This window comes from Azospirillum canadense, assembly GCF_025961225.1.
Classification (GTDB): domain Bacteria; phylum Pseudomonadota; class Alphaproteobacteria; order Azospirillales; family Azospirillaceae; genus Azospirillum; species Azospirillum canadense.
Map to the genome: position 1 here is coordinate 2222089 of NZ_JAOQNG010000001.1, position 57671 is coordinate 2279759.

Consider the following 57671-nt stretch of genomic DNA (forward strand, 5'->3'; position numbering starts at 1 on the left):
GTGATCTATGTGGTCGCCGACCCCGGCTGGATCACCGGCCAGAGCTACCTGATCACCGGCACGCTGGCCGCCCGCATCCCCGGCATCGTGACGGAGGGCGCGCCCGTCTTCCCCAACGCTGGCCGCTTCGCCTCGATCATCGAGCGGCACAAGGTCACCATCTTCAAGGCGGGCGTGACCTTCCTGAAGACGGTCATGACCCACCCGGAGAACCGCGCGGACGTGGAGCGCTACGACCGCTCCACCCTGCGCGTCGCCACCTTCTGCGCGGAGCCGACCAGCCCCGCCGTGCAGGCCTTCGGCATGGCGGTGATGACCCCGCAATACATCAACAGCTATTGGGCGACGGAGCACGGCGGCATCGTCTGGACCCACCCCTACGGCAACCCCGACCAGCCCCTGCGCGCCGACGCCCACACCTACCCGCTGCCCTGGGTGCTGGGCGACGTCTGGGTGTCCGAAGGCGAGCCCGATAGCGAGGGTCGCGTCCCCTACCGCTCCGCCGAGCCGGAGGAGAAGGGCGAGATCGTCGTCACCGCCCCCTACCCCTACCTGACCCGCACCATCTGGGGCGACGCGGACAATGTCGGAACGCCCGGCTGGACGGGCGACCTCGACCGCTTCGCCACGACCTACTTCGGCCGCTTCCGCGATGCGCAGGGCAACCCCGTCTGGGCCTACCTGCAAGGCGACTTCGCACGGAAATACGCGGACGGCAGCTTCAGCCTGCACGGCCGCTCCGACGACGTGATCAACGTCTCCGGCCACCGCATGGGGACGGAGGAGATCGAGGGCGCCATCCTCCGCGACAAGCAGATCAACCCCGACAGCCCTGTCGGGAACGTCATCGTCGTTGGCGCCCCGCACCGGGAAAAGGGCCTGACCCCCGTCGCCTTCGTCCTGCCCGCCAAGGGGCGCGACCTGACCGCCGACGACGAGCGCCGCCTGAAGGACCTCGTCCGACAGGAGAAAGGCGCCGTTGCCGTCCCCTCCGACATCCTGGTCGTGCCGGCCTTCCCGGAAACGCGCTCCGGCAAATACATGCGCCGCTTCCTGACGGCCATGATGAACGACGAGCCGCTGGGCGACACCTCCACCCTGCGCAACCCGGAGTGCCTGACCGACCTCGCCGTTCGCATTGAGGCGTGGAAACGCGGCCAGCAGCGCGCGGAGGAACAGACCCTCATCGAGCGCCAGCGCTTCCTGTCGATCCAATACGACCGCCTCGGCGAGGGCGTGCGCATGGCGACCGTCACCATCGACAACCCGCCGGTCAACGCGCTGTCCGACCGCCTGCTGGACGAATTGGACACGGCGATCGCCCACCTCGCCCGCCGGCCGGACATCCATGCCGTGGTGATCACCGGCACTGGCCGAAACTTCGTCGCCGGCGCCGACATCCGCCAGCTGCTCGACGAGGTGCAGGACGAGGGCGAGGCGCGCGCCCTGCCCGCCAAGGCCCACGCCGTCTTCCGCGCCATCGAGGCGATGGACAAGCCGGTGATCGCCGCCATCCGCGGCGTCGCGCTCGGCGGCGGCTGCGAACTGGCCATGGCCTGCCACCTCCGCGTCGCCGACCCGCGCGCGCGCCTCGGCCAGCCGGAAATCAACCTGTTCCTGCCCCCCGGCTACGGCGGCACCCAGCGCCTGCCCCGCCTGCTGCTGCGCAAGGACCCTGAGCGCGGGCATGAACGCGCGCTGGAGATCCTGCTGTCCGGCCGGCAGATCGACGCGGAAACCGCGCTGGAGTTCGGGCTGGTGGATGTCGTCGCCCGCGGCGCGGACGACGCGCTGACCCTGGCGAAGACGTTGGCAAGGGAGGTTGCCCTCGGTCTCAATACCCTCTCCCCCCCGGGGAGAGGGAAGGGTGCGGGGGTCCCGCATCTCGGTACGTCCGGCAAAAGCGCAACCCCCTCACCCCAACCCTCTCCCCGGGGGGGAGAGGGGGTGGAGCGCCTCCTCCGCCAAGCCCACACCGTCGGCCGGGGCCCGGTCGCCGACACCATTGTCGACCTCGTCACCACCGGCCTGCGCGACGGCTTCGACGCCGGCTCACATGCGGAAATCGCCGCCTTCGCCCGCTTCCTCCTGGATTCCGAACACGGCGCCAAGAAGGGCATCGCCCTGTTCCTGGAGAAGAAGTCCCCGCCCCTGCCCGCGCGCCCGCGCCCCGAATCGCGCGACGGCGTGCTGCCCATCGGCAGCCCCCTCTTCCCCGGCGCCACGCCCCTGCCCCAATGGCAACTCGCCCAGGCCGTCGTCCGCGACCTGGAGACCGGTGCGGCCGCCCACGGCGACCCCGCCGACGCGGAACGCGAAGTGGTCATCCCCGTCCCGGAGCCCGGCCCCAACCAAGCGCTCGTCTACGTTCTCGCCTCGGAGGTCAACTACAACGACGTCTGGGCACTGACCGGCATCCCCATTTCCCTGTTCGACGAGCATGACGAGGACGTGCACATCACCGGTTCCGGTGGCGTCGGGATGGTGGTGCGCATGGGCGAGGCGTTGCAGGCCCAGGGGCGGCTCGCTGTCGGAGACCTCGTCGCGATCTACTCCGGCGTGTCCGACGTGCTGGATCCGGAGGCCGGCGCCGACCCGATGTTCACCGACTTCCACATCCAAGGCTACCAGTCGCCGGACGGCAGCCACCAGCAGTTCATGCTAGCCGACGGGCCGCAGCTCTTCCATCTCCCGCCCGACCTCGCGCTGGAGGAGGCCGGCAGCTACATGCTCGCCGCCGGCACCGCCTACCGCGCGCTGTTCACCGCACTCGACGTCCAGCCCGGCAAGCGCCTGCTGGTGGAGGGGGCGGCCGGCGGCACCGGCGCCTGGACGGTGGAGCTGGCGCTCGCCCGCCGCATGAAGGTGACCGGCATGGTGTCGTCGGAACGGCGCGCCGCCGCGATCCGTGCCCGCGGGGCGGGGGCGGTGGACCGCTCCGTTGCCGAAAGCGCCTTCACCCGCATCCCCGCCGACCCGTCGCAGTGGGCGACGTGGGAGGAAGCGGGCCGCCCCTACCTCGACGCCCTGCGCGCGGCCAACGGCGGCGCCCTGGTGGACTACGCCGTCAGCCACGCCGGTGAGGCCACCTTCCCGCGCACCTTCCAGTCGCTGGCTGAGGGCGGCGCGCTGACCTTCTTCGGCGCCTCCAGCGGCTACCACATGACCTTCCTCGGCAAGCCCGGCTCCGCCGCGCCCGCCGAGATGCTGCGCCGCGCCCGGCTCCGCCCCGGCGAGGCCGTGCTGGTCTTCTACGGCGCCGGGGCGGTCGGCCTGCGCGACGACATGGCCCTGTCGGCCATCGAGGCGGCGCGCGAGTCCGGCGCGCGGATCTGCGTCGTCACCGACCAGGACTCCGAACGCGATTTCGTGCTGTCGCTGGGCTACGGCGAAGCCCTGGCGGGCGCCGTCTCGCTGGCCGAGATCAAACGCCGCGTGCCGCACTTCGTCTGGCCCGACACCATGCCGGACCTGCCCGACCCGCAGCGCGAGACAGCCGCCTTCAAGGAGGCCGTGCGCCTCTTCACCGAGGAGACCTTCAAGCCGCTGGGCCAAGCGGTGGGCCGCATCCTGCGCTCCGCCGACAATCCGCGCGGCATGCCCGATCTGGTGGTGGAGCGAGCCCGGCGCGACACGCTGGCCGTCTCCACCATGATCGTGAAGCCGCACACCGGCCGCGTCGTCTACTGCGGAGACATGGCCCCAGACGGACAGCCAAGGCGCTACAGCTTCTACGCCCCGCAGGTCTGGATGCGCCAGCGCCGCATTTTGATGCCCACGGCGGCCATCATCGGCACGCACCTGTCGAACGCTGCGGAAATCGCAGGGCTGAACCGCGTCATTGCGTCCGGGGCCGTTCGTGTGCCAACGACTTACCTCGGTGCCTGGGACGAGCTGCCCACGCTCCACCAGGCCATGTGGGAGAACCGCCTGCCCGAGGCGACGGGCGGGGCCGCCAAGGCGGTGGTGAACCATGCGCTCCCGGAGGCCGGCCTGACCTCCAGGGACGAGTTGCTGATCGCCTGGGCCAGCAAGGCCCTTGGAAAGGAACAATGAGGCTTATCATCAAGGACCTGTGCCACCGCTACGACGACCTCGTCGTGCTGGAGGGCATCGACCTGACGGTGCGCGAGGGGGAGGTGCTGGCGGTCATCGGCCCCTCGGGCTGCGGCAAGTCCACCTTGCTGGGCATCGCGGGCGGCATCGTCGCGCCCACCTCCGGCACGGTGGAGGTGGCGGGCGACACGCCTGACGGCTGCCTGAACCCGGTCACCTTCATCTTCCAGGACTTCGCCCTGCTGCCCTGGCGCAGCGTGGAGGACAACGTCGCCCTGGTGCTGGAGCACCACCCCCTCCCGGCGGCGGAACGGCGGGAGCGGATTGAGGCCGGCCTGCGCCGCATGGGCCTGTGGGACTTCCGCAAGGCTCTGCCGAAGCAGCTGTCCGGCGGCATGCGCCAGCGCGTCGGCATCGCCCGCGCGCTGGCCGTGCGCCCGGCCATGCTTCTGCTGGACGAGCCGCTGTCCGCGCTGGACGCCCAGACGCGCGAGCTGCTGATGGAGGATTTCCTGGCGCTCTGGCAGCGGGAGCGGACGACCGCCCTCTACGTCACCCACAACCTCGACGAGGCGCTGCGGCTGGCCGACCGCGTGGTGGTGCTGAGCCGCCGGCCCGGCCGCCTGCGCGAGATCGTCACCATCGAGGAGCCGCGCGACCAGCGCCTCCAGCCCTCCGCCCAGGCCCATCTCGCGGAGGTGCGCGATCGCCTCTGGCACCTGATCCGCGCCGAGGCGCAGCTGGCCGACCGGGAGATCGCCAATGCCTGACACCAGTCTCCCGGTCGCATCGGCCCAGCCCGTCCGCTTCCGCGGCGGCGGCTTCACCGTCCGGACGCACCGTTGGGCGGCGCTGCTGGCCTTCGCGGTGCTGATCGCCGTATGGGAATCGACCAACCGCTTCGGGCTCGTCAGCGCGCTGTTCCTGCCGCCGCCAAGCGCGGTGGCCAAGGCGCTCGGCGCCATGGTTGCCGACGGCAGCCTGTGGCAGCACCTGAAGGCCTCACTGATGCGGATCGGCGTGGGCTGGGCCATGGGTACGGTCGGCGGCATGGCGGTGGGCTTTGCCATGGGCATCGGCTCCGTGGCAAGGGCCGTGGGCGTGCCGCTGGTGTCGGCCTTCTTCCCGATCCCGAAGATCGCGCTGCTGCCGCTGTTCATCCTGTGGTTCGGCATCGGGGAGCCGTCGAAGTTCGCCACCATCGGCTTCGGCGTCTTCTTCCCCACCGTCATCGCCACCTACAGCGCCATCGATTCGGTGCCGCGCAACCTGATCCGCATGGCGCAGAGCTTCGGCCTGCCCTGGGCGTCGATCCTGCGCAAGATCGTGCTGCCGGGCGCCCTGCCCGGCATCCTGGCCGGCTTCCGCATCACCGCCTCCATCGCGCTGATCCTGGTCGTGGCGGCGGAGATGATCGGGGCGGAGTACGGCATCGGCGCCTTCGTGCTGACCGCCGGCAACCTGATGCTGACGGACCAACTGCTGGCCGGCGTGCTGGTCCTGTCGCTGCTCGGCCTCGCCATCGGCACCGTGCTGTCGATCCTGGAACGCCGCCTGCTGAAGTGGCGGTAAGTTATTGAAATTGCAAGCCTGTTGGGTGTCGGCTGACGCCTCCACCCAACCTACGAAAACACAAGGGAGAAGACACTGATGACTGTCGTGCGTTGGGGCCGTCGGAAAGTATTGGGGCGGACGGTAATTGGAATGATGGGCGCTGCGGCCCTGGCGCTGTCGGCCGCGCCCGCCCTGGCCCAGACCCTGGAGAAGACCTCCATCGGCGTGCTGGCGCTGGCCTCCTCCGGGCCGATCTTCATCGCCAAAAGCAAGGGCTACTTCGAGAAGGAGGGGCTCGACGTCGACCTGAAGATGTTCACCTCGGCCCAGCAGGTGCCGGTGGCCGTGGCGTCGGGCGACGTGGACTTCGGCGTCACCGGCCTGACCGCCGGCTTCTACAACCTCGCGGCCAAGGGGGCCGTCACCATGATCGCGGCGCAGAGCCGCGACGAGCCGGGCTTCGAACTCAGCGCCTACGTCGCGACCAACGCCGCCTTCGCCGCCGGGCTGAAGAAGCCCGCCGACCTGAAGGGCAAGCGCATCGCCATCACCACCGTGGGCTCCACGTTCCACTACATGCTGGGGCTGCTCGGGCAGAAATACGGCTTCACGGTCAAGGACCTGACCATGGTGCCGCTGCAGGACGTGCCGAAGATGACCGCCGCCTTCAAGGGCGGCCAAGTCGACGCCATCGTGGCGCCGGTGACGGTCGCCCGCCAGATGGTCGCGGATGGCGCCGGCACGATCATCGGCTGGGTCGGCGACGAGACGCCCTGGCAGCTCGGCGCGCTGTTCACCGGCCCGAAGACGATCGCCCAGCGCCGCCCGACGGTGGAGAAGTTCGTCCGCGCCTACCAGACGGCGCTGGCCGAGTACCACGCGGCCTTCAACACCAAGGACGCCCAGGGAGCCATCGTGAAGGGCCCCGGCTACGACGCCCTGCTGACCATCATCGCCGAGGCCACCAAGCAGAAGCCCGAGGTCGTCGCCGCCGGCCTGCCCTACGTGGATCCGCAGGGCAAGCTTCTGGTCAACGACGTCGTCAACCAGGTGAAGTTCTGGCAGGCCGAAGGCCAGGTGGACAAGACGCTGGACGCCAAGTCCATCATGGACCTCAGCTTCGTGAAGTGAGCGGGAGCGCTCAGCGCTTGCCCGGCGCGTAGACCTTCGGCTGAGCGAAGTTCAAGTGGTCCAGAAGCTCCTTGGTGACGCAGCCGTCAACGGGGAGCTTCGCCGCCTTCTGGTAGGCGCGGACGGCGGTGCGGGTGTTGGGCCCCATTTTGCCGTCCGCCGTACCGGCCTTGAAGCCGTGCTCGTTCAGCGCCGACTGGGCACCCTGCACATAGGCATACCGCATGTCCGACGGCATGTTCTCGTCCGGACAGACCGCGAAAGCCGGCGCGGCGGCAAAGGCGGTGAGGGCAAAGCAGGCGGCGATGGCGCTGCGGGCCATGGCTGGGCGCATCATGGTTGGTCTCCGTTCTTGTTTGCGGGGATCAACACGGCAGAGGCCGCGCTGCTTCGGAAGGGATAAAAATTGGCGGGGCCTCGTCCCCTTCCGTCCCGGCCCCTCATTCATCCCCTGGATAACGGATCGCGACCACCTCGATCTGCTCCACGCCCGCGGGCGTGCGCAGGTCCACGAGGTCGCCCTCCTGGGCCTTCAGAAGGGCGCGGGCGATCGGCGAGATCCAGCTGACGTGGCCACGGTCCAGGTCCACCTCATCGGCCCCGACAATGGTGATGGTGTTCTCCGCCCCATCCTCGCGGGCGTAGGTCACGGTCGCGCCGAAATACACCCGGTCGCGGTTCGTCTGGCGGGTGGGGTCCACCACCTCCGCCGATTCCAGCCGCTTGTTCAGGAAGCGGATGCGCCGGTCGATCTCGCGCAGGCGCTTCTTGCCATAGAGGTAATCGCCGTTTTCCGAGCGGTCGCCGTTCCCGGCCGCCCAGGACACGACATCCACCACCTTCGGCCGTTCGACGCGCAGGAGATTGCGAAGCTCCGCCTGCATCCGCTGGAAGCCAGCGGGCGTCATGTAGTTCTTGAAGCCGGCGGGAAGAGGTTTCGGATCGTCGCCGTCATCGTCGTCAGCGGAGTCGTTCTCCCGCGTGAAGGCCTTGCTCATCGTCGCAACCCGTCCTGCCTGTCAAAACCACCTGTTGCCTTGAAACAGAAAAGGCGCCCTGAGGCGCCTTTTCCAGTCTGCGTTCGGCGATAGACCGTCAGCGGGCCCACCAGCCGCGCCGCGGCTTGGCCGCCGGCTGGCTGTCGTCCGCGGTGGCCGGCTCGGGAGCCGGTTCGCTGATCGCCGGGGCGGGCGCCGCCTCGGCCGGAGCCTCCGCGGCGGCCTTCCGCTTGCGCGGAGCCCGCGTCTTCGCGGCCGGAGCGGCCTCCTCTGCCACCGGAGCGGGGGCCACCGGAGCGGGAGCCGGAGCCGCTTCAACCGGGGCTTCCGCCGCGGCCTTCCGCTTGCGCGGGGCGCGCTTCTTCGGCTCGGCCTGGGGCTCGGGCTGGGCCTCCTCGGCCACCGGAGCCGGGGCAACCGGTGCGGCGACCGGAGCCGTCTCGGCCGGAGCCTCGACCGCGGCGGCGGCCTTGCGGCCACGCCCCTTGGCCGGGGCCTTCGCCGGCTTTTCCGCCTTCGGCTCAGCCGCGGCGGCCTTCGGAGCCTTGCTCCCCCGGCGGCCCTTCGGCGCGTCCGTCTGGGGGGCCGGCTGCGGCGCGGCAGCCGGAGCCTCGGCCGACACGGTTTCCGCAACGTCGGCGGCCTCGGCCTTCGCCTTGGCGCCGCGACGGCCGCGCGGCTTCTTGGCCGGAGCTTCCTCCGCGGCCGGCGCCGCCGGAGCGGCCTCGGCCGCAACCTCGGCTGGCTCCCCGGTGGTCAGGATCCAATCGAAGTCGATCGGCTCCTCGGTGACCGGGGCCTGGGTGGCCGGTTCGCCGACGGCTTCCACGACCTCCTCAGAGGTGGCCTCTTCAGACTGGGCCTCCTCGGCGGACACGCCCTCCATGCCCTCGCGCTGGCGCGACCGGCGGCGGCCGCCACGCTTGCCGCGACGACGCTTCTTGCGCTCGCCGTTGGCGTCACCGTTGCCTTCGGCGAAGTCGCCCGTGCCCTCGTCGCCGTCCTCGGCGTCCGCCTCGTCCTCACCCTCGGCTTCGTCGTTCGCGGCGTCGAGGTGATGGCCCACGTCAACGTCGTTGATGACGAACTCCGGAGCGTCGATCTGGGCGCGCTCGATGGCTTCCTCGTCCACCTCGGTGCCGTCGCCTTCGGCCTCGTCCGCCTCAGCGTCCGCGGCTTCGCGGTCGGCGGCCGGGCTTGCCAGGACCGGACGGCCCTCCTCCCGGTCGCGTCCACGGCCACGACGGCGGCGCCGACGGCGGCGGCGGTCGCCTTCGCTCTCGCCGGCGACGGCCTCGGCACGCTCCGCCGGCTCGGCCTCGGCGGTCGTCTCCTCGACGATCTCCTCCTCGGCTTCCTCGGCCTCGGCGGCCAGGATGCGGTCGGTCTCGGCCAGGACGCGCTCGGCGCTGACCAGCGGGACGTCGTCCTCCGGCGTGCGGGCCTTGACGCGCTCAAGCCGCAGGTCGGGGGCGATCAGCGTGTCGTCCGCCTGCACCATGACGCGGAAGCGGTAGCGCTCCTCGATCTTGGTCAGCTCGACGCGCTTCTGGTTGAGGATATAGAGCGCGATGCGGGTCGGCACGAAGACCGTGATCTCGGCCGAGCGCTTGCGGATACCCTCCTCCTCGATGGCGCGGAGCACGTGCAGCGCCGAGGATTCCACCGAGCGGATGACGCCGGTGCCGGAGCAGTGCGGGCAGCGCTCGAAGTTGGTTTCCAGCAGCGACGGGCGCAGGCGCTGGCGCGACAGCTCCAGCAGGCCGAAAGCGGAGATGCGGCCGAGCTGGATGCGCGCCCGGTCGTTCTTCATCGCCTCCTTCAGGCGGCGCTCCACCGCGGCGTTGTTGCGGGGCTCCTCCATGTCGATGAAGTCGATCACGATGAGGCCCGCGAGGTCGCGCAGGCGCAGCTGGCGCGCCACCTCCTCCGCGGCTTCGAGGTTGGTCTTGTAGGCCGTCTCCTCGATGTTGCGCTCGCGCGTCGACTTGCCCGAGTTGACGTCGATGGAGACCAGCGCCTCGGTCGGGTTGATGACGATGTAGCCGCCAGAGCGCAGCTGCACGACCGGGCTGTGGATCGCGTCGATCTGCGTTTCCACCTGGTAGCGGTGGAACAGCGGGATCGTCTCGTCCCGGTACTGCATGACGCGCTTGCTGTGGCTCGGCATCATCATGCGCATGAAGTCGCGCGCGGTGTTGAAACCGGCCGAGCCCTCCACCCAGATCTCGTCGATGTCGTCGGTGTAGAGATCGCGGATCGAGCGCTTGATGAGGTTAGCCTCTTCATAGATGAGGCACGGCGCCGAGGACTTCAGCGTCTGGACGCGGATGTCGTCCCACAGGCGCAGCAGGTATTCCAGGTCGCGCTTGATCTCCTGCTTGGAGCGCTCCAGCCCCGCGGTGCGCAGGATGACCGCCATGCCTTCCGGCACGTCGAGGTCCGACAGGATCTCCTTCAGGCGCTTGCGGTCGGCCGGGTTGGTGATCTTGCGGGAAATCCCGCCGCCGCGGCCGGTGTTCGGCATCAGCACGCAATAGCGGCCGGGCAGCGACAGGTAGGTGGTCAGCGCCGCGCCCTTGTTGCCGCGCTCCTCCTTGGTGACCTGGACCAGCATGACCTGCCGGCGCTTGATCACCTCCTGGATCTTGTAGCTGCGCAACGGCCGCGTGCGGCGGCGGTGCGCGTCCTCGACCTCGTCGCCGCCGATCACGTCGGGGCTGACGCCGTCCTCGCCGGCCGGCTCACCGTCGGTCTCGCCATCCCCGTCGCCGCCGGTGGCGGCTTCGGCGTCAGAGTCGGCGGACGCCGCGGCGTAGCCGTCGGTCTCACCGTCCGCGTCGCCTTCGACGCCGACGTCCTCGCCGTAGCCCGAGGGCATCGGGGAGAATTCCTCGACCACATGCTCCGGCCGGATCGGCTCGGCCATCACGGCGCCGTCGACCGCGGCCTCGGCGCGGGCTTCCGCCTGCTCCTCAAGCCGGCGCTCCTCGGCCAGCAGGGCCTCGCGGTCGGCGATCGGGATGCGGTAGTAGTCGGGATGGATTTCCGAGAAGGCGAGGAAGCCGTGGCGGTTCCCGCCATATTCCACGAAGGCCGCCTGGAGCGACGGCTCAACCCGGGTCACCTTGGCAAGGTAGATGTTGCCCTTGAGTTGCTTCCGGGTCGCGATTTCGAAGTCGAGGTCTTCGAGTCTGTTTCCATTGACCACGGCGACCCGGGTTTCCTCCGGGTGCGTGGCGTCCACCAGCATGCGCTTGGCCATACAAGATCCCCATGACGCCCCCGGGGTGCCCGCGCGACGATCGGGCCGCCCGGACGCGTCATCATTGTGTGCGAAGCCTGCGGAACCGGCCCCAACCTCGTCGAACGGCGCTGGTGAAGCAGCCAGGACGAGACGGACTTCGGACTCCGGGCGCCGGAGTTTCGGCCGGCGCCAGCTTCGAGGTTTCGTCCCTTTCACCGGCAACCCAGACGCGTCACGCCCCAGACCGCGGCCGATGATCGAAGTCGGCCGGGAAGATCCGCGGGCGACGCCACAGGTCTGCCTTGGAGGGAAATCCCCCCGCGGAAGTGGTCTGGTGGGTCGCGGTATGTCGCAGGGCTACCATAGACAAGCATGAAAACTTGCACAACGGTGGAATTCGGTGAAACGAAGATGCCGCCACAATCGGTCGCGGCCCCGCCGCCACGGCCGGCGCGGGCTTGGCCGGTCAGTTCCGCGCCGTACGGTGCTTTGCTGTGGTCGTTGCCGCACTGTTGCAGGAACGGCACCCCCTTCGCCGATTTCGCGCGCCGTCTCACCGTTGTCGTTGAAGATGTTGATTCCGCTAAGCTATAGGTCATGGCTGGCTATAGCCGTGTTGCGGTCTGGTGGATGCGATGGCCCGAATGCTCGCGATGATCGTCGCCGTGCTGGGCGCTCTTCTTGGGGCGGTCGCCCTGTCGCCGTGCCCGGCCCACGCGCAAACCACCGCGGCCCTGCCCTTCCCGCCGCCCGCCCAGGAGCGGGTGGAGGTGCTGGACGCCCGGCTCGGCCTGCACCCGGAAAAGACGCGCTTGGTGCTCGAACTCAGCGAATCGGTCGCCTTCTCGGTATCGGTGCACGCCGATCCCTACCGCGTCGTGGTCAACCTGCCGGACGTGAGCTGGCCTGGCGGAGCCGCACCGGTCACCGGCAAGGGGCTGGTCACGCGCTACCGGTTCGAGGGGCGCGAGGGCGGCGCCTCCCGCCTCGTCGTGGAGACCACGGGGCCGGTCAAGGTGTCCGAGGCCTTCACGATCCCCTCCAAGGAAGGCCACAAGCCCCGCTTCGTGCTGGACGTCGCGCGGGCCACCGCCGCGGAGTTCACCCAAGCCGCCAACGCTCCGGCCCCCAAAACCCCGCCGCCCCGCGCGCCGGCGCCGGAGGCCCAAAGCGTACCCGTGAGCGCCGGCCGGCCGGTGCCGGCCCCGCCGCCGTACCAGCCCGCGCCGATTCTGCCCGCCGCCGCGGCCATGACCCCGCCGATCCCGCAGCCGGCGCCGCAGCGCTCCACGCCGAACCCCGACCGGGCCGTGCCGGAGAAGCCGCTGATCGTCATCGACCCGGGGCACGGCGGCGTCGATCCCGGCGCCATCGGCGTCGGCGGCATCTACGAGAAGGACATCACGCTGGCCATGGCGCGCGAGGTGAAGCGCCAGTTGGAGTCGTCCGGCCGCTATCGGGTCAAGCTGACCCGCGACAAGGACGTCTTCATCCGCCTGCGCGACCGCGTCGCCATCGCCCGCGAGGCCGACGCCGACCTGTTCCTGTCGCTGCACGCCGACATCATCGGGACCAGCAGCATCCGCGGCCTGTCCATCTACACCCTGTCCGACAAGGCCTCGGACCACGAGGCGGAGAACCTGGCCGCCAAGGAGAACCGCGCCGACGCGCTGGCCGGCATGGATCTGTCGGCGGAGAACGACTTGGTGGCGACGATCCTGATCGACTTGGCGCAGCGCGACACCATGAACCACTCCAAGCGCTTCGCGAACCTGGCGCTGGAGCATCTGCGCCGCGACGTGGCGGTCATTCCCAACAAGCCGATCCGGCAGGCCGGCTTCGCCGTGCTCACCGCGCCCGACATGCCCTCGGCGCTGGTCGAGATGGGCTACCTGTCGAGCCCGCAGGACGCCGGCCTCCTCACTAAGGCCGCGCACCGCGAGCGATTCGGCCGCGCTCTGCTGCGGGCCATCGACTCCTACTTCAAATGGCTGGGCGCCGCCCAAAAGAGTTGAAGAGTTGAGGGCGAAGAGCTGAACACGGGAAGCGGCGTGTTTTGCCGCGGGTACCCCTGACGGAAACGCGGCGCGGGTATTCAGGATGGTTGGATACCACTTTCTTGCATGCGCCTTGTGGGCGTCACATTTTCCTGACATGCCTGCGTGGGAGTCGGCGCGCCGGCTTCCGCGGTGTAGGATGCCGCTCATCGGAGGGTCCCGCCGCTTCCCCCGGGGAGCGGGCGGCCCGCCGCCTTGCCCGTTTGGGATCTGGTCTGTTTGGGATTTGTCATGCGCCTGATTCTGTCCGTCCTGATGGCCCTCGTCATGCTCGTGCTGGTCGGAGCCGGGGGATTCGTCTATGTGCTGGACTATTACGACCGCGATCTGCCGGATTACACGAAGCTGGCCAACTACCAGCCGCCCGTGACCACCCGCGTGCACGCCGGCGACGGGCGCCTGCTGGCGGAGTTCGCGTCGGAAAAGCGTGTGTTCGTGCCGATCGACGCGATGCCCAAGCGGGTGATCAACGCGTTCCTCGCGGCCGAGGACAAGAATTTCTACGAGCACAAGGGCGTCGATCCCATCGGCATCGCCCGCGCCATCCTGACCAACGTGGAGAATTTCGGCCGCGACCGCCGGCCCATGGGCGCCTCGACCATCACGCAGCAGGTCGCCAAGAACATGCTGCTGACCAACGAGGTCTCCTTCGCCCGCAAGATCAAGGAAGCGATCCTGGCCGTGCGCATCGAGCGCGCCTTCAACAAGGACCGCATTCTTGAGCTGTACCTGAACGAGATCTTCCTCGGTTTCCGGTCCTACGGCGTGGCGGCGGCGGCGTTGAACTACTTCAACAAGGGGCTGGACGAGCTGACCATCGAGGAGGCCGCCTACCTCGCGGCCCTGCCCAAGGCGCCCAGCAACTACCACCCGGAACGCCAGCGCGACGCGGCCATCGCCCGCCGCAACTGGGTCATCGGCCGCATGGCCGAGGACGGGCACATCACCCCGGACGAGGCGAAGATCGCCCAGGCCCAGCCGCTGACCGTGCGCAAGCGCGACGAGCAGGACTCCGTGACCTCGGAGTATTTCGCCGAGGAGGTCCGGCGCGAGCTGGTGAAGCTGTACGGCGAACAGGCCCTGTACGAGGGCGGGCTGTCGGTGCGCGCCTCCATGGACCCCGTCCTTCAGGACGCGGCGACCCGGGCGCTGCGCACCGGTCTGGTCCAGTACGACCGCCGCCACGGCTACCGCGGCCCGGTCGGCAAGATGGACAATTTCGACAACTGGGCCAAGAAGCTGGCCGGCATGGCCCCGCCCGCCGGGTCGGAGGGCTGGCACCTCGCCGTCGTGCTGAAGGACGATGCGGCCGACGCGCTGGACGTCGGCCTGCCCGACGGATCGCGCGGGCGCGTGCCGCTGGCCGAACTGCGCTGGGCGCGTGCCCAGAAGGACGACAACCGCCTCGGCCCGGACATCCGTCGGCCGTCGGACGTCGCCAAGCTGGGCGACCTGATTCTGGTGGAGCCGGCCCACAAGGACGAGAAGGGCAAGGACTACCCGCCGGGCAGCTACGCCCTGCGTCAGACCCCCGCGGTGCAGGGCGGCCTCGTGGCGCTCGACCCGCACACCGGCCGGGTGCTCGCCATGGTCGGCGGCTTCTCCCCGCACATGAGTGCCTTCAACCGCGCTACCCAGGCGATGCGGCAGCCGGGCTCCTCCTTCAAGCCCTTCGTGTACCTGACGGCGCTCGACCAGGGCTTTACCCCGTCGTCGCTGGTCATGGACGCACCCTTCGAGTACGACCCCGGCCACGGCCAGCCGATCTGGCGGCCGGAGAACTACAGCCACGAGTTCTACGGCCCGACCCCGCTGCGCGTCGGCATCGAGAAGTCGCGCAACGTCATGACCGTCCGCCTCGCCAATGCCATCGGCATGGACAAGGTCAAGGCGACGGCCGAGAAGTTCGGCATCGTCGACAACCTGCAGCCCTACCTGCCCATGTCGCTGGGGGCCGGCGAAACGACCGTGCTCCGCATGGCCACCGCCTACGCCATGCTGGACAACGGCGGCAAGCGCATCACCCCGACCTTCATCGACCGGGTGCAGGACCGCAACGGCAAGACCATCTTCCGCCACGACAACCGCGCCTGCGACGCCTGCAACCACGTGGCGTGGAAGGACGGCGTGGCGGTGCCGGCCGTTCCCGACACGCGCGAGCAGATCAACGACCCGCGCACCGTCTACCAGATGGTCTCCATCCTTGAGGGCGTCGTGCAGCGCGGCACGGCGACGAAGCTGCTGTCGCTCGGCAAGCCGCTGGCCGGCAAGACCGGCACGACCAACGACAGCAACGACGCCTGGTTCATGGGCTTCTCGCCCGACCTGGTGGTCGGCACCTACATCGGCTTCGACCAGCCGCGCTCGCTGGGCGCCAAGGAGACGGGTGGCTCCGCGTCGGTCCCCGTGGTCAAGGACGTGCTGGAGGTGGCGCTGAAGGACAAGCCGGCGACGCCCTTCCGCGTGCCGCGCGGCCTGCGGCTCGTCCGCGTCAACCCGGAAACCGGCCGCTTGGCGTCGCCCGGCGACCGCAAGGCGATCTGGGAGGCCTTCATCCCCGGCACCGAGCCCAACCCCGACCAGCCGCAGCTCGTGCTCGACGGCTCGGCCCGCGCGGGGAGCGGAGAGGCCGGCCTGACCGGAGCGGCGCTGCCGGGCGGCGGGTTCGGCGACCCATCGGCAACCGGAACTTACGGTGCAGCCCCGGCCGGAGTGGCGCCCGGCGCACCGCCGTCGGCGACGGTGGGGACCGGCGGCCTGTACTGACGGCACGGGACGATAAGGGAGGAGAGGCGGCTCTTTTGGGGCCGCCTCTTTTCTTTTTGAATGGATGTGCGCTGCGGGAGAAGACGGCGGGCGCACTACGCCTCTCTAAGACGCGATGCGGAAAGCATAGCCAAAGCACTGAAACGGTAGATGGACGTCAAGGCACCTTCGAAAGAAGGATGTTTGCATCGCCCATATTGGCCTTCGCAGATGCGGAACGGAGCCGGAAAGGCCCTGTTGATGGGGCTGCACGCGGTTGGCGCCTTGCGGCGCGCGCGACGTCCGGCATTTCCCATTCGTGAGGATCCGTCATGACCACCGACGCCGAACCGACACGCGTCGTCATTCCCGTCGTCCAGGAAACCGTCGAGATCGAGAAGCACGCCCGGCCCACCGGTGTCGTGCATGTGCACCGTCGTGTCCATGAAGAGGTCGAGGAGATCGACGAGCCGCTGGAGTCCACGGAGGTCGTGGTCGAGCGCGTCCCCGTCGGCGCCTGGATCGACAAGGCCCCGGCCGAGCGGCGGGAGGGCGACACCATGATCATCCCGGTCGTCGAGGAGGTGCCTGTCGTCGTGATGCGCCTGCGCCTGGTCGAAGAGGTGCATGTGACCCGCCGCCGCACGACTCGCCGCTACCGCGACCGCGTGCCCGTCCGCCGATCCGAAGTCACGGTCGAGCGGGAGGAGGCCGAACAATCCGCCCCGCCCCCGCCCACACCGGAATACCCCACACCAGAACACAGGAGATCACGCATGACGATGACCGTCATTGGACTGTTCCAGACCCCCGAACCGGCCCGCCGGGCGAGCCAGGAACTGACCAAGGCCGGATGCCCGGAGGAGAGCGTCCGGCTGTTCGACAAGCCGCGGGACGACTTGGCCTCCGCGTTGGCCGAATTCGGGATCGACGCGGAGGACGCCCGCGCCTTCTCCGGCGCCATCGCCAAGGGCGCGGCCGTGATCGCGGTCGAGGTCGAGGACGACCAGGCGGACGAGATACGCTCCCGCCTGGAACGGAACGACGCCCGCGCCGTGGACGTCTATGAGGACGAAAGGCACGAGCAGGGCGGGAAAAGCGCGCACGGCGAGCGCAAGGTCCTGCCGGAGGTGGAGGAGCAGGTGCGGATCGGCAAGCGCCGGGTGGTCCGCGGCGTCCACGCCAGCACCCACGTCACCGAGCGGCCGGTCGAGAAGACCTTGACCCTGGAGGAGGAGAAGGTGCGGGTGCGGCACCGCGAGGCCGACCGCGAACTGAGCCCCGAGGAAGCCGAACGGGCCTTCAAAGAGACCAGCGTGGACATGACCGAAACCACGGAGGAGGCCGAGGTCCGCAAGGCCGCCCGCCTGATCGGAGAGGTCGAGCTGACGAAGTCGACCACCGAGCACAAGGAAACGGTGCGCGAAACCGCCCGCAAGACCGAAGTGGACGTGGAGCGGACCGGCGGGCGGGGTTCGAAGAAATGATACGGGTGTAGCTTCGGGGGATTTTCACCACCACGGCACCAAGGCACCAAGAGTCCAACCCGTGCCGGGCGCGAGGATTCTTGGTGTCTTTGTGTCTTGGTGGTGAAGCCCTCTCCCGTCGCTTCAACTTACGGCCGTGCCGCCGACCGCACCACGTCGCGGGAGCCCAGTTGGGCGATGGCGTCGCCGGTGCAGCCGCCGAGCGGGCGGAGGTCGGCTTCCATGTGGGCCAGCATGGCCTGGACACCCTCTTGGTTGATGTGCAGGGCATCGACGAACTGCGCCTCGTCAGTCACTGCGCGGCGGGTGTCGATGACCGGCACGTCGGCCGGCAGGCGGTGCTTCAGGTCGTCGAAGAAGGCGTCGAAGTTGGTCAGCTTCTCGATGTAGCCGGGGAAGTAGGGGGTGATGACCACGGCGACCTTGGTCCCGTGCGCCCGCGCGGTGGCGATGATGCGGTCCAGCGCCTCCCAGTTCGGCTGAAAGCCCTCCATCGCCTCCGTCGGAGCGTGGGCGATCTGGGCCTTCAGGACAGGCGACATGCTGCCGCTCAGCGTGCGGTCGCCTCCGGTCGGGTGGACGCGCTCCATCGCCAGCCGGATCGTCTGGTTGTTGTTGAAGATCAGCGTGTTGAACAGCTTGTTCGACGCCCACATGGTCGGGTCGACCTTGCGGATGAAGCCGTCCACCCGGTTGGAGTAGTAGGCGAGCAGCGGCAAGTCGGCCAGCGCGTTGGGGTCGTCCACCACGCTGGTCGGCTCCAGCAGAAGCAGGCGCGGCGCACCGTGGCGCTCCACGTAATCCTGCCAAAGCAGGTCGCCGACCGTGGTCGGGGCGCCGCCCATGCCGAGGTTCAGCGCCTTCCAGCAGGTCAGCCGCTGAATGTCGGACACCGGGAAGTGGTTGTCGGCACGCGAGTTGCCGAGCACGACCACGTCCGCGGGCGGACCGTCCTGGTAGACGGTCATGAAGCGGTCGCTCGCGTGGCGCAGCGTTTCGCCCAGCCAGGACGCGAAGGCGCGGTCCATGGTGACGACCATGCCCAGAATCAGGCCCAAGGCTGCCAGAAGGCGGATCATGGAAGGGGCTCCGTCAGAACTGGAAGTAGATGAAGGATCGGTTGGCGAAATTGCCGAAGAGAAGCAACAGCAGGACCAGCGTGGAGCAGGCCATGGAACGGGCGACCACATTGACCCCGGCGTAGCGGCGGTTGGCCCCCATCTCAATCATCGCATCGATCATCAGCACCACGCCGGCGAAGACGACCACGCGGACCAGATAGCTCATCTGCTGCATGCCGCGCGGCAGGCTGAAGTCGCCGTCGCCGATGATGCCCAGGATGGTCCAGACCGTGTGCAGGTCGTTGGCCCGGAAGGGCAGCCAGGTCAGCGTCACCAGAAGGAAGACGAAGCCGATGGTCAGCAGGCGCCCGGCCGCCAGCGGGAAACCGGTCAGGCGTATCGGGCTGCGCGCCGCCAGCCAGCGGGCGCCGTCCTCCGCCGCCATCAGCGCGGCGTGCATGGCCCCCCACAGGACGAAGGTCCAGTTGGCGCCGTGCCACAGGCCGGAGACCAGCATGACGATGGTCATGTTCCGGACGCGCAGCCACCCCGAACGCCCGCCACCCATGGGGATGTAGACGTAGTCGCGGAACCAGGTGGACAGCGAGATGTGCCAGCGCCGCCAGAAGTCGCGCATGCCCCTGGCGAAATAGGGGCGGTTGAAGTTTTCGCACAGCGTGTAGCCGAAAATCTGCGACAGGCCGATCGCGATCAGCGAGTAGCCGGCGAAATCGCCGTAGATCTGCAGGGAAAAGCAGACCAGCCCGATGATGTGGTTCAGCGCGTTGAAGAACTCCGGCTGGGCGAAGCGCGCGTCCACCACCGCGGCGGCGTTGTCGGCCAGCCCCAGCTTCAGGAAATAGCCCCAGACCAGCTTTTCCAGCCCGGCGAAGCGGAAGGCGAAGGGCACGTCCTGCTTCGGCCCGTTCTGGATTTGCGGCAGCAGGTCGCGCGCCCGGACGATCGGGCCAGCCACCAGCTGCGGGAAGAAGGAGGCGAAGGTCGCGTAGCGCAGCAGCGACCGTTCCGGCTTCTCCAGGTGGCCGAGGTAGAGGTCCAGCGCGTAGCTGAGATTCTGGAAGGTGTAGAAGGAGATGCCGACCGGCAGGATGATCGACAGGGTGCGCTCCCCGATGTCGATGCCGAGCGACGACAGGGCGAGGTGCGCGCTGTCAACAAAGAAGTTGAAGTATTTGAAAAAGAACAGGACGCCGAGGTTGGTGCCGAGGCTGAGCTGCATGAACAGCCGGGCGGCGGCCCGGTTCGGCGCGTCGGCGATCCGCAGTCCGCAATAGAAGTCGATCAGGGTCGTCAGGGCGAGCAGCGTGCAGAAACGGTAGTCCCAAAATCCGTAAAAGATGTAGCTGGACGCCAGCAGGAGCGGTGTGAACAGCCGCGTCCGCGCCAGCGCCATGAAGGCCGCCGTAAAGACCGTGATGAACACAAGGAAACCAAGGCTCGTGAAGTTCATCGTGGGCCGCGCTTTTCGGTTGTTGACGAAGATTGTGGCCGGCAAAGGGAACCGTGGCATTCCGGCGGCGTTGGCTTAAGGACCGGGTGCCCGTTCTCTTTGTGGGTGCCGCGACGCTCGAACCATGCGATCTTTCGAGTAGAGGCATAGAACGGGCAGGACGCTAGCACAGTAAGCGTCCGAACAATCCCGCCGCGAACGGGTCTTTGCGGCGCCGAATTGGATGTACTCATCTGGAACGATCAGCCGCTATTCGGAGCGGCTATGCACCCTCGCCGGTTTTACTACGACCAGGGTCGAATGCCATGGGCGGCGGGGCGTTTGCGGAACGGGCGACGTGAGCGCCCATGGGGCGCCCGGGCCATTTTGCAAAGGCGGAATAAGGGGGTGCAACGCCGGCCGTAACTCGCTACATAGGGGCCTGACTTCGGAATCAACTCTGGCTGACGAGGAGGTACCGCGATGCGGGCCGAGATCGAAGCGGCCGCTGGCGAGATCAGAGACTCGCTGGCGCTGCTGAGGAGGCATCTTTGACTGGGATAACGCGCTGCGTCGTCTCGACGAACTGAATGACCTCTCCGAGGACCCCAAGCTGTGGGATGACCCGACGCGCGCGCAGACCATCATGCGCGAGCGCACCCAGTTGGAGACCTCGGTCAACGGCTACCGCGCGCTGGAGCGCGACCTGTCCGACAGCCTGGAGCTGATCGAGATGGGCGAGGCCGAGGGCGACGCGACCGTCGTCGCCGACGCCGAGGCCCAGCTCTACGCGCTGCGCGAGCGCGCCGCCAAGCTGCAGATCGAAAGCCTGCTGTCGGGCGAGGCCGACGCCAACGACTGCTTCGTCGAGGTGAATGCCGGCGCCGGCGGCACGGAGGCCCAGGACTGGGCGCTGATGCTGGTGCGCATGTACACCCGCTGGGCGGAGCAGCACGGCTACAAGACCCAGTGGCTGGAAGAGAGCCCCGGCGAAGAAGCCGGCATCAAGTCCGCCACCGTGCAGATCAGCGGCCACAACGCCTATGGCTGGCTGAAGACCGAGGCGGGCGTGCACCGTCTGGTGCGCATCAGCCCCTTTGACAGCCAGGCCCGCCGCCAGACCAGCTTCGCCGCCGTTTCGATCTCGCCGGTGATCGACGACAAGATCAACATCGAGATCAACGAAAAAGACTGCCGCATCGACACGTTCCGCGCGTCGGGCGCCGGCGGCCAGCACGTCAACAAGACCGACTCGGCCATCCGCATCACCCACCTGCCCACGGGCATCGTGGTGGCCTGCCAGCAGGAGCGCTCGCAGCACAAGAACCGCGCCAAGGCGTGGGATATGCTGCGCGCCCGCCTGTACGAACGCGAACTGAAGATCCGCGAGGACGCCGCGGCCGCCCTGGAGGCGACCAAGAGCGACATCGGCTGGGGCCACCAGATCCGCTCCTACGTCCTGCACCCTTACCAGATGGTGAAGGACCTGCGGACAAACGTGGAGACGTCGCAGAGCCAGGCGGTCCTGGACGGCGCACTCGACCCGTTCCTGGAGGCAGCGCTGGCGGCGCGGCTGAAGGGACAGGGCGACGAGGCCGCGGCCTAAGCACCCTCTCCTCCTCCCCACCCCTCCCCGGTCCGTTCAGGACGACGGGGGAGGGGTGGGGAGGGGCTACTACAGCAGCCCCAGCCCCTCCAGCTCGCCGCGCAGCCGGTCGGCGCTGGTGAAATGGTGGGCGACCATGCCGACCATGCGCGCGGCCTCCACGTTGGCCGCGCTGTCGTCGATGAAGAAGCAGTCCTCCGCCACCAGACCGTAGCGGTCCAGCAGCAGGCGGAAGATAGCCGGGTCCGGCTTGACCAGGCGCTCGTCCCCCGACACGACGATGCCATCGAAGACGTTCAGGAAATCGAAGCGCTTGCGGGCCAGCACGAACTTCTCGGACGAGAAGTTCGTGATCGAATAGACCGGAGTGCCCCGCCCCTTCAGCGCCATCAGGATCTCCGGCGTTCCCGGCATCGGTCCGGGCACCATGTCCTCCCAGCGCTCGTGGTAGGCGCGGATCAGCTCGGCGCAGTCCGGGTAGGCGGCGGTCAGCGTCGCCACCGCCTCGTCCCACGGCCGGCCGCGGTCCTGTTCCAGGTTCCAGGCCGGCGTGCAGACCGTCTCCAGGAAATGCTCCATCAGGTCCTCGTACCCCTCGAACAGGTCGCGGTAGAGATGCCGCGGATCCCATTCGATGAGCACCTGCCCGATGTCGAAGACCACCGTCGTCGGAGTCGCCCTTGCCATTCCGCGGTCAGCCCTTGCGCGCGGCGCCGACCAGGCGCTTCATCTCGTCCAGCTTGATGGCGCCCGGCACCAGCTCGTCGCCGAAGATGAAGCCCGGCGTGCCGCGGATGCCCAGCTGCTCGGCCAGCGCCTGGTTGCTGGCGATCACCTTCAGGACGTCGGGGCTCTCCATGTCCTTCTTCAGCTTGTCGTTGTCGATGCCGACCGACTTGGCAAGACGCATGATGGTGTCCTCGTCCAGCTGGCCGCGGTGGGCCATCAGGGCGTTGTGGTACTCCACATACTTGCCCTGGGCGCGCGAGGCGAGCGCCGCCTTGGACGCGATGACTGACGCCGGACCCAGGATCGGGAACTCCTTCAGCACGAAGCGGACCTTGCCGTCGTCCTTGATCAGCTTCTGCGTGTCGCCCTGCACGGCCTTGCAGTAGCCGCACTGGTAGTCGAAGAACTCGACCACCGTGACGTCGCCCTGCGGGTTGCCGACGACAGGATCGGCCGGGTTCTGGAACAGCGCCTTCTTGTTGGCGGCCAGCGCTTGGCGCCCCCGCTCCTCCTCGGCCTGCTTCTGGCGCTGCTGCAACGCGTCCACGGCCTCCAGGATGATTTCCGGGTGCTGCATCAGGTAATCGCGCACCACCCCTTCGATGGCCTTGCGCTGGGCGTCGTCCATGGTGGACTGCGCCTGGACCGCGACGGGGGAAAGCGCCGCCAATGCTGCGGCCAGCATCAGGACGGCGGGGCGGAAGCGGGTCATGGGAAAAAACCTCCGGGTGCGGACGCGTGCGCTGTTCATGGAACCGATACTTGTGACGGGGAATCCGTGGCCGGGCAAGTCAACTCCCCGCGATGCCACCCTTTGTACGGGCGGGCGGTGTATGGACGGGCGGTCACTTTCCGCCCGCCTGCCCGCGGATGTCCTGGGCGCGCAGCCAGCCGGGGGAACCGGCGGGCAGAAGCTTTTCCGCCCGTTCCGCCTGGGCGCGGGCCATCGGCTTGTCGCCGCGGGCGAATGCCTCCTCCGCGGTGGCGTAGGCGACCATGCCGTTGTTGCCCTTCATGCTCCAGGCCTGGGCCTGAAGCCGCCACAGGAAGGAGGACTGGCCCTGCTGCGACTTGGCGGCGATCTGCAGGTTCTTCAGCGCCTCGTCGGCCAAGCGGGGGTCGTTCTGTTCCAACAGCGCGTGGGCGAGCGACACGCGGATGGAGTTGGCGTCGGGTTGCAGCTCGATGGCCTTGCGGTAGGGCACAAGGGCGTCCGGCGCGCGGCCGGTCTGCAGCATCAGGTCGCCCTTCACCTCGTACATGAAGGCGTTCTTCGGTTCCTGCGCGATCAGCCCGTCGACCAGCGGCAGCGCCTGCTTCACCTCGCCGCGCCGGAAATAGGCGTAGGCCCGGCCATAGCGCGCCACGAAGGACGGATCGTCCGCGCGGTAGCGGCGCAGCGCCCCGTTGGGGTCGAGATAAGCGTAGAGCTTGGCCTGGATTCGGCGGAACTGCTCGTTCCAGACGGCGGGAATCGGCTTGTTGCCGTTGCGCGAGGTGGCGACGAAGCGTTCCACCGAATCGAGCCGCTCGCGGGTCAGCGGGTGTGTGCGGCGGTAGCCGGCGTCAGGGTCGCTGTTCAGCAGCGGATCCTCGTTCACCCCCAGCTTCTCCAGGAAGGTGGCCATGCCGCGGGCGGAAATGCCGGACTGCTCCAGGTAGGACAGGCCCGCCTGGTCAGCCGAGGATTCCTGGCTGCGCGAGAAGGACAGGAAGTTGCGCTCCGCCAGATGCTGGCCGAGCATCAGGCCGGCCGCACCGGCGCCCGCGTTCTTGGCCGCGATGCCGCCGAGCACGCCGATTCCCATGCCGATCAGCGAGGACAGGAAGGCGTTTTCCATGGCGTCGGCGCCGCGCACCAGGTGGCCGCCGGCGATGTGGCCGGTTTCGTGCGCGATCACCCCCAGCAGTTGCCCGGCGTCGTCGACGTTCAGCAGCAGGCCGGTGTGCAGGAAGATGTTCTGCCCGCCGGCGACGAAGGCGTTGATGGTGTTGTCGTTGACCAGGATGATGCTCACCGCCTCGGCGTCGATGCCGGCGGCCTGGAAGATTGGCCGTGCCATGTCGCGGATGATATGTTCCGTCTCGGCATCGCTGAGGAGTTGCATCTCCTGGCGGCGCTGCGCGCCCGCGGGCGGCGTCCAAGACAACACCATCACGGCGACCATGGCGACAACCGAAACGAGCCTGCTGGGCTTGCGCACCGTTACGACCTCCGAACAGCGGATCTCGGAACTACCGAACACCACGTCCCATTCCACACGCCGAATCTGGCGAGGGTTGGGCGCGATTGCCATAGTGGCAGCACTGCTTCCGGGCTGCGTCAACACCAAGTACAAGACGAACGCCCCGGTCCAGAGCTATGTGGTGGCGGACGAGCCGCGCGCCGCCTCCATCGGACGCGACATCATCGCGCAGGGCGGCCGCGCCGGCGACGCCGCGGCGGCGATGGCGCTGGCCATGGCGGCCACCCTGCCCTCCCGCGTCGGTCTGGCCGGCGGCGGCGTCTGCGTGGTGTTCAACGCCGCGAAGAAGGAAAGCCGCACGCTCGACTTCCTGCCCCGCCCGGCTGGCTCCAACGGAGCAGCCGTGCCCGCCTTCCTGCGCGGTGTCTACGCGCTCCAGGCCGGCGCCGGCGTGATGCGGTGGGAGCAGGCGGCCGTCCCGGCGGAGCAGCTGGCCGGCGGCGGCGCCACGGTCAGCCGCGCGCTCGCCCAGGACCTGTCGGCCAACGCCGCGCGCCTGTCCGCCGACCCGGAGGCGCGGCGCGTCTTCCTCCCCACCGGCGTCCCGCTGGCGGAGGGCGCACCGATCGTCCAGCCTGACCTTGCCGCCAGCCTGTCCCAGGTTCGCCGCAGCAGCGTCGCCGCGCTCTACAGCGGCCCGCTGGGCGCCACGGTCGGCCCGGCGCTCGGCATCGACCAAGCCGCGTTGCGCGGTTACCAGCCGCGCTGGGGCGAGACCGCCTCGGTGCCGCTGGGCATCGTGTCCATGCAATTCGCCCAGTTGCCGGAGCGCGAGTCGGGGTCCGCCCTGGTCGCCGCCTGGAACGCCACCGCCGACCTGCCCCCGGCCCAGCGGGCCGGCCGCGTCGCCCAGGCGCTGGGCGCCACCGGCAGCGGCACGAACGCCCCCGGCGCCGGCCTCGCGGTGATCGACCCGGAGGACAACGGCGTGGCCTGCACCTTCACCATGGGCGCACCCTTCGGCACCGGCCGCATGGTGCCGGGCACCGGCATGCTGGCGGCCCAGGGCGTGACCCGCGCCGATTTCGGCGCGCCCGGCCTGCTGGCCAACGCCATCGTCGGCCGGACGCAGTTCGCCGGCACCGGCACGGCATCGGGCAACGACGGTCCGGCCGCCGGCCCGGCCGCACTGCTGACCGCCGCCCTGCCCGCCGCGCTGGAGAAGCAGCCCGGCGACGCCATCCAGACCGCCCGCCCGGCCTCCTCCCCCGGCCGCGCCAGCTTCGTCGCCTGCCAGACCTCGATCGAGAGCGGCTGGAAGGAATGCCAGATCGCCGCCGACCGCAACGCGCACGCCCTCGGTTTCCTGGTCGAAACGCCGCGCGAATCGGACTAAACCAAGCCCACCGGGATTCACACAGCCGACTTTGGAATGATGAGCAAGCAGCCGAAAGTCTCCAAGCGGGGCGCCATCCCGCCCTTCTTCGTCATGGAAGTCATGCGCGCCGCCGCCGAACGCGAGGCCGCTGGGCTGGAGGTTCTGCACATGGAGGTCGGGCAGCCCTCCACCGGCGCGCCGAAGGGCGTGCTGGAGGCCGCCCACCGTGGGCTGGACACCGACGTGCTGGGCTACACCGGCGCGCTCGGCATTCCGGCGCTGCGCGCGGCCATCGCCCGCTGGTACCAGGACCGCTACACGGTTTCGGTGCCGGAACGTCGCGTGGTCGTAACGACCGGCTCCTCGGGCGCCTTCCAGCTGGGCTTCCTGGCCGCCTTCGATCCGGGCGACCGGGTCGCCATGGCCTCGCCCAGCTACCCCGCCTACCGCCACACGCTGACCGCCATCGGTGTCGAGCCGGTGGAGCTGCCGACCGGGCCGGAGCACCGGTTCCAGCCAACCATTGCGCTGCTGGAACAACTCGACAAGCCCATCCAGGGCCTGATCGTGGCGAGCCCCGCCAACCCCACCGGAACGATGCTGAGCCGGGATGAGCTGACGGAAATCGCCGCCTGGTGCGACGCCCACGGCGTGCGCCTCGTGTCGGACGAGATCTACCACGGCCTGACCTACGGGCCGGAGGCCGTCACCGCCGCGGAGGTCAGCGAGACCGCGCTGGTGGTGAACAGCTTCTCCAAATACTTCTCGATGACCGGCTGGCGGCTCGGCTGGATGATCGTGCCGGACGATCTGCTGCGCTCGGTCGAATGCCTGGCGCAGAACCTGTTCATCTCCGCCCCCAGCCTGTCGCAGGCCGCGGCCGTCGCCGCCTTCGACTGCGCCCCGGAGCTGGACGGCCACGTCGCCCGCTACGCCCGCAACCGCCAAATCCTGCTGGAGGAGCTGCCCAAGGCCGGCTTCGACAAGCTGGCGCCGGCGGACGGGGCCTTCTACGTCTACGCCGATGTGTCGGCCATGACCGACGACAGCGAGGCCTTCTGCAAGCGCATCCTGGCGGAAACGGGCATCGCCTGCACGCCCGGCATCGACTTCGACCCGGCGCGCGGCCGCCATTTCGTCCGCTTCAGCTTCGCCGGATCGGAAGCGACCATCGCCGAAGCCGCCCGCCGGCTGATTGCCTGGAAGAAGTAAGTCGCTCCAAAGAAAAAGCCCCTCTCCCGGCCGTACCGGGAGAGGGGCTTTTTCTTTTCGACGATCAGTACGCGTATTCTTTGAACACCAGATCGACGCTGCCGCCCCAGGGGCCGTTGAACTTCGCCAGAAGCTCGTCGGCCGGGGTTTCGCCGCTCTCGGCGATGCTGACCAGCGTATCGAGGAAGTGGCTTTCGTCGTCGCCCCAGTTGTCGTTGCGGGCGCGGCGGACGAGACCGTCGCGCGCGATCGCAAGCACCTCCAGCGCGACCTCGCGCACCGTCCGGTCCCGGAAGGTCGTCCGCAGCGCGTGGCGCGGCACGTTGGCGCGCAGGTGGGCGCGTTCCTCCGTCGTCCAGTCCTTGACCAGATCCCAGGCGGCGTCGAGCGCCTGGGTGTCGTACAGCAGGCCGACCCACAGCGCCGGCAGGGCGCACAGGCGCCGCCAGGGGCCGCCGTCGGCGCCGCGCATCTCCAGGTACTTCTTCAGGCGCACCTCGGGGAAGGAGGTGGTCATGTGGTCGGCCCAGTCGGTGATCAGCGGGGTTTCGCCCGGCAGCACCGGCAGCTTGCCGTCCATGAAGTTGCGGAAGGACAGGCCCGACGCGTCGATGTACGCGCCGTCGCGGTAGACGAAGTACATCGGCACATCGAGCAGATAGTCGACGTAGCGCTCGAACCCGAAGCCGTCCTCGAACACGAAGGGCAGGTCGCCGGTGCGGTCGGGGTCGGTGTCGGTCCAGATGTGGCTGCGGAAGGACTGGAAGCCGTTCGGCTTGCCCTCCGTGAAGGGGGAGTTGGCGAACAGCGCCGTCGCGATGGGCTGCAGCGCCAGGCTGACCCGGAACTTCTTCACCATGTCGGCTTCCGACGCGAAGTCCAGGTTCACCTGCACGGTGCAGGTCCGCGTCATCATGTCGAGGCCGAGGCTGCCGCGCTTGGGCATGTAGTCGCCCATGATCTTGTAGCGGCCCTTGGGCATCCACGGGATCTCGTCGCGGCGCCACTTGGGCTGGAAGCCCAGGCCCATCATGGCGATGCCCAGCTCGCCGCCGACCTCCTTCACCTGGCGCAGGTGGCGGTGCACCTCCGCACAGGTCTGGTGCAGCGTCTCCAGCGGCGCGCCGGACAACTCCACCTGCCCGCCGGGCTCCAGGGTGATGTTGGCCATGCCCTGGGTCAGGGCGATGATGTTGCCGTTCTCCTCCACCGCGTCCCAGTCGAAGCGTTGGAGACGCTTCAGCAGCTCGCCGATGCCGTCCGGCCCATCGTAAGGCAGCGGGCGGTTGTCAGAGACGCGGTAGGCGAATTTCTCGTGCTCAGTCCCGATGCGCCAGTCCTGGGCCGGCTTCGAGCCGGACTCCATATACGCCACCAATTGGCGGCGGTCGGTGATCGGTTCACCACGCGTCTTCGGAGGTGCGGACATGAATGCTCCCGCTATCGAAAATCAAACGGCCGGGCCGGCCGGATCGGCCGGAGACCGGAATGGCGGACGTGTGTCGCCGCCCTCGGCCGTCCAGTCCCCCGAAAGGGCCTGCCAGCAGGCGAGCGCGGCCACCACCGCCGTGTCGGCCCGAAGGATGCGGGGCCCCAGGCCGACCGGGACAACAGAGGGTAGTTTACAAATTTCGTCAAGTTCCGACTGTGCAAAGCCGCCCTCCGGTCCGATCAGGAACGCCGCGGGGCCGCGGCCCGTTTCGCGCACCGCGTCGGCGATCGGGCGTACGTTTCCGGCTTCCGCGCACAGGTACAGCGTACGCCCTTCCGGCCAGCCGGCCAGCGCCTTCTCCAGCGGCACGGGGTCCGACAGCTCCGGCACGGTCAGCCGCTCCGACTGCTCGGCGGCTTCGATGGCGTTGGCGCGCAGTCGGTCGGTGTTGACGCGATTTGGATCGGTGCGCCGGGTGAAGACCGGCCACAGCCGCGACACGCCCATTTCCGTCGCCTTTTCGGCCACGAAATCGATGCGGCCGCGCTTGATCGGCGCAAAGAGCAGCCAGAGATCCGGCCCATCGGCCTGCACGCGCCGCTGCGCCGTGACGGTCAGCGAGCACCAGCCCTTGCCGAACCCGTCGATCTCCGCCAGCCATTCCCCGTCCTTCCCGTTGAAGACGGCCACCGCGTCGCCCTTGTCGAGCCGCAGCACGTGGCGCAGGAAGTGCGCGCGTTCATGATCGAGCCCCACCGCTTGGCCCTCGGCCAGGGGACTGTCCACGTACAGGCGCGTTTTCGGCTGGTCCGACATCAGTGTTCATCTCCCCACATCGCGCCCGACTATAGCGGCAACAGCCGATGGACTGCGAGCGTTCGGGCCCGCCTTTTCACTGGTCCTTTCAGCGGCCCATTGGGGGGGCAGCCCGGCCTTGCGGCGGCCGGAGTCGGCCGTTACCCTGCCCCCGCCCCCAAACCCCGCCCGACGCGCGAGTTCGCCATGACCACCCCCGCCTCCCCTGCCCCCGCTCCCGGAGAGTTCACGGACATCCGGGCCGGCGACTGGATCGACCGTTACGCCCCCGCGCCGATCCGTCCCTACCTGCGGCTGGCGCGGCTCGATCGGCCGATCGGGACGTGGCTTCTCCTGTTTCCGGGCTGGTGGAGCATAGCGCTGGCCGGGGCCGGGCCGCTGCCGGACTTGTGGATGATGGCGTTGTTCGGGATCGGGGCCGTGGTCATGCGCGGGGCCGGCTGCACGGTGAACGACATCCTCGACCGCGATTTCGACGCGATGGTCGAGCGCACGCGGACGCGGCCGATTCCCTCCGGCCAAGTGTCGGTGAAACAGGCGCTGGCCTTTCTGGCCTTCCAACTGCTGATCGGGCTGGCGATCCTGGCGCAGTTCAACGGGGTCACCATCGGGCTGGGCGTGCTGTCCCTGCTTCTGGTCTTCACCTACCCGCTGATGAAGCGCATCACCTGGTGGCCGCAGGCCTTCCTGGGGCTGACCTTCAACTGGGGCGCGCTGATGGGCTGGACGGCCGTGCGCGGCGAACTGGAGTGGCCGGCGCTGGCGCTCTACGCCGCGGGGATCGTCTGGACGCTGGGCTACGACACCATCTACGCCCACCAGGACAAGGAGGACGACGCCCGCATCGGCGTGAAGTCCACCGCCCTGCGGCTGGGCGACCGGAGCAAGATCTGGATTTACGGCTTCTACACGCTGACCTTTGTGGGGATCGGCATCGCCGGGCGGCTGGCCGGGCTGGGCGGCCTGTATCTGCCGCTGCTGTCGCTGGCGGCTTTGCAGCTGTCCTGGCAGGTGGCGACCTGGAACCCCGACGACCAGACCGACTGCCTGACCAAGTTCAAGTCCAACCGCTGGTTCGGCTGGCTGGTCCTGGGCGCGATCCTGGCGGGGAAGGTGTAAGGGGAAGCGTAGGTTGGGTGGAGGCGCAGCCGAAACCCAACATTGTCAGCACGGCAGGGTGTGTTGGGTTGCGCTTCGCTCCACCCAACCTACACGCCGAGGTGCTGTTACTCCGCCGCCAGCTCGGCGACGGCGCTGGAGCCGGGCTTGCGGCCGGGCATCAGGGTGCGCAGACCATCCACGGAAGCGACCTCGCCCTTCGCCAGCGCGGGGCCGGCCGGCTTGCGGCGCGGCAGCACGGAAACCACGGTGTCCTCGTCCTTGGCCGCGTTGCTCTTCGCGTCGGCGGTGGGGAGGGACGCCATCAGAACCTGCGGCTTGCGGCCCGGAACGCCGACGGTGCGGCCCTTCAGCGAGGCTTCTTGCAGACGCAGCCCGGCGGAGGCCGGCTTGCCGCGGCCGTGCGGGGAGACGGTGAAGCCGGTGTCAATGCCCGAGTCGTTGGTGTCCAGAGTGCGGCCGCGCGGGTGATCGCCTTCCGGCAGGATGAAGCCGTAGGTGGTGTAGACACGCAGGCCCAGCTGGTCCGACGGCTCATGCCAGACGCGGACGGCCGACCAGTCGTTGCGGGCCGACACGTCCACCACGCGCATGTTTCGGCGCAGGCCGTTGTTGTCCAGCCAGGAATGGTCGACCTCGATGGTGCGGCGGTCGACGATGTGGCTGACCAAGGAGACGTGACCGCGGCTCAGCCGGCCGGAGCGCTTGAAGACGAGGACCGACCCAAGCGCCGGGTGCTTGTCGCGGTCGTACTGGCCGGCGGCGTGGTTCCACCAAGTCCAGGCGTCGCCCTGGATCGTGAAGTCGGAGATGGCGCGGACGGTGCGGACGCAGTCGCCCACTTGGGCGTAGGCCTTCGATATGGCGGTGGGGCTAAGCGCGATGAGTGCCGCGAACGAAACGCAGATCGCTAGTCCCCTCGACCGCATGTCGACCCCATGCCTTTGTTTTGTCTCTTTCGATTGGGTAACACGGGCCGGCTGGCGAGTCTACTCCGTTTGAATTATGTAACCAAAACGGGCTGTGGACAGACCAACCATGCGCCCCTCGCACAGCCGGGAATCCAATATGACCACGCTTTCTCCGAACGACTTCGTCCGGACCAACACAACCGTCGCGACGACTCCGCTGTTGCCGGAAATCCGCCTGCATCTGGCGACCGAAGTCACCCCGTTGTGGGAAGCGACGGAAGAGTCCTTGCGCGAATCCAACGTGCCGCCGCCCTATTGGGCCTTCGCCTGGCCGGGCGGGCAGGCCGTGGCGCGCCTCGTGCTCGACCGGCCGGATCTGGTCGCCGGCAAGTCGGTGCTGGACTTCGCCGCCGGCACCGGGCTGGTGGGCATCGCCGCCATGAAGGCCGGTGCGACGCGGGTGCAGTCCTGCGACATCGACCGCTTCGCGCTGGCCGCCATCGCAGTCAACGCCGAGTTGAACGGGGTGGAGGTGAAGGCCGTCAGCGCCGACCTCGTCGGCCGCGACCTGCCGGGGATCGACGTCGTCCTGGCCGGCGACGTCTGCTACGAAAAGCCCATGGCGGATCGGGTCACGGCTTGGCTGCGGGGGATTGCCGCGACGGGCACGCTGGTCCTGCTGGGCGACCCCGGCCGCGCCTACGTCCCGACCAGCGGCATCGAGCGCATCGGCCGCTACACCGTGCCGACCTCGCTGGAGCTGGAGGACCGGGAGACGCGCGACACCACCATCTGGCGCCTGCTGCCGGAGGGCTGATCATGGCCGTGGACACCGCCGCCAAGCCCCGCAAGGGCGCCACCAGGATGGCCGACATCCCGCCCGACGTGCTGGTTGACCTGAGCGCCGGCCGGCGCGAGACGGCAACCCTCGCCGAAGGGTTGGCCATCGATTTCGCGACGCTTCTGGCGGCAGCGGTGCCGGAAACCTCGGGAGACGTCCGGTTCGACGCGAAGGATGGTGTCACAAGGCGGATGGCGCAGGCCGCGGGCGCGGCCCTGGCAGCCGTCGGACCGGGCGCCATCGAACGGTTGGCGCTCCACCCGTCGGACACGGTGCGCGGCTGGGCCTCCTACGCGCTGGCCGTCCTGCCTGGCCTGCCCCTTCCCGAGCGGCTGGAGCGAATCCGCCCGCTTGCCGACGACCCCCATTTCGGCGTGCGCGAATGGGCGTGGCTGGCGATCCGCCCCCACATCGCGGATCGGATCGACGACGCCCTGGCATTGCTCGCCCCCTGGACGACCGCCGGCTCCGAACGGCTGCGCCGCTTCGCCAGCGAGGCCACCCGCCCGCGCGGCGTTTGGTGCACGCACATCGCCCTGCTGAAGGACGAACCGTGGCTCGGTTTGCCGATCCTCGATCCGTTGCGGGCGGACGGCGCTCGCTACGTTCAGGACTCCGTTGCGAACTGGCTGAACGACGCCGCGAAATCCCGGCCGGACTGGGTACGCGAGGTCTGCGCGCGGTGGGAGGCCGAAAGCCCGACCCCTGCGACGGGCTACATCGTCCGCCGGGCGCTGCGCTCCATCAAGCCGGGAAAGACAGGCAAGCCGGGAAAGACAGGCCCTTGACGCGGCGCGATCCGCATCGATGCTTAGGCGCCCCGCCCCATTCCAGTTGAGACAGATCCTCCATGCCTTACACCTCCCTGCGCGACTTCATCGACCGGCTGGAAACGTCGGGACGTCTGGTCGTGGTGAAGGAGCCCGTCTCCACCGTGCTGGAGATGACCGAGATCCAGACCCGCCTGCTGGCGGAGGGCGGACCGGCCGTGCTGTTCGAGAACGTGATCAAGGCCGACGGCACGCGCTCCGACATGCCGGTGCTGGTCAACCTGTTCGGCACGGTGGAGCGTGTCGCCTGGGGCATGGACCGCGAGCCGCATGAGTTGCGCGCGGTCGGCGAGACGCTGGCCTTCCTGAAGCAGCCGGAGCCGCCGGGCGGCTTCCGCGAGGCGCTGGAGCTGATCCCGCTCGCCAAGACCGTGCTGTCGATGAAGCCGAAGACCGTCGGCTCCGCCCCCTGCCAGGAGGTGGTGCTGACCGGCGACCAGATCGACCTCGGCCGCCTGCCGGTGCAGAGCTGCTGGCCGGGCGAGCCGGCGCCGCTGATCACTTGGCCGCTGGTCGTCACCAAGGGACCCACGGCCAAGCGTGAGGACGACTTCAACCTCGGCATCTACCGCATGCAGGTGCTGGGACGGAACAAGACCATCATGCGCTGGCTGAAGCACCGCGGCGGCGCACAGCACCATCACCGCTGGCAAGCGAGTGGAAAGCGCGAGCCCCTGCCCTGCGCGGTCGTGCTCGGCGCCGACCCCGGCACCATCCTGGCCGCGGTCACGCCGGTGCCGGACACCCTGTCGGAATACCAGTTCGCCGGCCTGCTGCGCGGCAAGAAGGTGGAGCTGGTCGACTGCAAGACCGTGCCGCTGAAGGTCCCGGCCCAGGCGGAGATCGTTCTGGAAGGCCACGTCAGCCTGGACGAATACGCCGACGAGGGTCCCTACGGCGACCACACCGGCTACTACAACTCGGTCGAGCCCTTCCCGGTCTTCACAGTCACGGCGATGACCATGCGGCGCAACCCGATCTACCTCTCCACCTTCACCGGCCGCCCGCCCGACGAGCCCTCCGTCCTGGGCGAGGCGCTGAACGAGGTGTTCATCCCCCTGCTGATCCAGCAGTTCCCGGAGATCGTGGACTTCTGGCTGCCGCCGGAGGGCTGCTCCTACCGCATCGCGGTGGTCAGCATGAAGAAGGCGTACCCCGGCCACGCCAAGCGCGTGATGATGGGCGTCTGGTCCTTCCTGCGCCAGTTCATGTACACGAAGTGGGTGATCGTCGTGGACGACGACATCGACGCGCGGAACTGGAAGGACGTGATGTGGGCGATGAGCACCCGCATGGACCCGGCCCGCGACATCACGGTGATCGAGGGCACGCCGATCGACTATCTGGACTTCGCCAGCCCCGATTCGGGCCTCGGCGGCAAGGTCGGGCTGGACGCCACCAACAAGTGGCCGCCGGAAACCAAGCGCGAGTGGGGCCAGAAGATCCGCATGGACCAATCGGTGGTCGACGAGGTTTCCCGCAAGTGGGACAGCTACGGCCTGCCCGGCACCGGAAAGCCCATTTGGAAATAGCCATCCCCTCACGCGAAGGAGGCCCGCCATGCCCCGCACCCCCGCCCGTCCCCTCGGCACCGTTCGCCTGGACTTCCGGCCGGGCAGCAGGACGGCGGAGGACTTGTCGGTGGTGGAGCGAGTTGGCAACGCCCTGTTCGTGGCTTCCGACGAGGGGGCGGAACTGGTCCGGCTGGTCACCGCGGATGGCGGCGCCAGCTACCGCGAGGACGCGGCCTTCCCCCTCTCGCGCTACTTCGACCTGCCGGCCGGTCCGGACGAGTCGGATGAGGCGGACGTCGAGGGCATGGCGATCGCCGATGGCTGGCTGTGGGTCGTCGGCTCGCACAGCCTCGCGCGCCGGAAACCACGTCCGGGCGATGGCGCCGCCGCGGCGCTGGCCCGCCTGGGCAAGGTCCGGCGCGACCCCAACCGCTTCCTGCTCGGCCGCATTCCCCTGCGCATGGACGACGGGCAGCCACCGGAGCCCGTCCGCAAGCACCGGGGAAACACGGCGCGCTGCCTGCCCTTCAAGACCGGCGGCAATGCCCTGACCAAGGCGCTGGCCGACGACGCGCTCCTGGCCCCCTTCCTGACCATTCCAGCCAAGGAGAACGGCTTCGACGTCGAGGGACTGGCCGCCTGTGGCGACCGCCTGTTCCTGGGGCTGCGCGGCCCGGTCCTGCGTGGCTGGGCCTGCATCCTCGAACTGGCCGTCGAGGAGGACCCGGACGACCCCAACCATCTGATGCTCCAGCGCATCGGGCCGGACGACGCACCGTTTCGCAAGCACGTCCTCGACCTGGACGGGCTGGGCATCCGCGAATTAGCCTTCGACGGCGACGATCTGGTGATCCTGGCCGGGCCGACCATGGACCTGGACGGTCCGGTGACCCTGTGGCGCTGGACCGACGCGCTGGAGGATGGAAACGACGGACCTGTCCTGGGCGACCGGCTGGTCCGCCTGCTCGACCTTCCCTACGGCGAGCGGGCCGACCACGCGGAGGGCATCGCCCGCATCCCACGCGCCGGCGCCGCCCCCGCCCTGCTCGTCGTCTACGACAGCCCGGCCGCGGGGCGGCGGCACGGCGACGGCGTGGACGCCGACCTGTTCGCCCTGCCCTCCCGCTACGACCCGGCGAATTCCTTCCTGGCGTGAGGGTTCGCGTCGGACGGCGATCCACCACAGAGGCACGGAGACACAGAGAATAACTCCCGTTGCCTCACCCCGGCGCTTGGCCGGTCGATCGGGGATTCTCTGTGTCTCCGTGTCTCTGTGGTTCATAGCCCCTACCCAACCAAAGTTGCCGATCCAGCAACAATCAGTGCGCAACTTCGCGGATTATCCCAATCCCGATCACAGCTATTCTTGCCCTCAGACGACACCGGCCCCGGCGCCAACGCCGAATGCGGGCCATCCCTCAGGGACAAGGAGACCACGCCATGATCGACAATCGCACCGCCCCCTACGCCGCCTTCCTTTTGCGCGTCAGCCTGGGCCTTCTCTTCATCGCCCACGGGCTGGTTTTGAAGGTCCTGACCTTCGGCATCGCCGGCACGGTCGGCTACTTCGAGAGCATCGGTTACCCGGGCGCCTTCGCTTACCTCGTCATCGTGGGCGAGATCGGCGGCGGCCTGCTGCTGGTGGCCGGCGTCTTCACCCGCTGGATTTCGCTGGCCCTGCTGCCGATCCTGATCGGCGCCACGCTGCAGCACATCGGCAACGGCTGGGTCTTCTCGGCGACCGGTGGTGGCTGGGAGTTCCCGGTGTTCTGGACCGTGCTGCTGCCCATCCAGGCGCTGCTGGGCGACGGCGCCTTCGCCCTGAAGCTGCCGACCTCCTCCCAGACCGTTTCCGTGCAGGACCGGCTCGCCTGAACCACATCACCGGGTAGACGAGGAAGGGGCGCGCCCAAGGCAACGCCTGAGGCGATATGCCCCTTCCTCTTCTGTGCGGCGCTCCCATTTGCTAGACAGGCGCGAGACCTAGCGGAGACCGTGATGCCCGTTTCGACCACCTCCCAGAGCGACGTTCTGAACCTGCTGGAAGACCTGATCCGCAAGGCCAAGGGCGCCGGGGCCGACGCCGCCGACGCCGTTCTGTTCGACAGCGCGTCGCTTTCGCTGAGCCAGCGTCTCGGCAAGACGGAAAAGCTGGAGCGGTCCGAATCGGGCGACCTCGGCCTGCGGGTCTTCGTCGGCAAGCGGCAGGCCATCGTCTCCTCCACCGACCGCAGCGCCAAGGCGTTGGACGAGCTGGTGGAGCGGGCCGTCGCCATGGCCCGCGTGGTGCCGGAAGACCCCTTCACCGGCCTCGCCGACCTCGACCAGCTGGCGCGCGAGTTCCCCGACCTCGACGTGCTCGACCTGTCCGAGCCGACCGCCGAGATCCTGATCGAGCGCGCCCGCATCGCCGAGGAGACCGCGCTTGCGGTCCAGGGCGTCACCAACTCCGAGGGCGCCGACGCGAGCTGGAGCCGCTCCACCATCGCCATCGCCGCGTCCAACGGCTTCAAGGGCAGCTACGGCGTGTCGCGGCAGTCGCTGTCCGTGTCCGTCCTGGCCGGGACCGGCACGGGGATGGAGCGCGACTACGACTACGACAGCAAGGTCTACGGCGCCGACCTCCGCGACCCCGCCGCCATCGGCCGCGAGGCCGGTGAACGCTCGGTGCGCCGCCTGAATCCGCGCCGGGTGAAGAGCTGCAAGGTCCCCGTGGTGTTCGACCCGCGCGCCTCGCGCGGCATCCTGGGCCACCTCACCGGCGCCATCAGCGGGCCGAGCATCGCTCGCGGCACCAGCTTCCTGAAGGACAAGATGGGCCAGCAAATCTTCGCGGCCGGCGTCACCATCGTGGACGACCCGCATGTGAAGCGCGGCCTGCGCTCCCGCCCCTTCGACGCGGAGGGGATCGCCACCAGCCGCCGCAACCTGATCGAGGACGGGCGGCTGACCACCTGGCTGCTCGACCTGCGCTCCTCCCGGCAGCTCGGCCTGTCCACCACCGGCCACGCGGCACGCGGCACCTCCGGCCCGCCGGGCCCGGCGCCGGCCAACGTCTACATGGCCCCCGGCACGAAGAGCCGCGACGAACTGCTGGCCGAGATCAAGGACGGCTTCTACGTCACCGAACTGATGGGCATGGGCGTCAACGGCGTCACCGGCGATTACAGCCGGGGGGCGGCCGGCTACTGGATCGAGAACGGGCAGCTCGCCTACCCCGTCAACGAACTGACCATCGCCGGCAACCTGAAGGACATTTTCCTGAACATGGAGCCGGCGAGCGACCTGGAACTGCGCTTCGGCATGGACGCCCCGACTGTCCGCATCGACGGCCTGACCATCGCAGGTATCTGACACAACACAGCGAGGCGCTCCGCAAGGCACGCCTCGTCACCGCCGCTCGCACGGCCATGGCCCACCCGAAGGGGTGCGGCAAATCATCATACATGCGTGTGGATGTTGCGCGCCTCTCCCGCGTCGCGCGAAATGCCGGTGCGTACGGGGTGGCGGAACGGCCACCACTCCCGCCGCACAACGGAGGGTACGAGGATGAGAGAACTCCTCACTCTCCTGATCCTGGTCCTGGCACTGATCAAGCGGCTGCTTGAACTCCTGACCTAAGATCGGGCCTGGAGATTGGGGGCTGCAACCCCCGTCCTCCTAGCCGAATAATGGGGTTGGCGCCCCCCTCTGTCAATCGGCGCCCCCTCGCCCTCCCCTGCGTCCCTTCGCCCTACCGCCGTCCGAATCGTCAGCGCACGACGTTGCGGACGATGTCCGCGATGGTGCCGTGCACGGCGTCCAAAATCAGCATGTCGGCGCCGGCCAGGATGCATTCCCAGCCGTTCATGCAGACCGGCACCCGCTGGCGCAGTTCCACGGGCGCCATCTTCTTGGCGATGCCCGGCGGCAGAGGCTTGCCGCGCGCAAGGTTCTTCGCGATGCCGGGCGGCAACGCGGACGCGCCGACCGGGTGGTCCACGAAATAGGTGCGGATGACGTTCACGTCGGTGCGGCTCACAACAACTCCGGAGCCACCCGGACCGCCACCGCCCGGACCGCCACTCTCGCGCTTGCCTCCGCTCTGTCCCTTTCCGTGACCGTTGCCGGGGCCGGCGTCATCCACCGAGACCGCTCCATGCCCCTTGCCATGCCCGCCACCTTGGCCGCCGCCCTGCCCTCCTCCGGCCCAGTCCGGCTTGTCCGCCGACGCCGGGCTCGTCATCGCGAGAGCCGCCACAAGCGCCAGCGCGGCGCTTCCAATTCGATGCTTGCGCATTCTGCTTTTTCCCCACCCATGGCGGCCGTAAGCCGCCCGCTGCGCCCAGGCTAAGGGCATCAAGCCCCGATTACCCATACTCCAATCGATTTAGCCGACGAAACCAGGGCGCGGCCTGTTGCAAGGAAGGGATAAGCGGAAGAAGGCCCGTCAGATCGTCCCCACCAGAATTGGCAGCGTCCAGGGCGCCAGCGCGATCTCCACCGGCAGGCGCGCGATGACGTCGCCGTCACCCTGCACCGCGTCGCCCTCCGGCCCCTCGATGGTCACGCGCTCGGCCGGCACGATGCGGTAGTCGGGAAAGCGCGGCAGCCGCCCCGCCATCATGCCCCAGATGTAGCGGACGGCGTTCCAGCGCCCCGCCCCCGGGAACAGGCAGACGTGCAGGCGCGGGTCGTCCAGCCGAGCGTCGGGCGCACAGACGAAGCGCCCGGCGTAGAAGTGCCCCTTGGCGACGATCACCGAAGCCGCTTCCTCCGTCACGCCATCCACCGTCACCTGGTAGCGCGCGTCGCGGTAGGCCGCGAGTTGCGCCAGCGTCTCCGCCACATAGGCGCCCTTGCCGATCAGGCGCTTCAGCCGCGGGTCCACGCGTTCCACCACCTGGGCGTCGAGCCCCGTCCCGGCCATCATCGCGAAGCAGCGCCCGTTCGCCACCCCCAGATGCACCGGCAGTGGCGCGCCCTCCGCCAGCACCGACGCCATTCCCCCAGCGTCGGACGGCAGCCCAAGTTCTTGCGCCAGCACGTTGGCGGTGCCCAGCGGCACGATCCCCAGCGGCACCGGCGGCAGCCCGCCGCGGGCGCCGAGCCCGTTGACCACCTCGTTGATCGTCCCGTCGCCGCCAGCCGCCACCACCGCGTCAAAGGCGCCTGGGGTCACCGCGCGGGCCATCGCCTCGGCGTCGCCGCGCCCGCCGGTTTCCTGGACGGTTACCTCCACCGCGAAACGCTGGTCGAGCGCGTCGAGCACCGCGCGCAGGCGCTGCGCCCGGCGCGCGCCGGCCACCGGGTTGTGGATCACCAGGAACCGCCGTCGCGGAACCGGCGCGATGTCGGGATGGCGGGGCACCGCGGCGGAGAAGGTCGGCAACGATTCGGCCCTTTCGATCCAAGTCGCGTTTGGTGTTACACGTCGATGACGGAAAGAATACAGGTTCGTTTCCGAATTACGACAACAACAAGAAGTCTTCCTGAAATCACCGGCAGCACTTCCTGCACCGCCCGGAAAAGATTGTCAACAGCGGCATCCATGGTTATACGGACCCCGTCTTGACTACATCTTGTCTCAACGACGAGGGAGTGGGGCATGAGCGCCTCAGCCGAGGTGACGCGGTACCGCAGCATCTGGATTTCCGATGTCCACCTGGGAACACGCGGGTGCAAGGCGGAATTCCTGCTGGACTTCCTGAAGCACCACGACTCCGAACACCTCTACCTTGTCGGCGACATCGTCGACGGTTGGCGCCTGCGCAAGACCTGGTACTGGCCCCAGGCGCACAATGACGTGGTCCAGAAGATATTGCGGCGCGCGCGCAAGGGCTCGCAAGTCTATTACATCCCCGGCAACCACGACGAGGCGGCGCGCGACTATGTCGGGCTGCAGTTCGGCGGGGTGCATGTGGTCGACGAGCTGGTCCACGTCACCGCCGACGGCCGGCGCTTCCTGGTGACGCATGGCGACCGCTTCGACGTCGTCGTGAAATACGCCAAGTGGCTCGCCTTCGTCGGCGACAACGCCTACGTGGTCCTGCTCCAGGCGAACACGCTGTTCAACTGGGCGCGGCGCAAGCTGGGCTTCGATTATTGGTCGCTGTCCGCCTTCCTGAAGCACAAGGCGAAGAGCGCGGTCGAGTTCATCGGCCAGTACGAGAACGCGCTGAGCGACGAGGCCCGGCGGCGCAAGGTGGACGGCGTCATTTGCGGGCACATCCACACCGCGGAAATGCGCGACATGGAAGGGATCCTCTATTGCAACGACGGCGACTGGGTCGAATCCTGCACCGCGTTGGTCGAACACCCCTGCGGCCGGCTGGAAATCATCGATTGGGCGGCGGAAATCCGCCGGCGGTCGTCGATGAAGGCATTGCCCAAGCCAGAGACGAAGCCGGTGGCGAAGGCGGCGGCGTGAACATCCTGATCGTCTCCGACGCCTGGTTCCCGCAGGTCAACGGCGTGGTGCGCACCATCAGCACGGTGCGCGCCGAACTGGAGGCGATGGGCCATCGGGTGGAGGTCATCGGCCCCGACCGCTTCCGCACCGTGCCCATGCCGACATACCCGGAAATCCGGCTGGCGCTCGGCGCCGGGCGCCGGCTCTGGTCGATGATCGACGCGATGCGGCCGGACTGCATCCACATCGCCACGGAAGGGCCGTTGGGATTCGCCGCGCGGCGCTATTGCCTGAAGCGGGGCAAGCCCTTCACCACCGCCTACCACACCCGCTTCCCGGAATATGTGCGCGACCGCGCGCCGGTGCCGCTGGCGCTCAGCTACGCGGTGGTGCGCCGCTTCCACAAGCCGTCCTCGGCGGTGATGGTCGCCACCCAGTCGATCGAGAACGACCTGGCGGCGCGCGGCTTCGACAACATCCGGCGCTGGACCCGCGGCGTGGACACCGACCTGTTCCGCCCCCGCGCCAAGGGCTTCCTCAACGTCCCCCGCCCGATCTCCCTGTATGTCGGCCGGGTGGCGGTGGAGAAGAACCTGGAGGATTTCCTGAGGCTCGACCTGCCCGGCACCAAGCTGGTGGTCGGCGATGGCCCCGCCCGCGCGGAGCTTCAGCAGAAATACCCGGACGTTATCTGGGCCGGCGCCAAGCATGGCGAGGATCTCGCGCGCCATTATGCGGAGGCCGACGTCTTCGTCTTCCCCTCGCGCACCGACACCTTCGGCCTCGTTCTGCTGGAGGCGCTAGCGTCCGGCGTGCCGGTCGCCGCCTACCCGGTCCCCGGCCCGCTGGACGTGGTCAACGGCTCCGGCACCGGCTGCCTGGACGAGAACCTGAAGCACGCCGTGGAAACCGCCCTGACCATCCCGGCCGAACGCTGCCGCGACTACGCCCTCAGCTACTCCTGGCGCCGCTCGGCGGAGCAATTTTTAGCGAACCTGCGGCCATTTTAACCATCTTCCGACAACGTACCCTATGATATGTTCTCCTGTCTGGATAGTCCCAAGAAGATTATACAAATGGACGAAGGCACTGATAGCATTAAGTCTACGATCCGGTCCCCCAGAATAGAGGCAGCTAGTCTCATAGTTGCCATTCTGTCCGTTTTAGTTGCAGTCTATTTTGGAATAAAGACAGAGAATAAAAAAGAAATCACCATAAGATATCTCACGGAAAGAAATCTCGTTAGCATAGAGGCGAGCAAAACGAACGGATTAGATATCACGTTCCAAGGGAAACCGGTAAAATCGCCATGGATCGCTTCAATTCGGATTGAAAACACAGGAGATATACCGATTGACCAAAAAGATATAGAAAGTCCAACAACAATAATATTCCCTAATGCCGCCGTTTTAGACGCTAGAATAGTAGAGCAACAGCCAGCCAATATCGATTCGACAGTGAATAATGCAGGAAATTATCTTGCAGTCATTCATAAGCTCCTCAACCCCGGAGACTCTATTACCATAGATGTCTTCCTTGACGGAAATCCATCAAACAAATTCAGCACATTCCGCATTGCCGGGATAAAAAACCCTGTTGAGGTACTTATTTCAAACGAGCAAACACAAAACTACGTAACCGTAATACCGCTACCCAATTCAGCACAATATAGCGCTCTAACTTTGTCATCGCTGGCCACTCTAGCATTGCTGGCCTTCGCAAGTTATATAGTTTTCGATTACGTCGCATCCGCCCTTAAATCGGGAGGCGATCGAATTTCCGTTATGAAATCAAGAATTGAAAGGGATCTCAATCCAGAATATTTTTTAATCACGATACCTACAGAAGACAAAATCCTCGGCGCAATTCTGTCCTGCATAGGAAATCCACTCAAGCTAAGTGCGGTCCTTGACATAAATAAACTGGTGAATCTTGTAGAAACAAAGGTTCCAGTGCCACTTATATCTATATACAAAGAATCCACTGGATCCATAGCGCAGAAAATACAGAGATTATCTATTGGGGCCACGGAAAGTCAACTCATGGCTTTTGCGAAAACCCGATTCTCCAAGAAAGGAGCTGATGCCTTAGCGTCGGAAATTGATAAAATCAAATCCAGAAATCCAACAAATTATCTAGGCCTGTCTTTCGAACAAGTGAAAAAATCTTATGTGGATGATGCTTTGCGAAACGAAAATATGGATACTGGAGATCTAATTGCGGGGATAATGGCGTTCCTTATCTCCATTTCTCTCATATCCCTACTTGGATCGGCGTGGAAGATCATTCTCGGTTATTGAGCTCAAGCCAATACAAGGCGCTACAACGCAGCTTCCACTGAGAAATCACAGGTATCGCGTTGGTACGGGCCGGTTATGATCACCAGCCCGCTTTTCCCTCCTCACGCCACGCGGACGCGCTTCAGGAAGTCGTCCACGCTCTCGCGCAGGCGGTCCGCCTGCCGGTGCAGGCCGTCGGCGGCGCCCAGAACCTCGCCGGCGATGGTGCCGGTTTCCGACGCGGCGGTGGTCACGCGGTCGATGGTGTGGGTCACCGACTGCGTTCCGCCGGCCGCCTGCTGGGCGTTGCGGGCGATCTCCTGCGTGGCGGCCGTCTGCTGCTCCACCGCAACGGCCACAGTGGTGACGATCTCGTTGATGCGGCCGATCGTCGTTCCGATTCCCTTGATCGCGTCGGCGGAGCCGCGCGCCGCGTCCTGCATCCCGGCGATCTGGGCGGAGATGTCCTCGGTCGCGTTGGCCGTCTGGTTGGCGAGGTTCTTCACTTCCTGCGCCACGACCGCGAAGCCCTTGCCCGCCTCGCCTGCCCGCGCCGCCTCGATGGTGGCGTTCAGCGCCAGCAGGTTGGTCTGCGACGCGATGTTGGTGATCAGTTGAAGCACCGCGCCGATCTTCTGCGCGGCGTCGACCAGCCCGCTGACCGTCTCGTTGGTGCGGTCGGCCTCCTCCACCGCCGCGCGGGCGATCTGCGAGGACTGGGCGACGTTCCGGCTGATCTCCGCGATGGAGGCGGTCAGTTGCTCCGACGCCGACGCGACGGTCTGGACGTTGCCCGACGCCTGCTGGGCGGCCGTCGCCACCTCCCGCGACTGGCTGTTGGTCGCCGCGGCGATCTGCGACATGCGCTGCGCGTGGGCTTTCATGTCGTCCGACGCGGCCACGGTGTTGCCGACGATGGCCTTGACGCTGCCCTCCAGGCTGTCGGCGAGCCCATTCAGGATGGCGCGCTTGCTGTCCTGCTCCGCCGCCGCGTAGGTCTCCAGCAGCAGTTCAAGGTCGAGCCAAGCCACCCGGCCCAGCACCTCCCGCATCGCCGTCCGCTCCGCCGCCTTGCGGCCCCCGAACAACGACGGGCCACGCGCAACGCCCTCTCCGGACAGGCCAAGCTCGCGGATGATTCCGATGGACACGGTGTGATGGCAGATGGCGACGGCGTAGCCGGGCACCCCATGGTCGTAAAAGGCCTGCGCCAGCGTCCGCGCCGACTCCAGGAACCCGTCGCCGAGCCGCCCGGACACCACCCGCGCCCAATGCGCGAGGCGCACCCGGTGCACCTCCGGCTTATTCAGCGCGGCCTGGATTTCCGGCCAAGCATCGAAGGAGCTGTGCCATTGCTCCAGCAGGGCCGGCAGCCGCGCCGAGGCGAACGCCGCATTCCGCGCGAGCAGGGCAATATCCTTCTCGGTGATGCTGAAGGCTTGAAGCCGCCGTTCCTGGCTCACGCGATCCCGTTCCCCCACCGTCATAGGCTCTCCCCTTTTATTGAGCGCGCGGCGTGGGCCATCCTGTCCCCGGGCATTACCCCCGGTCCACCGCCACGCACATGCGGTTAAAACTCTAAACAGTTTGTACGCATCCTTGAGTGGACTGGATTTGCCCAAAAACGACATACGCCGTTATGCAACGACACAAGGGCAGGACGGACGAGGACTAGGCCGGCCGTCGCCGGTCCTCGCTCAAAGCCTTACCTCTGCCACAAGGCACCGTGCTAAAGTGGTGGGGTCCGCGGCCGGGAAACCGGCCGCTTGTGCTTTGTCGGATGGCGTTTCGACCCGAATGTTGCAGTCCCTCTACCGCGGCCTGACGACCCTCGCCGGGCCGGCGGTGCGTCTCTACCTCGACCGTCGCCGGGCTGCCGGCAAGGAGGACTCCGCCCGCCAGGCGGAGCGGTTCGGCGCGGCCTCGCTGCCCCGCCCGCCCGGCCGGCTTGCCTGGATCCACGCCGCCAGCGTGGGGGAGGCCAATTCGGTGCTGGTTCTGGTCGACCGCCTGCTGGACCGGTCGCCGGACCTGACCGTGCTGATGACGACGGGGACCGTGACCTCGGCGCAGCTGATGGGCCGCCGCCTGCCCGCGCGCGCGATCCATCAATATGTGCCGGTCGACCTGCCCGACGCGGTGAACCGCTTCCTCGACCACTGGCAGCCTGACGTGGTGCTGTGGACGGAATCGGAAATCTGGCCGAACCTGCTGGCCGCCGTGCGGGCGCGCGGCATCCCCGCGGCCCTGGTCAACGCGCGCATGTCCGAACGCTCCTTCGCGCGCTGGCGCTACGCCTCCGGCCTGATCACGCCACTGCTCTCCACCTTCCAGGTCACCCTGGCCCAGTCGGAGGGCGACGCGGAGCGGCTGCGCAAGTTGGGCGCCCGCGCCGTCGCCAGCGTCGGCAACCTGAAATTCTCGGCAGAGCCGCCGCCCGCCCGCCCGGACCAGCTCGCCGCGCTGCGGGAGGCCTGCGCCGGCCGGCCGGTGTGGCTGCACGCCAGCACCCACCCCGGGGAGGACGAGGTCGCCGCCGCGGTGCACGAGGCGCTGGCCGCCCGCCTGCCCGGGCTGCTGACCATCGTCGCCCCGCGCCACGCCCACCGCGGCGCCGACATCGCCGCGCTGATGCAGGGGCGCGGCCTTGCCGTGTCCCGCCGCAGCGAAGGTGCCCTGCCGAGGGCCGGGGACGCCGTGCACGTCGCCGACACGATGGGGGAGCTCGGCCTGTTCTACCGGCTGGCGCCGGTGGTGTGCATGGGCGGATCCTTCGTGCCGCACGGCGGGCAGAACCCGGTGGAGCCGGCGCAGCTGGGCTGCGCGGTTCTCTACGGGCCGCACATGTGGAACTTCGACGAGATCACCCGCCAGTTGGAGGGGGCCGGGGGCGCCTTGCCCCTGGCCGACGCCGCGGCCCTGACGGAGGCGGTCGGGCGCCTGCTGGCCGACGACGAGGCGCGCGGGCGCATCGTCACGGGGGCGGCGAGCGTCACCGACCGCAACCGTCGCATCGTCGACCGCGCGCTGGAGGTTCTGGACCCCGTCCTCGGTGCCGGCGGAATCCGGTCCGCCGCATGAGAACGCCGGCTTTTTGGTACCGCCCGGCCGGCCCCACGGAATCGGCGTTGGCCTGGGCGCTGTCCCCCATCGGGTCGCTCTACGGCCTCGCCGGCCGCCTCCGCATGGCCTCGCGCCCGCCGGCGCGCGTGGCGGTGCCGGTGATCTGCGTCGGCAACCTCGTGGCCGGCGGGGCCGGCAAGACCCCGGTCTGCATCGCACTGGCGGAGGCCCTGAAGGCGCGCGGGATCGAGCCCGCCTTCCTGACGCGCGGCCACGGCGGGCGGGAGCGCGGCCCCCTGCTGGTCGACCTCGGCCACCACGACGCCGCCGGCGTCGGCGACGAGGCGCTCCTGCTCGCCGCGCACGGCCCCTGCTGGGTGGCGCGTGACCGCGCCGCCGGGGCCGGGGCTGCGGTGGCGGCGGGTGCGCGGGCCATCGTCATGGACGACGGCTTCCAGAACCCGGCGCTGGCCAAGGACCTGTCGCTGGTCGTGGTGGACGGGGCCGTCGGATTTGGCAACGGGCGGCTGGTCCCCGCCGGCCCCCTGCGGGAACCGGTGGCGCGCGGCCTCGCCCGCGCCGACGCCGTGGTCGTGCTGGGCGACGACAAGGCTGGCGTCGCGGCGCAGGTCTCAGCCGCCCGCCCGCTGCCCATCCTGCACGCCCGGCTGGAGCCGGTGCCGGAGTCCCGCGCGCTCGCCGGCCGCGCCGTGCTGGCCTTCGCCGGCATCGGCCGGCCGGAGAAATTCTTCGCCACGCTGGAGTCCCTGGGCGCCAACGTCGTGGACCGGGTCGCCTTCGCCGATCACCACCCTTACCGGCCGGAGGAGGTGATGGCCCTGGTCGACCGCGCCGCCATGCTGGGCGCCGTGCCCGTGACCACCGCCAAGGACGCCGCCCGCCTGTCGGACGAGCTGCGCACGCTGGTCCGCGTCGTCCCGGTGCGGGCGGCGTGGCGCGATTCCGCGCTTCTGGACCAATTGCTGGACCGGCTTTTCAAAGGCGGAGAGTCCCATGGCTAAGCCCCGCGGCCCCCTGGCGAAATGGCTGCAGCGCCGGGTCGGCTACCCGCTGGAGGCAGCCTTCGTGTTCGGCGTCGCCGGCCTGTTCCGCGCGTTGCCGCTCGACGCGGCCTCGGCGCTCGGCGGCTGGATCGGCCGCACGGTCGGCCCCTTGCTTCCCGGCACCCGCACCGCGCGCCGCAACATGGAGCGCGCCTTCCCGGAGAAGCCGCGCGCGGAGATCGACGCCATCCTCCGCGGCATGTGGGACAATTTGGGCCGCGTCATCGCCGAATACCCGCACCTGGACGAAATCGGAGACCGGGGTCCCGGCGGCCGGATGGAGGTGGTCGGTGGCGAGCACATCGACACCCTGCGCGAGGACGGCAAGGCCGGCATCCTGGTTTCCGGGCATCTCGCGAACTGGGAAGTGCTGACCATCGCCTCGCGCAAGCTGGGGATGGAACTGGCGGTGGTCTACCGCGCACCCAACAACCCCTATGTCGGCGCGCTGCTGAACGACCTGCGCGGGGCCGCCAGCGGCACCCACATCCCAAAGGGCGCGGAGGGCGCACGGACCCTGCTCCGCGTCCTCACCAAGGGCGGGCACGTCGGCCTGCTGATCGACCAGAAGATGAACGACGGCATCCCCGTCCCCTTCTTCGGACGGGACGCCATGACCGCCCCGGCGGGGGCGCAACTCGCGCTGCGGCTCGGCATCCCGCTGGTGCCGGTGCGGACCGAACGGCTGGGCGGCGCGCGCTTCCGCATCACCGTCCTGCCACCGGTGGAGCCGCCGGTCACGGGCGACCGCAACGCTGATGTGCGAATTTTGATGGAGCGGTTGAACCACCTGTTGGAGCAATGGATTCGGGAGCGCCCGGCCGAATGGCTGTGGCTGCACCGGCGCTGGCCCAACTGACGGTCCCGGCGTCCGTTCCAGCAATCGGTTTCCGCATCGGTCCCAGAGAAGGTTTTCCGCCATGGCCCTGCCGCTCGACCCGCATCTCGTGCAGCTCTACCTGATCGCCGCGATCGTCCTGGTCCTGGCGCCGGGGCCGGATTCGCTGCTGGTCCTGTCGCGCAGCATCACCGACGGGCGCGACGCCGGCGTCGTCGCCACCATCGGCATCACGGTCGGCAACCTCGTCCATTCCACGCTGGCCGCCGCCGGCATCTCGGCCCTGATCGCCGCCTCCCCCGCCCTGTTCGACCTGCTGCGCTACGCCGGCGGGGCCTATCTCGGCTGGATCGGCGCGCGGGCGCTGTGGAGCGCGCTCAGCGCGGCCCGGGCGGCACGCGCGGACCGGGGGGCCTCCGCCATCGCGTCCGAGTCGGCGCCGGCCAGCCGCGTCTTCCTCCAGGCGCTGCTGACCAACCTGCTGAACCCGAAGGTCATCCTGTTCTACCTCGCCTTCGTGCCGCAGTTCGTCGCACCGGAACTGGGCCACGTCGCGGCGCAGACGTTCGTTCTGGGCGCCATTCTGGCCGGGCTCGGCTGCGCTTACCTGCTGGGCGTGTCGGCGCTCAGCGCCGGTGCGGCGCGCAAGGTCCTGGCCAGCGCGCGGGTGAAGGCGGTGCTGGACGGCGTCGCCGGCGTGCTGTTCCTGGGCTTCGCACTGCGCCTGCTGCTGACCGATCGCCGCATCGCCTGACTCACCCCCAGAAGGCGGGAAAAACGCCACAGAGTCTGTGGACGCGGGTGCATTGCGGTGTCATAGTGCCGCCCGCGTTAAGACAATGCCTTTTCCAACGGGCCTATCCCGTTGTGGCCTATTCCGTTGGGCCGCACAGCCCTTCCGACCGCGAGCGACGATGAGCGAGAAGATCTCCCTGATCACCTGGATGGCGAACATCCACATCCGGTTTGTGACCTGGCGCCGGGGCACGAAGGTCGGCACCGACCGCTTCGGCAATGTCTATTACCGCGCCAAGAGCGCTCATCCGGGCGTGAAGGAGCGCCGCTGGGTGCTGTACAACGGCGAGCCGGACGCGTCGAAGGTCCCGCCGGAATGGCACGCCTGGCTCCACCACACCACCAAGGAGCCGCTGCCGGAGGGGAACAGCCAGTTCCACAAGCCCTGGCAGAAGGAGCACATCCCGAACCAGTCGGGCTCGCTGCAGGCCTATCGGCCGCCGGGGCACCAGTATGCCGGCGGGCAGCGCGTGGCCGCCACCGGCGACTACGAACCCTGGACGCCGAGCTGAGACGCCGCCGGCACGCACCGTCAGCCGCGTCTCCTTAGGAAATTCGCATGCGCCGCAACGTGATCGAAACCGTGCTCGGCGGGGTCGTCCTCGCCGTAGCCGGGTTTTTTCTCGCCTTCGCCTACACCAGCGCCGACCTGCGCAAGGTGAACGGCTACGAGATCACCGCCAACTTCTCCAGCATCTCCGGCCTCCAGGCCGGCGCGGACGTGCGCATCAGCGGCGTGAAGGTCGGTTCCGTCACCGAACTGACGCTCGACCCCAAGAGCTATCAGGCGGTCGTGCACATGTCGATCCACCCGGACATCAAGCTGCCCAAGGACACCGCGGCCCTCATCGCCTCGGAAAGCCTGCTCGGCGGCAAGTTCCTGGCGCTGGAGCCGGGTGGCGAGCCGGACATGATCAAGCCGAACGGCCGTGTGGAATACACGCAGAGCACGCCCGGCATCGAGCAGCTGCTGGGCCAAGTCATCTTCTCGCTGCAGAACATGAGCAAGCCGGGCGGCCAGGCGGGCGAACAGGCGCAGCCCCCAGCCGGCGAGAACCCGAAGATGTGACTCCGGCCTACAGCCGGTGCAGGATCGCCACGACGACGAAAAAAGGGGCCGCAAGGCTCCTTTGCTCGTTTCGGGTGCAGGAACCAACCACACGCGCCGACGTTTCCTCCGCAATTCGCGAAAAACAGGAGGGATTGGTCATGAAGGCGCGTGTTTTGGCGGTGCTTGGTCTTAGCCTGCTCGCCGCAGCCTGCGGCACCAACACGGAAGAGAAGGCCGGCAGCGGCGCTCTCGGCGGGGCGGCGGCCGGCGCGGTGGTCGGCGGTCCGGTCGGCGCGGTCGTCGGGGCCGGTGTCGGCGCCGGCGTGGGCGCCGGGACGCAGAAAGTCGAGGACCGCTACGGCAACGGCGCATCCGACTCGACGAAAGCCAAGGGCCACAAGACCACGACGACGCGGCAGACGACGACCCGCAACGACACGACGGGCACCACCAACCGCACGTCCACGACGACCACGACCAACCCCGGTCCCACCGGGTCGGCCGGAACCTCCGGCAGCACGGCCGGCGGCACGACGACCTCCCCGGCCGACACCAGCACCGGCACAGGGAACACCACCGGCACATCCATGGGCACCACCCCCAACGCGGGCGGCAGCGCCGACCAGTGAGGGACGCGGGTCACACCCCGCTCCAATGGACGGCGGAGCGCTTCCGGGTTAGAAAGCTGGCGAGTTAAAAGGCAAGCGGGCATCGCCCGCGCCGTTCGACAGCACGGAAGCGATCCGACGTGACGAACCTGAAGAACCGTTTCGGCAAGAGCCTGTTCGGCGCGGCCCTCGTGGCCGCGCTTTTCTGTGCCCAGGGCACGCCCGGCGCCGCCCCGGTGCCGGAGGAGATGGTCAGCCGCCCGGCCGCCAAGCTTCAGGGCTTGGACAAGATCACCGCCCGAACCACCACTTTCACCATCGCGGTCGGCGAGACCAAGCTGCTCGGCAGCCTGCGCATCACGCTGCGCGCCTGCAAGGAGAACCCGCCGGTGGAACCGCCGGAGGCCGCCGCCTTCCTGGAGATCGTCGAGAACAAGCCCGGTGAACAGGCGGAGGCAATCTTCAGCGGCTGGATGTTCGCCTCCAGCCCCGCGCTGTCCGCCATGGAACACCCGATCTACGACGTCTGGGTCCTCAGCTGTTCGGACAGCTGACCGCGCGGAACGCCCGCCCTCACTCCTCCCCGCCCAGCAGGCCGGCGATGGCGCGATCCTGGTCGACGCCCTGGAAATCGGCGACGACGGCCAGCGCCGCGGCCAAGCGGCGCCGGTACTCGGCGCGCGGGATTTCCTGCGCGCCGAACTGGCTCAGGTGCTCGGTCACGAACTGCGCGTCCAGCAACCGGTAGCCGCCCGCCCGCAGCCGCGCCACCAGATGGACCAGCGCCACCTTGCTGGCGTCGGTCACACGGCTGAACATGCTCTCGCCGAAGAAGGCGCCGCCCAGCGACACGCCGTAGAGCCCGCCGACCAGCCGGCCATCGTTCCAGCACTCCACGCTGTGGGCGCAGCCCATCTGGTGCAGGTCGGTGTAGAGCCGCAGGATGTCGGCGTTGATCCAGGTCTTCGGCCGGTCGGGGGTCGGCTCCGCGCAGGCCTCGATCACCGCGCGGAAGTCGCTGTCGAACCGAAGCTCGAACACGCTACGCCGCACGGCCTTGCGCAGCTTGCGCGGCACATGGAAACCCTCCAGCGGCAGAATGCCGCGCCGCTCCGGGTCGAACCAGTACAGCTCCTCCGAGTCGGCGCTCTCCGCCATCGGGAAGATGCCGGCGGCGTAGGCGCGCAGAAGCAGCGGTGCGGACAGTTCGATCATCGTCAACACTATATCCGTTCGACCCCGCCCACCGGCAACGGCGATCATGGGGACGCTCCGACGGTTCCACTTCCGCGCGACAGGCGGCGCCCACCATGGTATGCAACGCTCAATCGAGCCTCTTGGGGGAGTCACGTCATGCGGAAGGTTCTCTCGGCCATCGCCCTCGCGGCGGTTGCGTTCCTGTCGGCGACCGGCACGTCCTGGGCGCAACGCCGGGCGGAGCCCGGTGCCTTCGACTATTACGTCCTGACTCTGTCCTGGTCACCCGCCTTCTGCGCGAAATCCAAGGGGGCGCCCGATCCCGATCAGTGCGGCATGGACCGCAAGTTCGGCTTCGTCGTCCACGGCCTGTGGCCGCAGAACGCCGATGGCGGCTACCCCGCCAACTGCACGCGCGACCGGACGGTTCCCAAGGCCGTCGTCGATCAGATCATGCCGATCATGCCCAGCGTAGGGCTGATCGTCTACGAATGGGCCAAGCACGGCACCTGCAGCGGCCTGAACGCCACCGATTACTTCGCCCGCCTGCGCGAGGCTTACGCCAAGGTGAAGGTCCCGGAACCGCTGCAGTCGCCCAACGCCGACCTGTCCGTGCCCGCCATGCAGGTGGAGCGGCTGTTCGTCCAGGCCAACCCGGGCCTGGCGCCGGAGTCGGTGGCCATCGTCTGCTCCAAGCGCGACGTGGCGGAGGTTCGGATCTGCCTGAACAAGGATCTGGGCTTCATGCCCTGCGGTTCGCGGATTGTCGACCGCTGCCGCCGCGACGCCGTCCTGACCGCGACCCGCTGACCGCAACCTCCTGACTTCAACCTCCTGACTTCAACCTCCTGACTGCCGCCATCTGTCCAAAAGATTAGGAACGCCGCTGGCCTCCGCCGGTTGAGCCGTTGGTCGGGATCGCCCGATCAACACCGGTTCGATGGAGGCCACAATGGCAACGCAAGAAGCACGGCACGCCCGCGGTCCGGACCGCAGGCAACAGCCGCGCAGCTGGGACGACGGCGGACACAGGGGTAATGGGCAGGCGGGCGACGAGCGGCTGTCGCGCGCGTTGGGCTGGTTCAGCATCGGCTTGGGGCTGGCGGAACTGACCGCGCCCAACGCCGTCGCGCGCCTGATCGGCATTCCGGAGGACGACTCGAACCGGCGCATGCTGCGCGCCTTCGGCATGCGCGAGCTTGCCAATGGCGTCGGCATCCTGGCGCAGCCGCGCGAATCCGGCTGGATGTGGGCGCGCGTCGGCGGCGACCTGATGGACCTGGCCTTCCTCGGCAACAACCTGCGCTCCGACGAGGCGCAGCCGAACCGGATTGCGGCGGCGGCGGCGGCCGTGGCCGGGGTGACCGCGCTCGACGTGCTGTGCGGGCAGCGGATGGGGCAAGACGGCGGCGAAGCACAGGGCACCGGCGCCAACCGCCTGTGGAGCCGCCACATCGACGTCCGTCAGACCGTGGCGATCAACCGCAAGCCGGAGGAGATCTACAGCTTCTGGCGCGATTTCCGGAACCTGCCGCAGTTCATGAGCCACCTGGAGCGGGTGGACGTGCAGGACGACCGCCGCTCCCACTGGGTCGCCAAGGCACCAGCCGGGCGCACGGTGGAATGGGACGCCGAGGTGACGGAGGACCAGCCGAACCAGCGGCTCTGCTGGCGCTCGCTGGAGCGCGCCGATGTCGACAACAGCGGCGAGGTGCGGTTCGAGCGCGCGCCGGGTGACCGCGGCACCATCCTGCGGGTGGAGATGCGCTACACCCCGCCCGGCGGCATTTTCGGCGCCATCGGGGCGAAGCTGTTCGGCGAGGAGCCGCAGATGCAGGTGCGCGACGACCTGCGCCGCCTGAAGCAGGTGTTGGAGACGGGCGAGGTCACGGTGGCCGAGGGCTCCATGGCCATCACCCACCCGGCGCAAGCCTGGGCCCCGCACACCCAACCGGCCCACACCCAACCGGCCGACTCGGGCCGCTGACAGGAGGTTCACGGCCATGAAAGCGAACTGCTGGTACGGCAAGAAGGACATGCGGGTCGAAAACGTCCCGGATCCGAAGATCCTGAACGCCCACGACTGCATCGTCCGGATCACCTCGACGGCGATCTGCGGCTCCGACCTGCACCTCTACAACGGCTTCAACCCGGCCATGCAGCCCGGCGACATCGTCGGCCACGAGTTCATGGGCGAGGTGGTGGAGGTCGGCAAGAGCGTGCAGAAGCTGAAGGTCGGCGATCGCGTCACCGTCCCCTTCCCCATCTCCTGCGGCAGCTGCCTGTCCTGCCAGCGCAACCTCTTCTCCGTCTGCGAGAACTCCAACCCCAACGCCGCGATGGCGGAGGAGCTGTGGGGCCACTCGCCGGCCGGCCTGTTCGGCTACTCGCACCTGCTCGGCGGCTATCCCGGCGGCCAGGCGGAGTACGCGCGCGTGCCCTACGCCGACGTCGGGCCTTTGAAGATCCCGAGTGAACTGGACGACGAGCAGGTCCTGTTCCTGACCGACATCCTGCCGACCGGCTACATGGCCGCGGAGCAGTGCGACATCCAGCGGGGCGACACGGTCGCCGTATGGGGCTGCGGCCCGGTCGGCCAGTTCGCCATCCTCAGCGCCTTCCTGCTGGGGGCGGAGCGCGTGATCGGCATCGACCGCTTCGAATACCGCCTGCGCATGGCCCGCGAGACGTGCAAGGCCGAAACGCTTAACTACGCGGAGAACGACGTCCACCACGCCCTGATGGAAATGACCGGCGGGCGCGGGCCTGACGCGGTGATCGACGCGTCGGGCATGGAATCGCACGGCCTCGGCCTCGCCGGCGCCTACGACCGCGCCAAGCAGGCGATGATGCTGGAGACCGACCGCGCGGTGGCCCTGCGCCAAGCGATCATGGCGGTGCGCAACGGCGGCGTGGTGTCGGTGCCCGGCGTCTACGCCGGCTTCATCGACAAGTTCCCGATGGGCTCGGTGATGAACCGGTCGCTGACCATCAAGACCGGCCAGACCCACGTCCAGCGCTACCACCACCACCTGCTGGAGCGGATTCAGAAGGGCGAGATCGACCCGACCTTCATCATCACCCACCGCCTGCGCCTGGACGAGGCCCCGCACGCTTACCAAGTCTTCAACGACAAGCAGGACGAATGCATGAAGGTCGTGCTGAAGCCGTAAGGATTTTCACCACCAAGGCACCAAGACACCAAGAGTTCACGACCTGCAGAGGCCAGGGATTCTTGGTGTCTTGGTGGTGCATCTCTTTCCCCAGAGACACGACCGGCCAAAACAAAAGGCCCCTCTCTCCACATCGGAAAGAGGGGCCTTTTGTGTAATGCACCGCTTACTTCTTCGCCATCAACTGTTCGAGCCAGTGGATGTCGTAGTTGCCGTCGATGAAGTCCTGCTGCGCGATGATGCGCTGGTGCAGGGGCAGCGTGGTGTCCACGCCGCCGATCACATATTCCTCGATCGACCGGCGCAGGCGCATCAGGCACTCGTTGCGGGTCGTGCCATGGACGACCAGCTTGGCGATCAGGCTGTCGTAGTGCGGCGGGATGCGGTAGCCGTCGTACAGCGCCGAATCGACACGCACGCCCAGGCCGCCCGGCGCGTGGTAGCCATCGATCTTGCCCGGCGAGGGCAGGAAGGTGTCGGGGTTCTCCGCGTTCACGCGGCATTCGATCGAATGGCCCTGGAAGCGGATGTCCGACTGTCCGTAGCCGAGCGGAGCGCCCGTGGCCACGCGGATCTGCTCCCGCACCAGGTCGATGCCGGTGATCATCTCGGTGATCGTGTGCTCGACCTGCAGGCGGGTGTTCATCTCGATGAAGTAGAACTGCCCGTCCTCGAACAGGAACTCCATCGTGCCGACGCCGCGGTAGCCGATGGCCGCCGCCGTCCGAGCCGCCAGGTCGCCGATGAAGGCACGCTGCTCGGCGTTCAGCGCCGGCGACGGGGCCTCCTCGATCACCTTCTGGTGGCGCCGCTGCACGGAGCAGTCGCGCTCGCCGAAATGCACGCAGTTGCCGTGCTCGTCGCCCAGCAGCTGGATCTCGATGTGCCGCGGCTTGCCGAGGTACTTCTCGATGTAGACCTCGTCGTTGCCGAAGGCGGCGCGCGCCTCGCCGCGGGCCAGCTGGTAGGCTTCCTTCAGCTGGTCCGGGTTGCGGGCCACCTTCATGCCCTTGCCGCCGCCGCCGGCCGCCGCCTTGATCAGGATCGGGTAGCCGATCTCGCGACCGACCTTCTCCGCCTCCTCCAGCGTCGGGACCGGGCCGTCGGAGCCGGGAACGACCGGCAGGCCCTGATCCATCACCGTCTTCTTGGCGGTGACCTTGTCGCCCATGACGCGGATGTGGTCCGCCGTCGGGCCGATGAAGGCGAAGCCGTGCTCCTCCACCATCTCCGCGAACTGGGCGTTCTCGGCCAGGAAGCCGATGCCGGGGTGGATGGCGTCCGCCCCGGTGATCGCCGCAGCCGACAGGATGGCCGGAATGTTGAGGTAGCTTTCGCGGGCCGACGCGGGGCCGATGCACACGCTCTCGTCCGCCAGGCGGACGTGCATGGCGTCGGCGTCGGCGGTGGAATGCACCGCCACGGTCTGGATGCCCATCTCGCGGCAGGCGCGGTGGATGCGCAGCGCGATCTCACCACGGTTCGCGATCAGGACCTTCTCGAACATCGCCAAGGGATGATCCCCGCTCACTCGATGATCAAAAGGACTTCGCCGAACTCCACCGGCTGGCCGTCGGAGATGAAGATCTCCGACACCGTGCCGCCGCGCGGAGCCTTGATCGGGTTCATCACCTTCATCGCCTCGATGATGAGGACGGTCTGGCCGGCCTTCACCGTGTCGCCGACGCGCACGAAGGGGGCCGAGCCCGGTTCCGGCGCCGCGTAGGCGGTGCCGACCATCGGCGAGGTGACGGCGCCCGGATGGCTGGCCGGCTTGCCCGCGGGGGCGGCAGCGGCGACCGGGGCCGGGGCGGCCGCGACCGGAGCGTGCACGGCGACGGCCTGGGCGGCGGTCGGGCGGGTGACGCGGATGCGCTTCTCGCCCTCGGCAAACTCGATCTCGCTCAAGCCCGTCTCACGCAGGAGATCCGCGAGCTTGCGGACCAGATCGCCGTCGATGTCGAAGCTTGCCATGGTGTTCGTAATTCCCGTGTTCCTTAGTCGCGCTCGAGGATATTCGCCATGGCGTCCAGCGCCAGCAGATACCCGTGCGGGCCGAAGCCGCAGATCATCCCCTTGGCCACCGCGGAAATGTGCGAGTGGTGGCGGATGGCCTCACGCTTGTAGATGTTGGAGAGATGCACCTCGACGATCGGCAGCTCGGACAGGATCAGCGCGTCCATGATGGCGACGGAGGTGTGGCTGTAGGCGCCGGCGTTGATGACGATACCGTCATGTTCCGTGCGCGCTTGCTGAATCCAGGAAACAAGCTCGCCCTCGTGGTTCGACTGCCGGAAATCGACGACCAGCGAAAGCTGTTCGGCGCGTTCCTGGCAGGCGGCCTCCAGGTCGTCAAGCGTCATCGAGCCGTAGATGTGCGGTTCGCGCACACCCAGCATGTTCAGGTTCGGCCCGTTTAGGACCAGAACGGACGCGTCGATGGCCACGGGCCACGCCCCTTTCCCAAGATCAAGACCGCGCGTTTATAGCACTTTGCGACGGACAGGCAATGCCGATGGGCCGTCGGTTCGGCCGATTGCGGCGATTGCACCCCTTCGACGCTGTCCGGAAGGCAAAAGTCGTCCCGCCGCCCCCGCCACTGGCCCCCTCAGCGGCCCTCTCAGCGAGAGTGCCCGAGGTGGCGCTTGACGATCTCGTCGAAGGCACCGGACTCCTTCAGCTTCTTCAGGCCGGAGTTGAAGGCGGCCATCACCGCCGGCGCCTCCGGGTTGGCGCGCGACAGGACCAGATGCTGGCCGACGCGGGCGTAGGGCTGGTCGGAAACGCGGATGTCACGCTCCGCCACGACGTTGGCGACGGCGGCCTGACCCGTGAACTCGTCGATGATGAAG

At 68.3% G+C, this 57671-nt stretch carries 50 protein-coding genes (2 of these 50 only partly in view); 31 read left to right on the top strand and 19 right to left on the bottom strand.

Annotated elements, in window-relative coordinates:
* From M2351_RS10575 to M2351_RS10590, 4 genes are all read left to right on the top strand, one after another.
* A protein-coding gene (locus M2351_RS10575) for an AMP-binding protein (RefSeq protein WP_264656037.1) crosses the window boundary here: on the top strand, positions 1-4056 show its 3' portion. Its footprint begins 1350 nt before the window's first position; only the last 4056 of its 5406 coding nucleotides appear in the window; its start codon lies off the left edge, out of view; the stop codon is at positions 4054-4056.
* Complete coding sequence (locus M2351_RS10580; protein WP_264656038.1) at positions 4053-4826, top strand: ABC transporter ATP-binding protein; 774 nt, start codon at positions 4053-4055, stop codon at positions 4824-4826. Before M2351_RS10575 ends, M2351_RS10580 begins: the two co-directional genes overlap by 4 nt.
* Positions 4819-5628, top strand: coding sequence for an ABC transporter permease (locus M2351_RS10585; RefSeq protein WP_264656039.1), 810 nt, complete (start codon positions 4819-4821; stop codon positions 5626-5628). Before M2351_RS10580 ends, M2351_RS10585 begins: the two co-directional genes overlap by 8 nt.
* 132 nt (positions 5629-5760) lie before the next feature.
* Positions 5761-6741: an ABC transporter substrate-binding protein gene (locus tag M2351_RS10590; protein ID WP_264656040.1), complete on the top strand. Its 981-nt coding sequence runs from the start codon at positions 5761-5763 to the stop codon at positions 6739-6741.
* Positions 6742-6751: 10 nt separating this feature from the next.
* On the opposite strand, the gene M2351_RS10595 is transcribed toward M2351_RS10590, so the two are convergent.
* The 3 genes from M2351_RS10595 to M2351_RS10605 all read right to left on the bottom strand — a co-directional run bounded on the left by M2351_RS10595 (position 6752) and on the right by M2351_RS10605 (position 11004).
* Positions 6752-7078, bottom strand: a complete 327-nt coding sequence (locus tag M2351_RS10595) for a peptidoglycan-binding domain-containing protein (protein WP_264656041.1) — start codon at positions 7076-7078, stop codon at positions 6752-6754.
* Positions 7079-7181: 103 nt separating this feature from the next.
* Complete coding sequence (gene greB, locus M2351_RS10600) at positions 7182-7739, bottom strand: transcription elongation factor GreB (protein WP_264656042.1); 558 nt, start codon at positions 7737-7739, stop codon at positions 7182-7184.
* Between the two features lie 97 nt (positions 7740-7836).
* On the bottom strand, positions 7837-11004 hold the full coding sequence (locus tag M2351_RS10605) for an Rne/Rng family ribonuclease (RefSeq protein ID WP_264656043.1): 3168 nt from the start codon (positions 11002-11004) through the stop codon (positions 7837-7839).
* Between the two features lie 617 nt (positions 11005-11621).
* Between M2351_RS10605 and M2351_RS10610 the strand changes: the two genes are divergently transcribed.
* From M2351_RS10610 to M2351_RS10620, 3 genes are all read left to right on the top strand, one after another.
* Positions 11622-13001, top strand: a complete 1380-nt coding sequence (locus tag M2351_RS10610; protein ID WP_264656044.1) for an N-acetylmuramoyl-L-alanine amidase — start codon at positions 11622-11624, stop codon at positions 12999-13001.
* A gap of 273 nt (positions 13002-13274) precedes the next feature.
* Complete coding sequence (locus tag M2351_RS10615) at positions 13275-15809, top strand: penicillin-binding protein 1A (protein WP_264656045.1); 2535 nt, start codon at positions 13275-13277, stop codon at positions 15807-15809.
* Between the two features lie 311 nt (positions 15810-16120).
* The gene (locus tag M2351_RS10620) at positions 16121-17275 is read left to right on the top strand and encodes a YsnF/AvaK domain-containing protein (protein WP_264656046.1); all 1155 of its coding nucleotides are present in this window, start codon (positions 16121-16123) and stop codon (positions 17273-17275) included.
* Positions 17276-17403: 128 nt separating this feature from the next.
* Here the strand turns inward: M2351_RS10620 and M2351_RS10625 are convergent, their stop codons facing one another.
* Both M2351_RS10625 and M2351_RS10630 read right to left on the bottom strand, forming a co-directional pair.
* Entirely contained in the window at positions 17404-18354 is a 951-nt protein-coding gene (locus M2351_RS10625) for an SGNH/GDSL hydrolase family protein (RefSeq protein ID WP_264656047.1), read from the bottom strand.
* 13 nt (positions 18355-18367) lie between these two features.
* A complete protein-coding gene (locus M2351_RS10630; RefSeq protein WP_264656048.1) occupies positions 18368-19807 on the bottom strand; it encodes an MBOAT family O-acyltransferase in 1440 nt (479 codons plus the stop codon).
* A gap of 462 nt (positions 19808-20269) precedes the next feature.
* On the opposite strand from M2351_RS10630, the gene prfB reads away from it, so the two are divergent.
* Positions 20270-21392 (top strand): peptide chain release factor 2 gene (gene prfB / locus M2351_RS10635; protein ID WP_264656049.1). Its coding sequence is split into 2 segments (ribosomal slippage): positions 20270-20338 and positions 20340-21392, totalling 1122 coding nucleotides; the frame shifts between segments, so codons are not numbered across the junction.
* Between the two features lie 69 nt (positions 21393-21461).
* Here prfB and M2351_RS10640 read toward each other — a convergent pair.
* The 3 genes from M2351_RS10640 to M2351_RS10650 form a co-directional block, all read right to left on the bottom strand.
* On the bottom strand, positions 21462-22079 hold the full coding sequence (locus M2351_RS10640; RefSeq protein ID WP_264656050.1) for an HAD family hydrolase: 618 nt from the start codon (positions 22077-22079) through the stop codon (positions 21462-21464).
* A 7-nt stretch (positions 22080-22086) separates the two neighbouring features.
* On the bottom strand, positions 22087-22833 hold the full coding sequence (locus M2351_RS10645; RefSeq protein WP_264656051.1) for a DsbA family protein: 747 nt from the start codon (positions 22831-22833) through the stop codon (positions 22087-22089).
* Positions 22834-22966: 133 nt separating this feature from the next.
* Positions 22967-24325: a M48 family metalloprotease gene (locus M2351_RS10650; RefSeq protein WP_264656052.1), complete on the bottom strand. Its 1359-nt coding sequence runs from the start codon at positions 24323-24325 to the stop codon at positions 22967-22969.
* A gap of 94 nt (positions 24326-24419) precedes the next feature.
* Here M2351_RS10650 and M2351_RS10655 point away from each other — a divergent pair, with 94 nt between their 5' ends.
* Together M2351_RS10655 and M2351_RS10660 are read left to right on the top strand one after the other, a co-directional pair.
* Entirely contained in the window at positions 24420-25703 is a 1284-nt protein-coding gene (locus M2351_RS10655; RefSeq protein WP_264656053.1) for a gamma-glutamyltransferase family protein, read from the top strand.
* A 39-nt stretch (positions 25704-25742) separates the two neighbouring features.
* Positions 25743-26897, top strand: a complete 1155-nt coding sequence (locus tag M2351_RS10660; protein WP_264656862.1) for a pyridoxal phosphate-dependent aminotransferase — start codon at positions 25743-25745, stop codon at positions 26895-26897.
* Positions 26898-26961: 64 nt separating this feature from the next.
* On the opposite strand, the gene M2351_RS10665 is transcribed toward M2351_RS10660, so the two are convergent.
* Both M2351_RS10665 and M2351_RS10670 read right to left on the bottom strand, forming a co-directional pair.
* A complete protein-coding gene (locus M2351_RS10665; protein WP_264656054.1) occupies positions 26962-28326 on the bottom strand; it encodes a glutamate--cysteine ligase in 1365 nt (454 codons plus the stop codon).
* Positions 28327-28347: 21 nt separating this feature from the next.
* On the bottom strand, positions 28348-29145 hold the full coding sequence (locus M2351_RS10670; protein WP_264656055.1) for a 16S rRNA (uracil(1498)-N(3))-methyltransferase: 798 nt from the start codon (positions 29143-29145) through the stop codon (positions 28348-28350).
* A 186-nt stretch (positions 29146-29331) separates the two neighbouring features.
* Between M2351_RS10670 and ubiA the strand changes: the two genes are divergently transcribed.
* Positions 29332-30264 carry a 4-hydroxybenzoate octaprenyltransferase gene (ubiA, locus tag M2351_RS10675; protein WP_264656056.1) on the top strand — a complete coding sequence of 311 codons (933 nt, stop codon included), beginning with the start codon at positions 29332-29334 and terminating at the stop codon, positions 30262-30264.
* A gap of 107 nt (positions 30265-30371) precedes the next feature.
* Here ubiA and M2351_RS10680 read toward each other — a convergent pair whose 3' ends face one another.
* Positions 30372-31106 (bottom strand): CHAP domain-containing protein, encoded by a 735-nt coding sequence (locus tag M2351_RS10680; protein WP_264656057.1) that lies wholly within the window; start codon positions 31104-31106, stop codon positions 30372-30374.
* 226 nt (positions 31107-31332) lie between these two features.
* On the opposite strand from M2351_RS10680, the gene M2351_RS10685 reads away from it, so the two are divergent.
* The 6 genes from M2351_RS10685 to M2351_RS10710 all read left to right on the top strand — a co-directional run bounded on the left by M2351_RS10685 (position 31333) and on the right by M2351_RS10710 (position 37714).
* Positions 31333-31992, top strand: a complete 660-nt coding sequence (locus tag M2351_RS10685; protein ID WP_264656058.1) for a class I SAM-dependent methyltransferase — start codon at positions 31333-31335, stop codon at positions 31990-31992.
* A gap of 2 nt (positions 31993-31994) precedes the next feature.
* Positions 31995-32804 carry a DNA alkylation repair protein gene (locus M2351_RS10690; protein WP_264656059.1) on the top strand — a complete coding sequence of 270 codons (810 nt, stop codon included), beginning with the start codon at positions 31995-31997 and terminating at the stop codon, positions 32802-32804.
* 62 nt (positions 32805-32866) lie between these two features.
* A complete protein-coding gene (locus M2351_RS10695) occupies positions 32867-34378 on the top strand; it encodes a UbiD family decarboxylase (RefSeq protein ID WP_264656060.1) in 1512 nt (503 codons plus the stop codon).
* 28 nt (positions 34379-34406) lie between these two features.
* Positions 34407-35516, top strand: coding sequence for a DUF3616 domain-containing protein (locus tag M2351_RS10700; protein ID WP_264656061.1), 1110 nt, complete (start codon positions 34407-34409; stop codon positions 35514-35516).
* Between the two features lie 284 nt (positions 35517-35800).
* A complete protein-coding gene (locus tag M2351_RS10705) occupies positions 35801-36235 on the top strand; it encodes a DoxX family protein (RefSeq protein WP_264656062.1) in 435 nt (144 codons plus the stop codon).
* A gap of 123 nt (positions 36236-36358) precedes the next feature.
* The gene (locus tag M2351_RS10710; protein ID WP_264656063.1) at positions 36359-37714 is read left to right on the top strand and encodes a TldD/PmbA family protein; all 1356 of its coding nucleotides are present in this window, start codon (positions 36359-36361) and stop codon (positions 37712-37714) included.
* Positions 37715-38111: 397 nt separating this feature from the next.
* Here M2351_RS10710 and M2351_RS10715 read toward each other — a convergent pair whose 3' ends face one another.
* Complete coding sequence (locus tag M2351_RS10715) at positions 38112-38639, bottom strand: anti-virulence regulator CigR family protein (RefSeq protein ID WP_264656064.1); 528 nt, start codon at positions 38637-38639, stop codon at positions 38112-38114.
* A gap of 150 nt (positions 38640-38789) precedes the next feature.
* Positions 38790-39731 carry a diacylglycerol/lipid kinase family protein gene (locus tag M2351_RS10720; RefSeq protein WP_264656065.1) on the bottom strand — a complete coding sequence of 314 codons (942 nt, stop codon included), beginning with the start codon at positions 39729-39731 and terminating at the stop codon, positions 38790-38792.
* Positions 39732-39947: 216 nt separating this feature from the next.
* On the opposite strand from M2351_RS10720, the gene M2351_RS10725 reads away from it, so the two are divergent.
* The 3 genes from M2351_RS10725 to M2351_RS10735 all read left to right on the top strand — a co-directional run bounded on the left by M2351_RS10725 (position 39948) and on the right by M2351_RS10735 (position 43051).
* Complete coding sequence (locus tag M2351_RS10725; protein WP_264656066.1) at positions 39948-40769, top strand: UDP-2,3-diacylglucosamine diphosphatase; 822 nt, start codon at positions 39948-39950, stop codon at positions 40767-40769.
* Positions 40766-41761, top strand: coding sequence for a glycosyltransferase family 4 protein (locus M2351_RS10730; RefSeq protein ID WP_264656067.1), 996 nt, complete (start codon positions 40766-40768; stop codon positions 41759-41761). Before M2351_RS10725 ends, M2351_RS10730 begins: the two co-directional genes overlap by 4 nt.
* A 66-nt stretch (positions 41762-41827) precedes the next feature.
* Positions 41828-43051, top strand: coding sequence for a hypothetical protein (locus tag M2351_RS10735; protein WP_264656068.1), 1224 nt, complete (start codon positions 41828-41830; stop codon positions 43049-43051).
* 101 nt (positions 43052-43152) lie between these two features.
* Here the strand turns inward: M2351_RS10735 and M2351_RS10740 are convergent, their stop codons facing one another.
* Entirely contained in the window at positions 43153-44493 is a 1341-nt protein-coding gene (locus M2351_RS10740) for a globin-coupled sensor protein (RefSeq protein WP_319801878.1), read from the bottom strand.
* A 334-nt stretch (positions 44494-44827) separates the two neighbouring features.
* Here M2351_RS10740 and M2351_RS10745 point away from each other — a divergent pair, with 334 nt between their 5' ends.
* From M2351_RS10745 to M2351_RS10780, 8 genes are all read left to right on the top strand, one after another.
* Positions 44828-46111: a 3-deoxy-D-manno-octulosonic acid transferase gene (locus M2351_RS10745; protein ID WP_264656070.1), complete on the top strand. Its 1284-nt coding sequence runs from the start codon at positions 44828-44830 to the stop codon at positions 46109-46111.
* Positions 46108-47115: a tetraacyldisaccharide 4'-kinase gene (gene lpxK / locus M2351_RS10750; protein ID WP_264656071.1), complete on the top strand. Its 1008-nt coding sequence runs from the start codon at positions 46108-46110 to the stop codon at positions 47113-47115. The genes M2351_RS10745 and lpxK overlap by 4 nt, the downstream gene beginning before the upstream one ends.
* On the top strand, positions 47108-48016 hold the full coding sequence (locus M2351_RS10755; protein WP_264656072.1) for a lipid A biosynthesis lauroyl acyltransferase: 909 nt from the start codon (positions 47108-47110) through the stop codon (positions 48014-48016). Before lpxK ends, M2351_RS10755 begins: the two co-directional genes overlap by 8 nt.
* A 61-nt stretch (positions 48017-48077) precedes the next feature.
* Positions 48078-48749 (top strand): LysE family translocator, encoded by a 672-nt coding sequence (locus M2351_RS10760; protein WP_264656073.1) that lies wholly within the window; start codon positions 48078-48080, stop codon positions 48747-48749.
* Positions 48750-48909: 160 nt separating this feature from the next.
* Entirely contained in the window at positions 48910-49302 is a 393-nt protein-coding gene (locus M2351_RS10765; RefSeq protein WP_209769163.1) for an NADH:ubiquinone oxidoreductase subunit NDUFA12, read from the top strand.
* A 47-nt stretch (positions 49303-49349) separates the two neighbouring features.
* Entirely contained in the window at positions 49350-49859 is a 510-nt protein-coding gene (gene mlaD / locus M2351_RS10770; protein ID WP_264656074.1) for an outer membrane lipid asymmetry maintenance protein MlaD, read from the top strand.
* Between the two features lie 140 nt (positions 49860-49999).
* The gene (locus M2351_RS10775; protein WP_264656075.1) at positions 50000-50470 is read left to right on the top strand and encodes a hypothetical protein; all 471 of its coding nucleotides are present in this window, start codon (positions 50000-50002) and stop codon (positions 50468-50470) included.
* A gap of 119 nt (positions 50471-50589) precedes the next feature.
* Positions 50590-51003, top strand: a complete 414-nt coding sequence (locus tag M2351_RS10780) for a DUF2155 domain-containing protein (protein WP_264656076.1) — start codon at positions 50590-50592, stop codon at positions 51001-51003.
* Positions 51004-51022: 19 nt separating this feature from the next.
* Here the strand turns inward: M2351_RS10780 and aat are convergent, their stop codons facing one another.
* On the bottom strand, positions 51023-51664 hold the full coding sequence (aat, locus tag M2351_RS10785; protein WP_264656863.1) for a leucyl/phenylalanyl-tRNA--protein transferase: 642 nt from the start codon (positions 51662-51664) through the stop codon (positions 51023-51025).
* A 138-nt stretch (positions 51665-51802) separates the two neighbouring features.
* Between aat and M2351_RS10790 the strand changes: the two genes are divergently transcribed.
* From M2351_RS10790 to M2351_RS10800, 3 genes are all read left to right on the top strand, one after another.
* Positions 51803-52456 (top strand): ribonuclease T2 family protein, encoded by a 654-nt coding sequence (locus M2351_RS10790; protein ID WP_264656077.1) that lies wholly within the window; start codon positions 51803-51805, stop codon positions 52454-52456.
* A 142-nt stretch (positions 52457-52598) separates the two neighbouring features.
* Complete coding sequence (locus M2351_RS10795) at positions 52599-53633, top strand: SRPBCC family protein (protein WP_264656078.1); 1035 nt, start codon at positions 52599-52601, stop codon at positions 53631-53633.
* Positions 53634-53649: 16 nt separating this feature from the next.
* Positions 53650-54819: a zinc-dependent alcohol dehydrogenase gene (locus M2351_RS10800; RefSeq protein WP_264656079.1), complete on the top strand. Its 1170-nt coding sequence runs from the start codon at positions 53650-53652 to the stop codon at positions 54817-54819.
* A 166-nt stretch (positions 54820-54985) separates the two neighbouring features.
* Here the strand turns inward: M2351_RS10800 and accC are convergent, their stop codons facing one another.
* The 4 genes from accC to M2351_RS10820 all read right to left on the bottom strand — a co-directional run.
* Positions 54986-56326 carry an acetyl-CoA carboxylase biotin carboxylase subunit gene (gene accC, locus M2351_RS10805; protein WP_264656864.1) on the bottom strand — a complete coding sequence of 447 codons (1341 nt, stop codon included), beginning with the start codon at positions 56324-56326 and terminating at the stop codon, positions 54986-54988.
* 20 nt (positions 56327-56346) lie between these two features.
* Positions 56347-56793, bottom strand: a complete 447-nt coding sequence (gene accB, locus M2351_RS10810; RefSeq protein ID WP_264656080.1) for an acetyl-CoA carboxylase biotin carboxyl carrier protein — start codon at positions 56791-56793, stop codon at positions 56347-56349.
* A gap of 23 nt (positions 56794-56816) precedes the next feature.
* Positions 56817-57266 carry a type II 3-dehydroquinate dehydratase gene (aroQ, locus tag M2351_RS10815; protein ID WP_209769172.1) on the bottom strand — a complete coding sequence of 150 codons (450 nt, stop codon included), beginning with the start codon at positions 57264-57266 and terminating at the stop codon, positions 56817-56819.
* Positions 57267-57439: 173 nt separating this feature from the next.
* On the bottom strand, positions 57440-57671 hold the 3' end of the coding sequence (locus M2351_RS10820) for a substrate-binding periplasmic protein (RefSeq protein ID WP_264656081.1). Its footprint extends 578 nt past the window's final position; only the last 232 of its 810 coding nucleotides appear in the window; its start codon lies off the right edge, out of view; the stop codon is at positions 57440-57442.

Excerpts from the sequence above, each read along its gene's own strand:
- M2351_RS10580 (WP_264656038.1), top strand. The coding sequence starts at position 4,053 with ATGAGGCTTATCATCAAGGACCTGTGCCACCGCTACGACGACCTCGTC.
- M2351_RS10585 (WP_264656039.1), top strand. The coding sequence starts at position 4,819 with ATGCCTGACACCAGTCTCCCGGTCGCATCGGCCCAGCCCGTCCGCTTC.
- M2351_RS10590 (WP_264656040.1), top strand. The coding sequence starts at position 5,761 with ATGATGGGCGCTGCGGCCCTGGCGCTGTCGGCCGCGCCCGCCCTGGCC.
- M2351_RS10595 (WP_264656041.1), bottom strand. The coding sequence starts at position 7,078 with ATGATGCGCCCAGCCATGGCCCGCAGCGCCATCGCCGCCTGCTTTGCC.
- greB (WP_264656042.1), bottom strand. The coding sequence starts at position 7,739 with ATGAGCAAGGCCTTCACGCGGGAGAACGACTCCGCTGACGACGATGAC.
- M2351_RS10605 (WP_264656043.1), bottom strand. The coding sequence starts at position 11,004 with ATGGCCAAGCGCATGCTGGTGGACGCCACGCACCCGGAGGAAACCCGG.
- M2351_RS10610 (WP_264656044.1), top strand. The coding sequence starts at position 11,622 with ATGGCCCGAATGCTCGCGATGATCGTCGCCGTGCTGGGCGCTCTTCTT.
- M2351_RS10615 (WP_264656045.1), top strand. The coding sequence starts at position 13,275 with ATGCGCCTGATTCTGTCCGTCCTGATGGCCCTCGTCATGCTCGTGCTG.
- M2351_RS10620 (WP_264656046.1), top strand. The coding sequence starts at position 16,121 with ATGACCACCGACGCCGAACCGACACGCGTCGTCATTCCCGTCGTCCAG.
- M2351_RS10625 (WP_264656047.1), bottom strand. The coding sequence starts at position 18,354 with ATGATCCGCCTTCTGGCAGCCTTGGGCCTGATTCTGGGCATGGTCGTC.
- M2351_RS10630 (WP_264656048.1), bottom strand. The coding sequence starts at position 19,807 with ATGAACTTCACGAGCCTTGGTTTCCTTGTGTTCATCACGGTCTTTACG.
- M2351_RS10640 (WP_264656050.1), bottom strand. The coding sequence starts at position 22,079 with ATGGCAAGGGCGACTCCGACGACGGTGGTCTTCGACATCGGGCAGGTG.
- M2351_RS10645 (WP_264656051.1), bottom strand. The coding sequence starts at position 22,833 with ATGACCCGCTTCCGCCCCGCCGTCCTGATGCTGGCCGCAGCATTGGCG.
- M2351_RS10660 (WP_264656862.1), top strand. The coding sequence starts at position 25,743 with ATGAGCAAGCAGCCGAAAGTCTCCAAGCGGGGCGCCATCCCGCCCTTC.
- M2351_RS10665 (WP_264656054.1), bottom strand. The coding sequence starts at position 28,326 with ATGTCCGCACCTCCGAAGACGCGTGGTGAACCGATCACCGACCGCCGC.
- M2351_RS10670 (WP_264656055.1), bottom strand. The coding sequence starts at position 29,145 with ATGTCGGACCAGCCGAAAACGCGCCTGTACGTGGACAGTCCCCTGGCC.
- ubiA (WP_264656056.1), top strand. The coding sequence starts at position 29,332 with ATGACCACCCCCGCCTCCCCTGCCCCCGCTCCCGGAGAGTTCACGGAC.
- M2351_RS10685 (WP_264656058.1), top strand. The coding sequence starts at position 31,333 with ATGACCACGCTTTCTCCGAACGACTTCGTCCGGACCAACACAACCGTC.
- M2351_RS10690 (WP_264656059.1), top strand. The coding sequence starts at position 31,995 with ATGGCCGTGGACACCGCCGCCAAGCCCCGCAAGGGCGCCACCAGGATG.
- M2351_RS10695 (WP_264656060.1), top strand. The coding sequence starts at position 32,867 with ATGCCTTACACCTCCCTGCGCGACTTCATCGACCGGCTGGAAACGTCG.
- M2351_RS10700 (WP_264656061.1), top strand. The coding sequence starts at position 34,407 with ATGCCCCGCACCCCCGCCCGTCCCCTCGGCACCGTTCGCCTGGACTTC.
- M2351_RS10705 (WP_264656062.1), top strand. The coding sequence starts at position 35,801 with ATGATCGACAATCGCACCGCCCCCTACGCCGCCTTCCTTTTGCGCGTC.
- M2351_RS10710 (WP_264656063.1), top strand. The coding sequence starts at position 36,359 with ATGCCCGTTTCGACCACCTCCCAGAGCGACGTTCTGAACCTGCTGGAA.
- M2351_RS10715 (WP_264656064.1), bottom strand. The coding sequence starts at position 38,639 with ATGCGCAAGCATCGAATTGGAAGCGCCGCGCTGGCGCTTGTGGCGGCT.
- M2351_RS10725 (WP_264656066.1), top strand. The coding sequence starts at position 39,948 with ATGAGCGCCTCAGCCGAGGTGACGCGGTACCGCAGCATCTGGATTTCC.
- M2351_RS10735 (WP_264656068.1), top strand. The coding sequence starts at position 41,828 with ATGGACGAAGGCACTGATAGCATTAAGTCTACGATCCGGTCCCCCAGA.
- M2351_RS10745 (WP_264656070.1), top strand. The coding sequence starts at position 44,828 with ATGTTGCAGTCCCTCTACCGCGGCCTGACGACCCTCGCCGGGCCGGCG.
- lpxK (WP_264656071.1), top strand. The coding sequence starts at position 46,108 with ATGAGAACGCCGGCTTTTTGGTACCGCCCGGCCGGCCCCACGGAATCG.
- M2351_RS10755 (WP_264656072.1), top strand. The coding sequence starts at position 47,108 with ATGGCTAAGCCCCGCGGCCCCCTGGCGAAATGGCTGCAGCGCCGGGTC.
- M2351_RS10760 (WP_264656073.1), top strand. The coding sequence starts at position 48,078 with ATGGCCCTGCCGCTCGACCCGCATCTCGTGCAGCTCTACCTGATCGCC.
- M2351_RS10765 (WP_209769163.1), top strand. The coding sequence starts at position 48,910 with ATGAGCGAGAAGATCTCCCTGATCACCTGGATGGCGAACATCCACATC.
- mlaD (WP_264656074.1), top strand. The coding sequence starts at position 49,350 with ATGCGCCGCAACGTGATCGAAACCGTGCTCGGCGGGGTCGTCCTCGCC.
- M2351_RS10775 (WP_264656075.1), top strand. The coding sequence starts at position 50,000 with ATGAAGGCGCGTGTTTTGGCGGTGCTTGGTCTTAGCCTGCTCGCCGCA.
- aat (WP_264656863.1), bottom strand. The coding sequence starts at position 51,664 with ATGATCGAACTGTCCGCACCGCTGCTTCTGCGCGCCTACGCCGCCGGC.
- M2351_RS10790 (WP_264656077.1), top strand. The coding sequence starts at position 51,803 with ATGCGGAAGGTTCTCTCGGCCATCGCCCTCGCGGCGGTTGCGTTCCTG.
- M2351_RS10795 (WP_264656078.1), top strand. The coding sequence starts at position 52,599 with ATGGCAACGCAAGAAGCACGGCACGCCCGCGGTCCGGACCGCAGGCAA.
- M2351_RS10800 (WP_264656079.1), top strand. The coding sequence starts at position 53,650 with ATGAAAGCGAACTGCTGGTACGGCAAGAAGGACATGCGGGTCGAAAAC.
- accC (WP_264656864.1), bottom strand. The coding sequence starts at position 56,326 with ATGTTCGAGAAGGTCCTGATCGCGAACCGTGGTGAGATCGCGCTGCGC.
- accB (WP_264656080.1), bottom strand. The coding sequence starts at position 56,793 with ATGGCAAGCTTCGACATCGACGGCGATCTGGTCCGCAAGCTCGCGGAT.